General features: G+C 27.7%; 69 protein-coding genes and 4 pseudogenes (1 of these 73 cut by a window edge). 38 read left to right on the top strand and 35 right to left on the bottom strand.

What is annotated here, in order from left to right; all coding sequences use genetic code 11:
• The first annotated feature begins 7 nt into the window (after positions 1-7).
• Positions 8-343 (top strand): hypothetical protein, encoded by a 336-nt coding sequence (locus K4897_RS00575; RefSeq protein WP_004033873.1) that lies wholly within the window; start codon positions 8-10, stop codon positions 341-343.
• Here K4897_RS00575 and K4897_RS00570 read toward each other — a convergent pair.
• Positions 340-1290, bottom strand: coding sequence for a ketopantoate reductase family protein (locus K4897_RS00570; RefSeq protein WP_019267145.1), 951 nt, complete (start codon positions 1288-1290; stop codon positions 340-342). The genes K4897_RS00575 and K4897_RS00570 overlap by 4 nt on opposite strands.
• Positions 1291-1682: 392 nt before the next feature.
• Here K4897_RS00570 and K4897_RS00565 point away from each other — a divergent pair, with 392 nt between their 5' ends.
• The 3 genes from K4897_RS00565 to K4897_RS00555 all read left to right on the top strand — a co-directional run bounded on the left by K4897_RS00565 (position 1683) and on the right by K4897_RS00555 (position 4216).
• Entirely contained in the window at positions 1683-2747 is a 1065-nt protein-coding gene (locus K4897_RS00565; RefSeq protein WP_019265626.1) for an Ig-like domain-containing protein, read from the top strand.
• 102 nt (positions 2748-2849) lie between these two features.
• Positions 2850-3404, top strand: a complete 555-nt coding sequence (locus K4897_RS00560; RefSeq protein WP_019263963.1) for a manganese efflux pump MntP family protein — start codon at positions 2850-2852, stop codon at positions 3402-3404.
• A 152-nt stretch (positions 3405-3556) separates the two neighbouring features.
• Positions 3557-4216, top strand: a complete 660-nt coding sequence (locus tag K4897_RS00555) for an EF-hand domain-containing protein (protein WP_019267144.1) — start codon at positions 3557-3559, stop codon at positions 4214-4216.
• Positions 4217-4520: 304 nt separating this feature from the next.
• Here K4897_RS00555 and K4897_RS00550 read toward each other — a convergent pair whose 3' ends face one another.
• Positions 4521-5123, bottom strand: coding sequence for a class I SAM-dependent methyltransferase (locus K4897_RS00550; protein WP_019263961.1), 603 nt, complete (start codon positions 5121-5123; stop codon positions 4521-4523).
• 133 nt (positions 5124-5256) lie between these two features.
• Between K4897_RS00550 and K4897_RS00545 the strand changes: the two genes are divergently transcribed.
• Positions 5257-6894, top strand: a complete 1638-nt coding sequence (locus K4897_RS00545; protein WP_019267143.1) for a glutamate synthase-related protein — start codon at positions 5257-5259, stop codon at positions 6892-6894.
• A 94-nt stretch (positions 6895-6988) separates the two neighbouring features.
• Here K4897_RS00545 and K4897_RS00540 read toward each other — a convergent pair whose 3' ends face one another.
• A complete protein-coding gene (locus tag K4897_RS00540) occupies positions 6989-7453 on the bottom strand; it encodes a hypothetical protein (RefSeq protein WP_019263959.1) in 465 nt (154 codons plus the stop codon).
• A 138-nt stretch (positions 7454-7591) separates the two neighbouring features.
• On the opposite strand from K4897_RS00540, the gene K4897_RS00535 reads away from it, so the two are divergent.
• From K4897_RS00535 to cas1, 5 genes are all read left to right on the top strand, one after another.
• The gene (locus tag K4897_RS00535) at positions 7592-8173 is read left to right on the top strand and encodes a helix-turn-helix domain-containing protein (protein WP_019263958.1); all 582 of its coding nucleotides are present in this window, start codon (positions 7592-7594) and stop codon (positions 8171-8173) included.
• Positions 8174-8196: 23 nt separating this feature from the next.
• Positions 8197-9843: an AMP-binding protein gene (locus K4897_RS00530; RefSeq protein ID WP_019267142.1), complete on the top strand. Its 1647-nt coding sequence runs from the start codon at positions 8197-8199 to the stop codon at positions 9841-9843.
• Positions 9844-9918: 75 nt separating this feature from the next.
• The gene (locus K4897_RS00525) at positions 9919-10170 is read left to right on the top strand and encodes a hypothetical protein (RefSeq protein WP_019267141.1); all 252 of its coding nucleotides are present in this window, start codon (positions 9919-9921) and stop codon (positions 10168-10170) included.
• 167 nt (positions 10171-10337) lie between these two features.
• Positions 10338-10622: a CRISPR-associated endonuclease Cas2 gene (cas2, locus tag K4897_RS00520; protein WP_029143305.1), complete on the top strand. Its 285-nt coding sequence runs from the start codon at positions 10338-10340 to the stop codon at positions 10620-10622.
• Positions 10619-11623: a CRISPR-associated endonuclease Cas1 gene (gene cas1, locus K4897_RS00515; RefSeq protein ID WP_019267139.1), complete on the top strand. Its 1005-nt coding sequence runs from the start codon at positions 10619-10621 to the stop codon at positions 11621-11623. The genes cas2 and cas1 overlap by 4 nt, the downstream gene beginning before the upstream one ends.
• Before the next feature lie 152 nt (positions 11624-11775).
• Here the strand turns inward: cas1 and K4897_RS00510 are convergent.
• Positions 11776-12282 (bottom strand): annotated as a pseudogene (locus K4897_RS00510) (dihydropteroate synthase-like protein); the annotation flags it as partial.
• A gap of 27 nt (positions 12283-12309) precedes the next feature.
• Here K4897_RS00510 and K4897_RS00505 point away from each other — a divergent pair.
• The 8 genes and pseudogenes from K4897_RS00505 to K4897_RS00470 all read left to right on the top strand — a co-directional run bounded on the left by K4897_RS00505 (position 12310) and on the right by K4897_RS00470 (position 16444).
• Entirely contained in the window at positions 12310-12708 is a 399-nt protein-coding gene (locus tag K4897_RS00505) for a phage portal protein (RefSeq protein WP_250416209.1), read from the top strand.
• Positions 12701-14335, top strand: coding sequence for a phage minor head protein (locus K4897_RS00500; RefSeq protein ID WP_250416208.1), 1635 nt, complete (start codon positions 12701-12703; stop codon positions 14333-14335). Before K4897_RS00505 ends, K4897_RS00500 begins: the two co-directional genes overlap by 8 nt.
• 126 nt (positions 14336-14461) lie before the next feature.
• Positions 14462-14614, top strand: a complete 153-nt coding sequence (locus tag K4897_RS00495) for a hypothetical protein (RefSeq protein ID WP_250416206.1) — start codon at positions 14462-14464, stop codon at positions 14612-14614.
• Positions 14615-14711: 97 nt separating this feature from the next.
• Positions 14712-14897, top strand: a complete 186-nt coding sequence (locus K4897_RS00490) for a hypothetical protein (RefSeq protein ID WP_250416204.1) — start codon at positions 14712-14714, stop codon at positions 14895-14897.
• Positions 14898-14955: 58 nt separating this feature from the next.
• Positions 14956-15375, top strand: a pseudogene (locus tag K4897_RS00485) (isopeptide-forming domain-containing fimbrial protein); the annotation flags it as partial.
• A gap of 25 nt (positions 15376-15400) precedes the next feature.
• Positions 15401-15979: a hypothetical protein gene (locus K4897_RS00480; RefSeq protein ID WP_250416201.1), complete on the top strand. Its 579-nt coding sequence runs from the start codon at positions 15401-15403 to the stop codon at positions 15977-15979.
• 19 nt (positions 15980-15998) lie between these two features.
• A complete protein-coding gene (locus K4897_RS00475; protein ID WP_250416199.1) occupies positions 15999-16229 on the top strand; it encodes a hypothetical protein in 231 nt (76 codons plus the stop codon).
• Between the two features lie 17 nt (positions 16230-16246).
• Positions 16247-16444 (top strand): hypothetical protein, encoded by a 198-nt coding sequence (locus tag K4897_RS00470; RefSeq protein WP_250416198.1) that lies wholly within the window; start codon positions 16247-16249, stop codon positions 16442-16444.
• Here the strand turns inward: K4897_RS00470 and K4897_RS00465 are convergent.
• The gene (locus tag K4897_RS00465) at positions 16434-16610 is read right to left on the bottom strand and encodes a hypothetical protein (RefSeq protein WP_019264056.1); all 177 of its coding nucleotides are present in this window, start codon (positions 16608-16610) and stop codon (positions 16434-16436) included. The two genes, K4897_RS00470 and K4897_RS00465, sit on opposite strands and share 11 nt — an antisense overlap.
• A gap of 592 nt (positions 16611-17202) precedes the next feature.
• A pseudogene (locus tag K4897_RS00460) lies at positions 17203-17503 on the bottom strand (acyltransferase family protein); the annotation flags it as partial.
• 162 nt (positions 17504-17665) lie between these two features.
• Here K4897_RS00460 and K4897_RS09135 point away from each other — a divergent pair.
• Together K4897_RS09135 and K4897_RS00450 are read left to right on the top strand one after the other, a co-directional pair.
• Positions 17666-17743, top strand: a pseudogene (locus K4897_RS09135) (DNA mismatch repair protein MutT); the annotation flags it as partial.
• 61 nt (positions 17744-17804) lie between these two features.
• Positions 17805-18305 (top strand): hypothetical protein, encoded by a 501-nt coding sequence (locus K4897_RS00450; protein ID WP_250416194.1) that lies wholly within the window; start codon positions 17805-17807, stop codon positions 18303-18305.
• Positions 18306-18713: 408 nt separating this feature from the next.
• Here K4897_RS00450 and K4897_RS00445 read toward each other — a convergent pair whose 3' ends face one another.
• The 4 genes from K4897_RS00445 to K4897_RS00430 form a co-directional block, all read right to left on the bottom strand.
• The gene (locus tag K4897_RS00445; protein ID WP_004033822.1) at positions 18714-19022 is read right to left on the bottom strand and encodes a hypothetical protein; all 309 of its coding nucleotides are present in this window, start codon (positions 19020-19022) and stop codon (positions 18714-18716) included.
• 6 nt (positions 19023-19028) lie between these two features.
• Positions 19029-19247 carry a hypothetical protein gene (locus tag K4897_RS00440; protein ID WP_019267317.1) on the bottom strand — a complete coding sequence of 73 codons (219 nt, stop codon included), beginning with the start codon at positions 19245-19247 and terminating at the stop codon, positions 19029-19031.
• Between the two features lie 95 nt (positions 19248-19342).
• A complete protein-coding gene (locus K4897_RS00435; protein ID WP_019267136.1) occupies positions 19343-19741 on the bottom strand; it encodes a hypothetical protein in 399 nt (132 codons plus the stop codon).
• Positions 19742-19918 (bottom strand): hypothetical protein, encoded by a 177-nt coding sequence (locus K4897_RS00430; RefSeq protein WP_019267135.1) that lies wholly within the window; start codon positions 19916-19918, stop codon positions 19742-19744.
• Between the two features lie 186 nt (positions 19919-20104).
• Between K4897_RS00430 and K4897_RS00425 the strand changes: the two genes are divergently transcribed.
• The gene (locus tag K4897_RS00425) at positions 20105-20839 is read left to right on the top strand and encodes an ion channel (protein WP_019267134.1); all 735 of its coding nucleotides are present in this window, start codon (positions 20105-20107) and stop codon (positions 20837-20839) included.
• 2 nt (positions 20840-20841) lie between these two features.
• Here K4897_RS00425 and K4897_RS00420 read toward each other — a convergent pair whose 3' ends face one another.
• A complete protein-coding gene (locus K4897_RS00420) occupies positions 20842-20967 on the bottom strand; it encodes an SHOCT domain-containing protein (protein ID WP_019267133.1) in 126 nt (41 codons plus the stop codon).
• Between the two features lie 193 nt (positions 20968-21160).
• Between K4897_RS00420 and K4897_RS00415 the strand changes: the two genes are divergently transcribed.
• Both K4897_RS00415 and K4897_RS00410 read left to right on the top strand, forming a co-directional pair.
• A complete protein-coding gene (locus tag K4897_RS00415; RefSeq protein WP_029143304.1) occupies positions 21161-21430 on the top strand; it encodes a hypothetical protein in 270 nt (89 codons plus the stop codon).
• 405 nt (positions 21431-21835) lie between these two features.
• Positions 21836-23272, top strand: a complete 1437-nt coding sequence (locus K4897_RS00410; protein ID WP_019267131.1) for a radical SAM/SPASM domain-containing protein — start codon at positions 21836-21838, stop codon at positions 23270-23272.
• A 23-nt stretch (positions 23273-23295) separates the two neighbouring features.
• Here K4897_RS00410 and K4897_RS00405 read toward each other — a convergent pair whose 3' ends face one another.
• Positions 23296-23739: a MarR family winged helix-turn-helix transcriptional regulator gene (locus tag K4897_RS00405; protein WP_019267316.1), complete on the bottom strand. Its 444-nt coding sequence runs from the start codon at positions 23737-23739 to the stop codon at positions 23296-23298.
• 143 nt (positions 23740-23882) lie between these two features.
• On the opposite strand from K4897_RS00405, the gene K4897_RS00400 reads away from it, so the two are divergent.
• Positions 23883-24131 (top strand): hypothetical protein, encoded by a 249-nt coding sequence (locus tag K4897_RS00400; protein ID WP_019267128.1) that lies wholly within the window; start codon positions 23883-23885, stop codon positions 24129-24131.
• Here the strand turns inward: K4897_RS00400 and K4897_RS00395 are convergent.
• Complete coding sequence (locus K4897_RS00395; RefSeq protein ID WP_019267411.1) at positions 24128-24700, bottom strand: GNAT family N-acetyltransferase; 573 nt, start codon at positions 24698-24700, stop codon at positions 24128-24130. The two genes, K4897_RS00400 and K4897_RS00395, sit on opposite strands and share 4 nt — an antisense overlap.
• Positions 24701-24908: 208 nt before the next feature.
• Between K4897_RS00395 and K4897_RS00390 the strand changes: the two genes are divergently transcribed.
• The 4 genes from K4897_RS00390 (at position 24909) to K4897_RS00375 (ending at position 27388) form a co-directional block, all read left to right on the top strand.
• On the top strand, positions 24909-25727 hold the full coding sequence (locus K4897_RS00390) for a nicotianamine synthase family protein (RefSeq protein ID WP_019267127.1): 819 nt from the start codon (positions 24909-24911) through the stop codon (positions 25725-25727).
• Between the two features lie 194 nt (positions 25728-25921).
• Positions 25922-26287, top strand: coding sequence for a zinc ribbon domain-containing protein (locus K4897_RS00385; protein ID WP_019267126.1), 366 nt, complete (start codon positions 25922-25924; stop codon positions 26285-26287).
• 39 nt (positions 26288-26326) lie between these two features.
• A complete protein-coding gene (locus K4897_RS00380; RefSeq protein WP_019267125.1) occupies positions 26327-26869 on the top strand; it encodes a TIGR00730 family Rossman fold protein in 543 nt (180 codons plus the stop codon).
• 87 nt (positions 26870-26956) lie between these two features.
• Positions 26957-27388 carry a hypothetical protein gene (locus K4897_RS00375; protein ID WP_019267124.1) on the top strand — a complete coding sequence of 144 codons (432 nt, stop codon included), beginning with the start codon at positions 26957-26959 and terminating at the stop codon, positions 27386-27388.
• A 733-nt stretch (positions 27389-28121) separates the two neighbouring features.
• Here the strand turns inward: K4897_RS00375 and K4897_RS00370 are convergent.
• Positions 28122-29201 carry a tyrosine-type recombinase/integrase gene (locus K4897_RS00370; protein ID WP_019267123.1) on the bottom strand — a complete coding sequence of 360 codons (1080 nt, stop codon included), beginning with the start codon at positions 29199-29201 and terminating at the stop codon, positions 28122-28124.
• A 376-nt stretch (positions 29202-29577) separates the two neighbouring features.
• On the opposite strand from K4897_RS00370, the gene xseA reads away from it, so the two are divergent.
• The 4 genes from xseA to K4897_RS00350 all read left to right on the top strand — a co-directional run bounded on the left by xseA (position 29578) and on the right by K4897_RS00350 (position 33344).
• On the top strand, positions 29578-31161 hold the full coding sequence (gene xseA / locus K4897_RS00365; RefSeq protein ID WP_250416191.1) for an exodeoxyribonuclease VII large subunit: 1584 nt from the start codon (positions 29578-29580) through the stop codon (positions 31159-31161).
• A 17-nt stretch (positions 31162-31178) separates the two neighbouring features.
• Entirely contained in the window at positions 31179-31379 is a 201-nt protein-coding gene (gene xseB, locus K4897_RS00360) for an exodeoxyribonuclease VII small subunit (RefSeq protein ID WP_250416189.1), read from the top strand.
• A gap of 301 nt (positions 31380-31680) precedes the next feature.
• Entirely contained in the window at positions 31681-32901 is a 1221-nt protein-coding gene (locus tag K4897_RS00355) for an ATP-binding protein (protein ID WP_250416187.1), read from the top strand.
• A 302-nt stretch (positions 32902-33203) separates the two neighbouring features.
• A complete protein-coding gene (locus K4897_RS00350) occupies positions 33204-33344 on the top strand; it encodes a hypothetical protein (RefSeq protein WP_250416185.1) in 141 nt (46 codons plus the stop codon).
• A gap of 55 nt (positions 33345-33399) precedes the next feature.
• On the opposite strand, the gene K4897_RS00345 is transcribed toward K4897_RS00350, so the two are convergent.
• The 5 genes from K4897_RS00345 to K4897_RS00325 form a co-directional block, all read right to left on the bottom strand.
• The gene (locus K4897_RS00345; protein ID WP_250416184.1) at positions 33400-33573 is read right to left on the bottom strand and encodes a TFIIB-type zinc ribbon-containing protein; all 174 of its coding nucleotides are present in this window, start codon (positions 33571-33573) and stop codon (positions 33400-33402) included.
• Between the two features lie 20 nt (positions 33574-33593).
• Positions 33594-34517 (bottom strand): ARPP-1 family domain-containing protein, encoded by a 924-nt coding sequence (locus K4897_RS00340; protein WP_250416182.1) that lies wholly within the window; start codon positions 34515-34517, stop codon positions 33594-33596.
• Positions 34518-34527: 10 nt separating this feature from the next.
• The gene (locus tag K4897_RS00335) at positions 34528-34878 is read right to left on the bottom strand and encodes an HIRAN domain-containing protein (RefSeq protein ID WP_250416180.1); all 351 of its coding nucleotides are present in this window, start codon (positions 34876-34878) and stop codon (positions 34528-34530) included.
• A 1-nt stretch (position 34879) separates the two neighbouring features.
• On the bottom strand, positions 34880-36292 hold the full coding sequence (locus tag K4897_RS00330; protein WP_250416179.1) for a nicotinate phosphoribosyltransferase: 1413 nt from the start codon (positions 36290-36292) through the stop codon (positions 34880-34882).
• Positions 36293-36510: 218 nt separating this feature from the next.
• Positions 36511-37395 (bottom strand): ARPP-1 family domain-containing protein, encoded by an 885-nt coding sequence (locus K4897_RS00325; RefSeq protein WP_019265795.1) that lies wholly within the window; start codon positions 37393-37395, stop codon positions 36511-36513.
• Positions 37396-37641: 246 nt separating this feature from the next.
• On the opposite strand from K4897_RS00325, the gene K4897_RS00320 reads away from it, so the two are divergent.
• Positions 37642-39075, top strand: coding sequence for an ATP-binding protein (locus K4897_RS00320; RefSeq protein WP_019267115.1), 1434 nt, complete (start codon positions 37642-37644; stop codon positions 39073-39075).
• Positions 39076-39207: 132 nt separating this feature from the next.
• Here the strand turns inward: K4897_RS00320 and K4897_RS00315 are convergent, their stop codons facing one another.
• The 6 genes from K4897_RS00315 to K4897_RS00290 all read right to left on the bottom strand — a co-directional run bounded on the left by K4897_RS00315 (position 39208) and on the right by K4897_RS00290 (position 43101).
• The gene (locus tag K4897_RS00315) at positions 39208-39576 is read right to left on the bottom strand and encodes a DUF4143 domain-containing protein (protein WP_250416177.1); all 369 of its coding nucleotides are present in this window, start codon (positions 39574-39576) and stop codon (positions 39208-39210) included.
• A gap of 5 nt (positions 39577-39581) precedes the next feature.
• The gene (locus K4897_RS00310) at positions 39582-39896 is read right to left on the bottom strand and encodes a hypothetical protein (RefSeq protein ID WP_250416175.1); all 315 of its coding nucleotides are present in this window, start codon (positions 39894-39896) and stop codon (positions 39582-39584) included.
• 78 nt (positions 39897-39974) lie between these two features.
• The gene (locus tag K4897_RS00305; protein ID WP_250416173.1) at positions 39975-40496 is read right to left on the bottom strand and encodes an AAA family ATPase; all 522 of its coding nucleotides are present in this window, start codon (positions 40494-40496) and stop codon (positions 39975-39977) included.
• Positions 40497-40600: 104 nt separating this feature from the next.
• Positions 40601-41254 carry a tetratricopeptide repeat protein gene (locus K4897_RS00300; protein ID WP_019268305.1) on the bottom strand — a complete coding sequence of 218 codons (654 nt, stop codon included), beginning with the start codon at positions 41252-41254 and terminating at the stop codon, positions 40601-40603.
• A 70-nt stretch (positions 41255-41324) separates the two neighbouring features.
• Positions 41325-42569, bottom strand: a complete 1245-nt coding sequence (locus K4897_RS00295) for a peptide transporter (protein ID WP_094516490.1) — start codon at positions 42567-42569, stop codon at positions 41325-41327.
• A gap of 10 nt (positions 42570-42579) precedes the next feature.
• A complete protein-coding gene (locus tag K4897_RS00290; protein ID WP_019265585.1) occupies positions 42580-43101 on the bottom strand; it encodes a tetratricopeptide repeat protein in 522 nt (173 codons plus the stop codon).
• 248 nt (positions 43102-43349) lie between these two features.
• Here K4897_RS00290 and K4897_RS00285 point away from each other — a divergent pair, with 248 nt between their 5' ends.
• Positions 43350-44267 (top strand): hypothetical protein, encoded by a 918-nt coding sequence (locus K4897_RS00285; RefSeq protein WP_250416171.1) that lies wholly within the window; start codon positions 43350-43352, stop codon positions 44265-44267.
• A gap of 22 nt (positions 44268-44289) precedes the next feature.
• Positions 44290-45228 carry a zinc ribbon domain-containing protein gene (locus K4897_RS00280; RefSeq protein WP_250416169.1) on the top strand — a complete coding sequence of 313 codons (939 nt, stop codon included), beginning with the start codon at positions 44290-44292 and terminating at the stop codon, positions 45226-45228.
• Here the strand turns inward: K4897_RS00280 and K4897_RS00275 are convergent.
• The 10 genes from K4897_RS00275 to K4897_RS00230 all read right to left on the bottom strand — a co-directional run bounded on the left by K4897_RS00275 (position 45222) and on the right by K4897_RS00230 (position 52326).
• Entirely contained in the window at positions 45222-46529 is a 1308-nt protein-coding gene (locus tag K4897_RS00275; protein WP_250416167.1) for an SAP domain-containing protein, read from the bottom strand. The genes K4897_RS00280 and K4897_RS00275 overlap by 7 nt on opposite strands.
• 25 nt (positions 46530-46554) lie before the next feature.
• The gene (locus tag K4897_RS00270; RefSeq protein WP_019265580.1) at positions 46555-46713 is read right to left on the bottom strand and encodes a hypothetical protein; all 159 of its coding nucleotides are present in this window, start codon (positions 46711-46713) and stop codon (positions 46555-46557) included.
• Positions 46714-46760: 47 nt separating this feature from the next.
• Positions 46761-47237: a zinc ribbon domain-containing protein gene (locus K4897_RS00265; RefSeq protein WP_004033774.1), complete on the bottom strand. Its 477-nt coding sequence runs from the start codon at positions 47235-47237 to the stop codon at positions 46761-46763.
• A gap of 29 nt (positions 47238-47266) precedes the next feature.
• Positions 47267-47806 carry a zinc ribbon domain-containing protein gene (locus tag K4897_RS00260; RefSeq protein ID WP_250416165.1) on the bottom strand — a complete coding sequence of 180 codons (540 nt, stop codon included), beginning with the start codon at positions 47804-47806 and terminating at the stop codon, positions 47267-47269.
• Positions 47807-47935: 129 nt separating this feature from the next.
• Entirely contained in the window at positions 47936-48559 is a 624-nt protein-coding gene (locus tag K4897_RS00255; protein WP_250416164.1) for a hypothetical protein, read from the bottom strand.
• A gap of 116 nt (positions 48560-48675) precedes the next feature.
• The gene (locus K4897_RS00250; RefSeq protein ID WP_019265575.1) at positions 48676-49437 is read right to left on the bottom strand and encodes a zinc ribbon domain-containing protein; all 762 of its coding nucleotides are present in this window, start codon (positions 49435-49437) and stop codon (positions 48676-48678) included.
• Between the two features lie 20 nt (positions 49438-49457).
• Entirely contained in the window at positions 49458-49991 is a 534-nt protein-coding gene (locus K4897_RS00245; protein WP_019265574.1) for a hypothetical protein, read from the bottom strand.
• Between the two features lie 10 nt (positions 49992-50001).
• Positions 50002-50790 carry an ABC transporter substrate-binding protein gene (locus K4897_RS00240; RefSeq protein WP_250416162.1) on the bottom strand — a complete coding sequence of 263 codons (789 nt, stop codon included), beginning with the start codon at positions 50788-50790 and terminating at the stop codon, positions 50002-50004.
• A 329-nt stretch (positions 50791-51119) separates the two neighbouring features.
• Positions 51120-52109: a hypothetical protein gene (locus K4897_RS00235; protein WP_250416161.1), complete on the bottom strand. Its 990-nt coding sequence runs from the start codon at positions 52107-52109 to the stop codon at positions 51120-51122.
• Positions 52099-52326 (bottom strand): hypothetical protein, encoded by a 228-nt coding sequence (locus K4897_RS00230; RefSeq protein WP_250416159.1) that lies wholly within the window; start codon positions 52324-52326, stop codon positions 52099-52101. The genes K4897_RS00235 and K4897_RS00230 overlap by 11 nt, the downstream gene beginning before the upstream one ends.
• An 872-nt stretch (positions 52327-53198) precedes the next feature.
• Between K4897_RS00230 and K4897_RS00225 the strand changes: the two genes are divergently transcribed.
• The 3 genes from K4897_RS00225 to K4897_RS00215 form a co-directional block, all read left to right on the top strand.
• Positions 53199-54338: an IS4 family transposase gene (locus K4897_RS00225; protein ID WP_250416158.1), complete on the top strand. Its 1140-nt coding sequence runs from the start codon at positions 53199-53201 to the stop codon at positions 54336-54338.
• A 395-nt stretch (positions 54339-54733) separates the two neighbouring features.
• Positions 54734-55348, top strand: a complete 615-nt coding sequence (locus K4897_RS00220) for a hypothetical protein (RefSeq protein ID WP_250416156.1) — start codon at positions 54734-54736, stop codon at positions 55346-55348.
• Positions 55349-55864: 516 nt separating this feature from the next.
• On the top strand, positions 55865-57024 hold the 5' portion of the coding sequence (locus tag K4897_RS00215) for an NCS2 family permease (protein ID WP_250416154.1). 241 nt of this gene lie beyond the right edge of the window; only the first 1160 of its 1401 coding nucleotides appear in the window; it begins with the start codon at positions 55865-55867; its stop codon lies beyond the right edge, outside the window.

Below are 57024 nucleotides of genomic sequence, written 5' to 3'. Positions count from 1 at the left end.
TGATTAAATGAAAGAATGTCCAAGATGTGGCAGTAAATACGAAGATAATAACAGCAATTATTGTATTGATTGTGGATCAAGACTTATTAATCTGAATTCTTTAAACAAACCTGCATCAAATATAACTAAACATAAAAAAAGAGGATACTATAAAACTGGAGATTATGCAAGGGATTTAAGAGTAGCTGAAGAATTATATAAACTATATGATAGAAACTGTGTTGCAAGATTGGATAATGTTAACGGACATTTACTTGCATCACAAGCAAGAAAAATGGATATTCTTATTGAACAGAATAATAAGATTATTAGTTTATTGGAAAAAATAACTAATAAACCTTAAAATTCTGATTCTATTGATTTGATTAAGTTATAAATAATTTTATTTGTGCTTACATCAACATCATATTTTTCACCTAACCGAATAACGCTTCCATTTAATGTATCGATTTCGGTTTTTATTTTCTTTTGAATATCCTGATATGTTGATGAATAATGGTTATATGTATCTGGAACTAGTTTTGAGTAGAATAATTTTTTATATTCATCCGGTGAATCCCATAATGTGGAGTATTCACTTTTTTTGATAACTGCAAATATTTCATCTATAATACTGTTCATAATATTTTTAGAGTATTCATTTTCAGTTAATTTACCATATGTGCAGTTAAGAATTACTCCTAATGGATTTAGAGCACAGTTATAAAGCATTTTAGCCCATAAATATTTATCAATTTCTGTTGTTGTTTCACATTTAATTCCTGATGCTGTAATCATTTGAGCTATTTTTTCTAAACAGTCAGGATCTGCATTTTGAAGTGATCCTAAAAGTATAGGTTCTGTGTATACAGTTATTTCACTGATATGTCTTTGAGGTCGTGAAAAACCTGTAATTACTCTTGCACAGTATACTTCATCTTTGGAAAAATATCTTAAAAAAGGTTCATCATTAGCAAATCCATTCTGGAATATGATTATTTTACAGTTATCTTTCAAGATTTCTTTATTTTTAGCTAATTTTTTACTTATATCCTCATTAGCTACTGTTTTACTGCATATAAAAACATAATCAAAAGTTTTTTCAGGAATGTCTTTATAATCATCATATACTTGATATTCATCAGGTGTAAAAGAGTAATGGTGGAATAATCCTGTTCTTTCAAGTCCGTTTTCTTTAATTGCAGTAGCTGTTTTTCCTGTTGCATAAAAGGATACATTTGCTTTTTGTGAAAGCATAGATGCACCTAATCCTAATCCTACTGCACCTGCTCCGTCAATTAAAATATTCATTTTATTAATTCCTTTTGTCGTTACTGGTATTTTGTTTTTGATTTTATAAAATAATTTCCTATACAATAGATTTTTTACACTTGAAATATATGTCTACAATAGATTTTTTTCAACTGTAATTTTTCTGAATAATTTGATGTAGGCAATTAAAAATTATAATAATTTAGCTGAAATTATCTGTAAACAGGTTTTTACTATGGGGAATGGATGATATGGAGCAGATATAATTAATTTAAAAAGCAGTTATTCTATTGTTATGACTTTAAACATAATGATTTCATTAAGAAAATGCGAATAATTTTTTTCATTGTTTTCCTGTTTTTTAAGTAAATTTTTAATATTATAATAAACATAGTATCCTTTAATCACTATTTATTAGTGGAGGTTAAAAAATGAACAAAATAAAATATATTATTTTACTATTCATTTTGCTCTTATTGATTATTCCAACAATAGTTGCTGTAGATGATAGTATGAAAGCCGATTCTACAATTATTGTTAATGCAAGTAATATTACTGTAGGAGATATTGAAAAGATAACTGTACATGTTAATGAAGATGCAACTGGAGTTATTAACATATCTGTTGATGGCAAAAATTATTCCGCCCCTATTGACAAGGGAATAGCTACTTTTAAGATAGATAATTTGGCTAGTGGTTCTTATGATGTTTTAGCCAGTTATGACGGAGATGAAAACTATCTTCCAGGTACAAACACTTCAAGTTTTAATGTAGAAAAACCTGGTGCTTCTGCATCTGTCCCTGTTAAAGCTAATGAAAAAACCAAGGCAAACTCTACAATTATTGTTAATACAAACAATATTGCTATGGGAGACAGCGAAAAGATAACTGTACGGGTTAATGAAGATGCAACTGGAAGTATAACTATAACTGTTGACGGCAAAACATATTCAGCTCCTATTGATAAAGGATTAACTACTTTTAAGATAGATAATTTGGCTAGTGGTTCTTATGATGTTTTAGCCAGTTATGACGGAGATGAAAACTATCTGCCAAGTACAAACACTTCAAGTTTTAGTGTAGGAAAACATAATGCACCAATTTCCGTTTCTGCTAAGGATGTAAAAGAAGGTGAAAATGCAGTTGTTCATGTTAGTTTGCCTGCTGGTGCTACCGGTTCTGTAAAGGTTACTGTTTATGATAAAAGTTATACTAATCAGTTGATTGACGGAAAAACTACTGTCACTGTTCCTGATTTAGCAAAAGGATCATATATTGTTAATGTTAATTACAGCGGTGATGACAATTATTTGGCTAATTCAACACAGGTGCCTTTAAGTGTAGGTAAAAAAGCAGTAGAACCGCCAGCTATTGAAAACAGTACTGATGAAAACTTAAACGACATTGGGATTGATGCCTCTACAGGCCTTCCAATAGCTATATTGGCAATAGCATTGATTATAATTGCTGCTGTTGTTATTGTAAAAAGAAAATAAGTATTTACTTATTTTTTTCTTATTTTTTTTAAATTAATAATCTATATTATCTATCAGAAATAAAACTGTATATTGAAGAGAATATTTTAATCGGAGAATAATATGGATACAGCTTTAATTTCAATCATTATAATAGCTATTGCTCTGGCAATGGATGCATTTAGTGTTTCCCTGACAAAGGGATTTACACAAAAAAACCTGACAAAATCACAGATTTTATATTATGGACTATTTTTTGGTTTTTTCCAGTTTATGATGCCTGTAATCGGATACATTTGCGGTACAACAATCAGTTCATTTGTATCAACTGTAGCTCCATGGATTGCATTTTTCCTGCTTTTGGCTATCGGATTAAACATGATTCGTGAAAGCTTAGGTAGTGATGATGAAGATATTATGGATACTTTTAGCTTTAAGGAATTGACTTTGCTGGCTGTTGCAACAAGTATTGATGCATTTGCTGTTGGAATTACATTTGCATTACTGAATATGTCCCTGTTGCTTCCATGTACAATAATAGGAATTGTGGCATTTATATTCAGTATTGCAGGTATTTTCATTGGAAAAAAACTTGGAAATTATTTCGGAGACAAATTTGAAATTCTTGGTGGTGTGGTCCTGATTTTAATAGGCATTAAAATTTTACTCGGATATTAATATATCTTAAATTAATTTTTTCTTTTATATTTTCAATACTTGTTTTTCAATTCAATTAAATAATGCATCACATAATTAAACAAATCAGTTTAGTTAAAAAATACTAATTTTTATTTACTTTAATGTGATATAATCAATAAATGTGGGATATTATGAAAAAAACATATGCGATTCTGGTTGCAGTTATATTTTTAATTTCAGTTTCAGCTGTTTTTGCAGCTGATTCATCTAAAGAAATCTTTTTAGGTGGAGTTAAATTTAGTGTTCCGTCAAATGGGGAGTTTACTCCAGATAATACAGGTTACCATACAGACAAATTTGGCATTGATTTGATTCAGGATAACTCATTGCCTGATGAGCAAAATACAATTAAAAATTCAAGCCTCACTAAAATGACTCTGTACCACCGTGATGTTTTAGTTATCTATTCAAAATCTTCGGATGATTTTAATGTTTTTTATTTCTCTGCAGGTGATAAACTTTTTAAAGCAAGCTGTAAAGAAGACAGTGATATTAAGAAACTTCAAGATATAGTTAAAAATTTACCAAATTCAACACTTACCACTGAGGAATTCTATGCCAGATTAGGTACAAATCCTTATTCTGACACTTTTAATGAACTGGATACGAATCATGACGGAAAACTTAGTATTGATGAATTTGAAGAATTAACTGAATATATAATGGAGGATTCATTTTGGGACGGTTATTCTCCTGAAGAAGTAATCATTTCTGAATTTGAAAGTCTTGACTCAAACCGTGACGGATTTTTATCTTACTATGAATTTTCAGATAGATTTGGATTCATTTAGTTTTAATGAATTGGTTCTGTCTGATATGCAACAATTATTAATGCATTTGCATTATTGAATGCATCCCTGTTGTTTTATGTTCAATAATAGGGATTGCAGCATTTATATTCTCTATTGTACATATACCAAAAACTTGGAAATTATTTCGAAGACAAATTTTAATTTCATACACTTATTATTTTTTTTAAATTTTTAAGAAAGCTTTAATTATTTTAATAAAAAGTCTATTGTATACAATTAAATCAATCGTTATTTTGATTAAAATAAAATTACATAATTTTAAAAAAGTCTATTGTAGAAAAAATTATTTGGAATTTTTGATAATGGCTACACATAAGGGCTGGCCTGCATTAAACACATCATAATCAAGAATTTCAAGATTATGATTTTTTAAAAAACACAAATATTCATTTTTGGACCATTCATTACTTTCAAAAACAAATAATTTCAATGTTTTAAGCATCAGACGCTGAAAAGTATTTCCTTTTACATAAGTAGGAAGTATTAAAATTCCGTTATCCTTAACAACACGTGTAAGTTCACTGATAGCTGTTTCAGGTTTATCCAATAAGTGCAACACATTGGCAGCCAGAGCCACATCAAAATAATTGTCTTCATAATTTATATTATTTAAATCTCCAACAGAAACTTCAACATTGTTTAAGTTTTTAGTTTTGTTTTTAGCTTTTTTAACCATTTCTTCAGAATAGTCAAATGCAATTATTTCTCCTAAATTTGGTGATAATAAACAGGTAAAAGCACCAGTTCCACAGGCTGCCTCTATTAATCTGTCGTCTTTGCCTGTGTATTTTAAAATAAAATTAAACAGCTCTTTATTGTTTATTTTATTGCCTATAATTTTATCATAAACTGATGCATATCTGTTCCAGAAAGATTTATTGTTCATAGTATATTTTATTTATTCAATTAAACAGTTATAAACTTTTACTTTTTTTAACATTGAATTAATTATATTATACAAAAATATTTATATTATTGTTAAAGTTATATAATATATTAATTATGGTGGAGTTGGTAAAATGAAATACCAGTGTCAGATATGTGGTTATATTCATGATGAAGAAAAAGAAGGCAAATCCTTTAAAGAACTTGAAAAATGTCCTGATTGCGGATCAGATGTTTCTAATTTTGAAGTAATGGAAGAAGATACAGTCTATAAGACATATGAATGTGAAGTCTGCCATTATGTTTATGATGAAGAAAAAGAGGGTTCGGTACTTATTAAACTTGGAAAATGCCCAGTATGCGGATCGCCGCTATCAAAATTCAAAGCAATCCAAAAAGTAAAATATGGGACATATCAGTGTAAGGTTTGTAATTATATTCATGATGAAAAAAGTGAAAAAATACCATTAAAAGACCTTAAGGAGTGTCCTGATTGCAAATCAGATATATCTAACTTTGAACCAATTGAAACAAATGAAAATAACTGGCTAATTTCATTTCCGGAACAGTACATCAGAAATGATGAATCAGTAAGGCATATGGACACTATTTATAAGTTATGTGATTCCGGAAAACCCATTACAGCACCAATGGCTACAGCATTGCCAATGCCAAATTGGGATGATATTCTTATTTTAGGAAACCAGTTAAATCCAATGCCTTTAGAAGAAGATGCTGAAGTATCAACTACAACTATAATAGGTAAAAATGCTAAAAAGCCACTGGTTATTGAAAGTCCAATATATGTATCCCATATGTCTTATGGAGCTTTGTCTAAGGAAAGTAAAGTTGCTTTAGCTAAAGGAAGTTTCAATGCTAAAACTGCAATGTGTAGCGGAGAAGGGGGAATACTGCCGGAAGTTAAAAATACAGCATATAAATACATTTTTGAATATGTTCCCAACCAGTATTCAGTAACTGATGAAAACTTAAAAACTTCAGATGCAATTGAAATTAAAATAGGTCAGGCAACAAAACCAGGAATGGGAGGATTATTGCCTGGAGATAAAGTAACGCCTGAAATAGCTAAAGTAAGAGGTAAAAAAGCAGGTGAAGACATAATATCTCCATCAAGATTCCCGAATATTAATTCTAAGAAAGATTTAAAAAATCTGGTAGATGAATTAAGATCAAAATCTGAAGGCTGTCCGATAGGTATTAAAATAGCTGCAGGATACATTGAAAATGATTTGGAATTTATTAGTTATGTCAAACCTGATTTTATTACAATTGACGGAAGAGGAGGTGCTACTGGAGCCAGTCCCTTATTAGTTAGAGATGCAACAAGCGTTCCAACAATATTTGCATTGTATAGGGCCAGAAAATATCTTGATGAACATGATTTGGATATTGATCTGGTAATTACTGGGGGTTTAAGAGTTTCCAGTGACTTTGCAAAAGCCTTAGCTATGGGGGCAGATGCAATAGCTATAGCTTCGGCCAGTTTAATTGCAGTGGCATGTCAGCAATATAAATTATGTGATAAAGGACAATGTCCTGTGGGAGTTGCAACACAGGATAAAGAACTGCGTTCCAGATTAAAAATAGATATTGGAGCAAAAAGATTAACTAATTATCTTAATGCAAGTCTTGAAGAAATTAAAACTTTTGCAAGAATAACAGGACACAATGATATTCATGATTTGAATGTTTCAAATTTAGCTACATTCAATAGTGAAATATCTGATTATACAAATATCAAACATGTTTAGAGGTTATTAGTTTGAAAAACCCATTCTGTTTATTAAAAAGCGCTTTGGTGATAATTGTAATACTGATTGTATTGCTTAAATTAGTGCAGGTTATTTAATAGTATAGTTTCCCTTTACAGTGTGGACAGATTTTTCTTTTTCCGATAAATGTTTGTCCGCAGCATCTGCATTTATACATATTTCTGTCACAGTTAAGCTGAATTCCACATTCTTCACAGTAAGGTTTAGGACCTACAAATGCATGATTGCAGTTTGTACAGTAATATCTTGTTCTATTGCTTTGTTTATTTTGCAGTGATCTTTTAATTCCATAATAATAAACAAACACAACAGCCAGAACAAACAGGGAAAGTATCAGACTGCCTATCCCTGCAAATAATGTCATGATAAAACTTAAAATTACTATAACTACAATCCATTTTCCAGCTTTATAGGAGTAGTTTTCAATTGTTGCTTTATATACAAGATTTTCATCAGGTTTTGGAGTATTTGATAAGTTTCTATTTGCATCTCTTTTACCTAAATAAGTTAATAAAATATCTTCTTTTGAAGGCGGCATAACAATCACTTATATGAATTATATATTATTTTTTAATAATTTTCACTATATAATTTTATTTTTAAGTGTCTAAAAAATACTTTTATTAATTATAAACAACATATTATTTTTATATTAAAGAGTTAATGGTGGAAAAAGATGCCTAATAAAAATAAAATTGGAGAAAAAATTAAAACTTTAATGGAAGTTAGAAATGTATCACTTGAAGAATTAGCTAATGACAGTGATGTTAACATAGAATTGGTTGAGAAAATATTAAACGGGGAAATTATACCATCTCTTACTCCTTTAACCAAAATAGCTAGAGTACTTGGTGTTAGAATAGGTACTTTTATTGATGATGATGAACAAACAGGACCTTTAGTCGTTAGAAAAGGAAAAAGCGATAAAGTTGTATACTTTTCAGGTGATGAAAACAAGACAGATGACAGTAATCTGGAATTCTACTCATTGGCTGCCGGAAAAAGTGACAGAAATATGGAACCTTTTATCATTGACTTTAAAGTGGATGCTGAAGAAAGCCATGAACTCAGCTCTCACGAAGGTGAAGAATTCCTCTATGTTCTTGAAGGAACAATTGAAGTTATTTATGGTCAGAATAACTATGTTTTAGAAACTGGTGACAGTATTTACTATGATTCAATTGTATCTCACCATGTACACAGTTCCAATGATGAAACAGCAAAAATCTTAGCTGTAATATACACACCGGTAGATTAAATTTAATTTCAGGAGTTAAAAAAATGTTATTCAGTGAAGACACGCTAGCAGATTTTTTTGAAAAACAAGTAGAAAGACTTCCGGACCATGAATTTTTAATTTATCCTGATAGAAACTTGAGATTCACATATTCTGAATTTAATGAAAGGGCTAACAATTTAGCTAAAGGATTATTATCTATTGGTGTTGGAAAAGGGGACCATGTAGGAATATGGGCTAAAAATGTTCCCGAATGGTTGACTTTCATGTTTGCAACAGCTAAAATAGGAGCTGTTTTAGTAACTGTAAATACTGCTTATAAAAGTCATGAACTGGAATATATTCTTAAACAGTCAGATATGAAAGCTTTAGCTCTAACTGACAGATTCAGAGACAATAATTATATTGATATAATCTATGAGTTAGTGCCTGAACTTAAAACCTGTCAGAGAGGAAAATTAAATTCTGAAAAATTCCCATTTTTAAAACATGTTATTCATGTAGGTCAGGATAAACACAGAGGAATGTATAACACTAATGAATTATTATTGTTAGGTCAAAATCAGGATGATGTAATCCTAAAAGAAATCAAAAAAGAATTTGACAATAATGATGTAGTAAATATGCAGTATACCAGCGGTACAGAAGGTTTCCCAAAAGGAGTAATGCTTACCAGCAGAAACATCTTAAATGACGGATATTACATCGGGGAAAACATGAACTTCTCTGAAGAAGACAGATTATGTATTCAGGTACCTTTATTCCATTGTTTCGGTTCAGTTTTAGGAGTCATGGCAGTAATCACACATGGTTCAACTATTGTAATGCTGGAGGAATTTGATCCGCTTTTAGCTCTTTCAGCTATTCAAAAGGAAAAATGTACTGCAATTCACGGTGTTCCAACAATGTTTATTGCAAAATTGACACATCCTATGTTTGATATGTTTGACATGTCATCACTTAGAACAGGAATCATGGCGGGATCAACATGTCCTGTTGAAACCATGAAAGAAGTAATAGACAAAATGAACATGACTGAAATCACCAGTGTATACGGTCTAACAGAAGCATCTCCGGGAATGACACAAACAAATGCTTCAGATACATTTGAGAAAAAGGTAAACACTGTAGGAACTCCGTTTCCGAATGTTGAAGTTAAGCTTATAGATCCTGATACTGGTGAAGACATAACTGAAGTAGGTAAAAAAGGAGAAATAGTCTGCAGAGGATTTAATGTAATGAAAGGATATTATAAAAATCCTGAAAAAACAAAAGAAGTCATAGAAGATGACGGATTTTTACACTCCGGAGACTTGGCTACCATTGATGAAGACGGATACTATTCTATTGTCGGAAGAATTAAAGACATGATTATCCGTGGAGGAGAAAACATCTACCCACGTGAAATCGAAGAGTTCATATATACAATAGATGGAGTTCAGGACGTTCAGGTAGCAGGAATACCTGATGAAAAATACGGTGAAATCGTAGGAGCATTCATAATCAAAGAAGAAGGCTCAGATTTAACTGAAGAAGATGTAAGGGACTATGCAATAAGTAAAATAGCCAGATATAAAGTTCCAAAACATGTATTCTTTGTTGATGAATTCCCATTGACAACAAGCGGAAAAATCCAAAAATACAAACTGGGAGACATAGGTTTGGAATTACTTAAAAAACGTGAAAATTAAAAATATAAAAATTAGAAAAAAACTGCTTAAGTTTCGATGAATGAATTGATTTTCTAAATACATAATAGTGATTATATGATTTCAAAAAAACTTTTAATATCTTTACTTTTTATTAGTTTAATAGTTTCAATTAATTGTGTAAATGCAGTAGATAGTTCTGATTGGAAAACAGTAAAAATAAATAATGTTGATTTTAAATTACCTCCTAAATATCAGGAGGGTAAACTTAATAAAGGTACTTATATGATTAATAATATTTTTACATTTGGTATTAGATGTGTTGATAGTGATATTTCATATGGAGATATGATAATTAGAGGGGAATAAGTTTTATAATCATTTTTATTATTATTATTCTTGGATACTTTAAGTATTTTTGAATAAAATAACTGAATAGTAATTTTATTAGAAAAAATAATTAATAAACTTTAAAATTCTGATTTGAGTCATAAATTTGGAATTACTTAAAAAAATATGGATATTAATTAAAAAATGTGATAAAATTGAAAATTCTAGTTTTATTTAATTTAAAATTCAAAAAAGATATTTTAAAACTTAAAAGAATCTTAAACTACAATGCATTTAAACAAATAAGTGAAAAAACATATATTGGAAATTTGGATAATAATGAAATACTTATTTTAAAAGAAAAAATATCAAAAATACCTGATGAAAACGGGTTTATAATTATAATTCCAATATGTGGGACATGTTATAATAAAATCACATATTTTGGAAAAGAAATAAATCTAGAAGAAGAAAAATATAAGATATTATGAAATTGATAATTGATGGCTACAATAAAACACTAAGAAAAAAAGACAATCAAATAGTAGTCATGGAAAAAGACAATGAGATATATAGAATTTCTGCAAACAAAGTATCAGATATAACTATAATGGCTAAAGGCCATATAACATTCGATGCATTAAATCTTATGGCAAAAAACAATATTAAATTAATTAGTATCAACTACTTTGGTCAAATCAACTATATTTTAGAGTCTCCAAATCAGAACAATATTGTTTTAAAAAAATTACAATATCAAGCTAGTGAAAATCATAAAGGGCTTTTAATTTCAAAAGAATTTATAACATCTAAAATGAAAAACCAAAAATCAACAATTAAAACATTAAATAAAAATAAAAAAATCAAAGAAGTTAAAATAATTGAAAATAAAATTAAACAAAACATAAAAGATTTCAAAAACTTTAAAATAAGTCTAAATGATAATATATTCACATCTAAAAATAAAATAATGGGATTTGAAGGAATAGCTTCTGTTAATTACTGGGAAGCAGTAAGTTTGCTGCTGCCTGATGAAATCAATTTCAAAAACAGAAATCAAAAACCAGAAAATGATGTTGTAAATTCTATGCTAAATTATGGATATGCAATACTTGCTTCAGAAATTGCAAAAAATATTGTAACATTAGGGCTTGATCCATACTGCGGATTATTGCATGCAGATTTAAAAAGAAGACAAAGCTTAATTTTTGATTTAATAGAAGAATTTAGACAACAAATCGTTGATAAAACAGTGTTCAAATTAATAAACACCAACCAAATCAACGAAACAAACATTGATAAAAGAAACAATTCATTAAAATTAGAATCAAGAAACTTATTAGCCGGCGAAATAATGGCCAAAATTCATAGTGATTTAACTTTTGAAAATGAAAAAGTAACTTATGCTAAAATCATTGAAAATCAAACAAAAAAATTAGTAAATTCATTACTTAATAATACAGAATATAGTGGGTTTTATTTAAACTGGTAAATAATTTTAGGAAAGCCCCCTTATTTTTGTAATACTTTTATACTTTCCTAATAATACTTTTCAAAAAAGAATTAACATGTGTTTAAATAGTATAAAAAAGAAAATAAAAATAAAGTATGTTTGCTTCAAAAAGATGCAATTAAAATTTGACTATGAATTAAAGCTTCTTTTGATAAAAATGGGGCGTTAGCTATTTCAGACAATACTCTCATTGGAAAATCTTCACCTACCGGGAGATTTCCAACCAGAATATTATTAGGTTTTTCCAATAATTTTTCAATGGTTTTTTCATCATTTTCAAAATCATCAATGAATTTTAAAGCTTCTTTTCTTTTTTCCTCTTCAATTAGTTTATCTGCAGGTTTATCTTCAGACAATTCAATTTGATCAATTAAATTTAAAACCATAGCCAAATCAGCTCCGTCAGTTGAACCTTTAAAAGTAGGAATTCCCAATTCTTTTGTTATTTCCCTGGTTCCTTTCTTTATTAAACCTGGAACTAAAATCATATCAATTTCATCTAACTGATTAGCAAAATGAGTTTTTATTTCATTAATAATAATTCTAGGAGTTAAAAATGCAGCTACCTGTGTATTATCAGCTATATGAATTATAACCTCAACATTAGCATTAGGTATGTTTGCTTCAAAAAGATGCAATTAAAATTTGACTTAATTGGTTTTCAAGTGCCTCCTGCTGTGATAGGTATTGTTGAAACAGCACACTTAGGTAGTGGTACAGGGGATAGTCAAGAAAAATCTTTTAATAATACTTTGTCCGGGGATTGTAAGATTATTGAAAATGCTTTTAATAAAGTATTAGGCAGGTCTGGGTTTAAAGAGGTTTTTGAGTATAACCATATGGATTTGGAGAATAAGTTGACTCGTGCTCAGATAGAGGATATTCAGTTGAAGAACGGTGTTAAATCTATTAACGAGGTTCGTTTGGATTATGGTTTGAATCCTGTGGATTGGGGTGAGTTACCTTTAAACCAAAACCTAAACATGAGTCCTAATGTGGATTTACAAGTTAAAAGTCTGCAAAAAGCTTTGACTATGGAAAGGTTAAGGCGAGAATATGATTAAAACAAGTGAACAGATAGAAACAGATAAATTATTATTATCATGTACTGGTTTATGGGAAGAATTCCGTATAAACAAAACTAAAGACCCCATAAGTGTACAAGAATATTATAATTTGATAAGTAACTTACTTGACAAGCAATTAAACCATAGTAGAATGTGGTTATCATCACCACGGGCTAAAGAGTATTATTATGCGGAAATGCAAAGACAAAAAGAAATACTCCAAAGTTTGGATATGGAATGGGATGATTTATTAGAGCAGAGCTATGAAAGTGTTGATGATTTAATCGAACGAGTATATGAATTAGGTAAACAGAAAGGATACAATGACATTAAACAGAAACTCGTATTCACTGATACTGACAAGGAAGCATTAGACTTTGTAAGACAATACAATTTTCATTTAATAAAGAAATTAAGTGATGATTTACGAGGCAGTGTTAAAAAAACAATTACTCAAGCTGTAGCTACTGGTGAAAACCCATATAGTTTAGCTAACAAAATAATTGAATTAGGAGTAAAACCTTTAGAAGGTAGTACTTTAAGTGCTAAACAAAGAGCAGTAATGATTGCTAAAACAGAAGTTAGCAGAGCACAAAACACAGGTATTTTACAATCCTATGTTAATGAAGGCTATACTGAAGTTACTATTCTAACTGCTGAAGATAGTAATGTTTGTAGTTTATGTTTGGATAATGCTTACTTATTTAATAAAAGTGAAGATAAGGTTTATCATCCTGGTTTAAAAGATAATGTGCATCGTATAAGTGATTTGGATGAGGATAGTATGTTGCCTTTGCACCCTAATTGCCGTTGTACTTATTTGAGTGTGTGGGATAGTAGAGATAGTGATGTTGAACCATACACAGTTAACTTAACACCATTATCAAATGATGAACTTAATATTTTAAGAAATCTTTTCTCAAATGGGAAATTAAACAATGAAAAAGATTTATGGGAATATGATTACAAAGGAATTAGAAATTCTTTATCTAAAGAAGAATTTGAAAAAAGACTTTCAGGATTTATGGATTCAAAGACTATAAGCATTTTAACTGAGGATTTATTTAATTTTCAAAAGAATGTTCATTTTATTAATATTGAGCATGGTTGGGCAATAACAAATAAAGGAACTGTATCAGGGATTTTTTCAAATGGGGCGAATAAAGAAGTAGCTTTATCTACTACTTTTTTAGAAATTGCAAAGGAAGATAAAGGTATTTTATATTTAATTCATAATCATCCAAAATCAAACCCCCCATTACCTTCTTCTGATGATTTAGCTTATTTTACTTCATTAGAAATAAAATATGGTTTAGTAACAAATGAAGAAGGTACTTTTATTCTTAAAAACAATAAATCTTCACAAAATAAAGACAAATATAAAGAAATCTATGAACTTGGTGTAAAGATTGAAGATAAAATGAAAGAGCATTTTTCTACTGATACAGGTATGGTTCCTCCGCCTACTTTGTATGAGGGTAAACCTGTTAAGGAATATACTTCTGAAGAGTTAAAATATTTTAAAGAAAGAGATAAATATGTTAATGAACATAAAAATAAATATAAAAAATTATATGAAGATGAATTATCAGATTATGGTTTTGAAATTGAATTTTTATATTAGAAGGAGTGTTGTTTCATGAGATACTTTGAAGTTAATGGTCTTGATGCGGGTCGTCGTGTTGGTTACGGGACATTTAACACTGATCATAGTGCTTACATAAGAATCCTTGAAACTGAGGAGGAAAAGATGGAGCATATGAGAGGGATGTATAAGACTAATCCTAAAGCTTTTGCTGAATGGAAAGAATGGTGTATGTATGTACATCTTTTGACTGATATTTTTGGTACTCTTGAAGATCCTAAAGAATTTGATGAAGAAAAACTATTTGCTGAAGACTAAAACCTACTTTTTTTATATTATTTATACTTTTATATTAATCCTAAATAGACATCATTATTATTTAATTATTATTGATACACATAGAAATGTTTGTTCTTTGGAAATTTCTTCTGAAGATGGGAATGAATTGAAGAATATTAAGTTTAGTTTTGATAAAAAATTTAAAGAAAATCTTAAAAACAATATTGAAGAGACAATTCATGTTATATTAAATAGGATTATTGAGTATAATCCTATTGAAGATAATGAAAAAGTTACATATAAATTGAAACAAATTCTTTAATTTTTTTCTTTTTTTTTGAGGTATGTTTGCTTCAAAAAGATGCAATTAAAATTTGACTTCAAATTTCCCATTTGAGTATTATGTAAATATTAACATAGCTAATGGTGCAAAAATTGAAAATATCACTATTGCAGATGTACTTCCATCTAATATAATGTATTTGGGCAGTCTGGTTTTATATGACTCCAAAGGAAGAATCATAGATTCCAGTTTATATACTGTTGAAAAACCTGACGGTAATAAAACTGGCGGAAAAATAATTTTAAAATTAAAAGAAGCTACTGGAGATTTAAGTGGTACAAGTCTTAGTTTAAGGTATAAAGCATATGCTCCGGAATTTGATAATAGTACAGATGATAATATAACCATTATTGATTCTGAAACTGGTGTAAGTACTGTTGCTAAAAATACTGTAAATATGGATTATACTTATGCTAATAATACTTATGATGTATCTGATAGTTATAATGTGTATGTTTGCTTCAAAAAGATGCAATTAAAATTTGACTCAAGGAAAACTAAGTGATGAAGAAATCACCAATCTATTTAACCATTTATCTAACTTTAAAAAAGATATTCATTATGAAAATACTGAATATGCTTCAGTAAAATTAAATGATGAAATAATAGATACATTCACTAATGGTAATGCCGTGAAAGTAGCATTTCCAGAATGGCTACAAAAAGAAGGATTAAAAAATGGTATTCATACTGTAATACATAATCATCCAGGTAACACCTCACCATTACCATCTCCAAAAGATTTAATTGCATATACTAAGTGTGGGGTGTCAAATGGAGTATCAACTAATAAATCAGGCACATTAATCATAAAAAACAATAATGTAACTAAAAACAAAGAAAGATATAATGAAATTAAAAAAGTAACAAAGGGTATTGTTGATAAGATGGTTGATGATTTTAGAAGAGACACTCCTAACTGGAGGGAGTTTTATGCTACTAAAAAAAGTCTTTATGATAGGAAGTTAGAAAATTATGTGATGAAACATAATGATAGGTATGTAAAGATGTATCAAGAGAAGTTAGTTGATTTTGACATGGAAGTAATATTTATTAAATAAGAAAAGGAGATATATTAATATGTATGATGGAATGTTAGATGGGGGTTATGGCATGCTTGGAAATGCTAGTGAAGTTGCATATATGAAAACATTAACTGATGAAGAGCAAAAAGCTCGCATTAAAAAGTTATGGTTGGAAGATCCCGAAGCATATTATGAATGGAAAGAAGATTGTATAGAATCTGGTGATTTACCTGATTTGTTTGGTACATCTGATAATCCTATTACTATAGATGAATCTAAACTTTAAATATTTGAGGTTATATTATGGTATCTGAAGAAGAAAAGTATCCAGCAATAGTACTTAGAACCAATGGGACCTACAAAATATATCTTGAAAAAGGAGTAGAACTCAAATTTGATTCTAAACAAGCTATTAATGAATACACAAAAAATAAAATATTTCAAATCACTGGAGAAAATTACTCCCCAATTAAAGAATTAGCTGAAGGACTTAATAAGTAGATTTAAGTTCTATTAATCTTATTAAATTTTTCATTGCTTCTTCTGTTTCCATAGAAATTTCATCTTTAGCAGTTACTTTTTTTAATTGAAATTTGAGTAATATATCTATTATTTCAGATACGTTATCTTTGGAAATGCTTTCAGTATAATCAATAATTGTGTTCACCTCCTTTTAGTTTATATTTATAAGGTAGTATGTTTGCTTCAAAAAGATGCAATTAAAATTTGACTACCATCAACAATAGCTACATCATAAGATTCATCATTAACAGTAACATTAACTACACCAGAAACAATACCTGGAACAGACACACCAATAACAGCATCCTCACCAACAACAATATCTTTAACATCAACTGCAACAGAAGAAGCTAATTTGGATACTGTGAAACGAACTGTAGTTTGTGCTCTATTATTTTTAGTGTCTTCCGGTGCAATAAATTGAACCAAATAACTTCCTGCAGGCAAATCAGATATTTTTCTTGATTCTTGACCATATATATAGAAAGAATCATATCTATAATAATTTGAATTGTCTAAACGAATAACTAATTCAACTTCTATAGAAGATACAGATGAAGACACATTAATAATAACATCTTCGCCACAGTTAATAGAACTAGCATTAATACTAAGGACTGGGTTTAATTTATTCACACTAAATGATGCTGAAGCAAATGAGTCTTTATAATAATTTTGACCTGTGAAGTAAGCAGACACATCATATTTGTATGTTTGCTTCAAAAAGATGCAATTAAAATTTGACGCCGTCATAAGTAAAGCCAGTAATGTATTCCAGATTAAAAAAGGAATGAAAATCCTTAGAAAATCCGTTTTAATAAATGTTTCAATATCTGAGTAATCCCTGTCAATCATTAACAAACCTAAAAGCATGAGAAATATTGGAACACCGAATCCGAAAGTCGTAAAAACAACATATTCCTGTAAATTTCCTACACTTTTATACTTAAAAACCATAGCTACGTTTATTGCAATTAAGAAAAGTATACTGACTGCCCTTAATTGATCAACATATCTTATCCTTTCACCAATTTCCATTGAACTTTACCCTCTTTAAAGTTGAACTATTAACTAATAATTAGTTATAAAATTTAATATATTATAAACATTACTCTTGAAATGATACTAAAAATGAACATAACAGATAAATCAAAATAATTAAATATCACCGTGGCAAACAGTAAAGCAGGTGGATTTAAAATGGACAAACCATATGGACTTACAATGAGAGGAATCGTTAAAAACAAAGACAATGAAATATTAATACTTAGAAGGTATGTTTGCTTCAAAAAGATGCAATTAAAATTTGACACTAAAAAAATCCTGGAGGATTTAAATTATGCATGTATATACTGAGGGTTTGGATAAAAGTAAGACTATTGATTTTGATAATGGTATGAAATTAATTGTAAATTATGGTACTCGAAACGATGATGGAGTCTGTGACTGGAATCAACAAAGAATAGAAGGAGACTTCAGAAAATCCATATTATATGATAAAAATGGTGAAGTTATTGAAAAATTAATAGAACCCAACCCATTTGTAGATAGAAGTTATGAAAATAACAGATATCAAAACCAGGGCAATAACTGGAAAAATGAAAAAATTTATTTCAATAATGGAATGAGAATAACATTCGATTTTGGATCCAAACTAAGAGATGGCACATATGATGGATGGGGTATGGACAATAACCATGGAAGCGGCATGCGAGTTATTATTTATGATGAACATATAAACACCATCACAGAAAAACACATGGAAAACAATGTCAGTAAAAGCATACCTGATGATTATGATGAAGGCGAAGATTTTTCATACCTAAGAAGAATTTTTTAAATGAAAAAAAACATTAATTAACCTAGGTAAATTACCAATTTACCCCACTTTTTACCATTTATCTAACCCTCACCCCACCTTTCAAAGAAGTTTCTAATTGCTCACGGTATAGTATGAAGAAGACCCTCAAAAAAAAATGTTTTTTTTTATTTATTCTATATGGATGAAATAATAAAATATTAAGAAGATTTAACGTCTACAAACTTTTAAAACATTTTATATGAGTTCTCGCATAGCTTACTATTTATTACAAGTATTTATTACATCGGTACATTAAAACATTAAAAATCAGTTTTTTTTATTGTTGATGCATTTTTTTATTACCTCCGATTTTTTTAGTTTAGTATGTTTGCTTCAAAAAGATGCAATTAAAATTTGACATCAGTCATTTAGTGAACCTCACATCATTTATGATTTCCATTCCACATTAAGATATTCTTTAGCAAGATCTTTTTTCTTCTGTAAGTATTCTTCCGCAATTTTAGCTCGCTCCCAAATATTTTTGGCAGATCTATTTTTAATAAGAATATCTTCTTTTAACTCATAAAATAATTTTTCATAAGTTTCAACATCGTACCCTTGACTTAGAAGAGTAAATCTTTTATTATTATCAAAATTTTTAGCTTCTTCCATGGAAAATTTATCTGTATAATATTTTTCACCATCATAAATTGAAATAAATAACAATTCTTTCATACCAAAAAATACTGAAGTCATATTTGCTCATCCTCTTTTTTTATCATGAACATATAATTTTAGACCATTTTCATCATTGAAAAAATTTAAAATACCTTCTTCATATTCTCTGAAATTTTCTTCAGTAACTTGAGCAGTTAATTTTTCTCTCAAACGTTCTTGTTGCCAATAATCTAATTGATTAACATCATATTCATAGCTCATTCTTTTTTCAACAATATGTATGTTTGCTTCAAAAAGATGCAATTAAAATTTGACCAAACAAAGCTTCCATCAGGCAATACATATTCTTCAATAGGTTTTTTTGCCATAAAGTAATTAATGACATTTCAACTCACCTCTTATTTATTATATATTTTATCTTCAAAGTATTTACCTTCTTTGTTGAAAATCTCCAATAAACTCAGACCAGTTATTGATTCATAGTTTATGATATCCTTATTTAGTAATTCTTCTTTGAGAACTCCTTTAAATTGAGGATACTTTTCAACAAACCTCACTAATTCTTCAGCATGAAAGAAAAAATCAGTTTTATGCATTTTAACATACTCATTACGTTTCACATGTTTTAATACATATACCCTTTTTAAATTATTTTCTTCAATAATTTTTAATCTAGTAGGATTATCTTTAAATTGTAAAGAAATCCCCCATGGTAAAAAATCAGGTATATTAATTAATTCTTCTTTTTTTTGATTCACAAATGACAAAACAATATATTTTGACTTCAAATTTTCCATTTAATTCACCAACAAGATATCAATTATTCTTAAATTTTCATCTACATTTAATGTAATATATTCTTGATTTTTATTTAATAAATATTCATATTCAGTTCCAGCATTACCTATTATCTCACCATCAATAGCCGCCCCTTTTGTTCCTTTTGGAGGTATGTTTGCTTCAAAAAGATGCAATTAAAATTTGACTAATACTCAAATTAACTTTTTTTTACTAATAATATAATCTTTAAAATTATATTCTATAAAAAATATAACATAGAATTAATGATAAAAAGAATTAGAAATAATCTTAATTTGGATTTTGTTATTAATAATTCGGGAATTAAAAGTAAATATTTTAACTAAAAAAGATAGATTTTCATGAAATATACAGAAAAAATAATTGAATCATCAGTATTGTTGTTAGTAATAATTGATATGATATTATTATTAATATTGACTTTTTCCAATGTTTCTCAACATGTAGAGCAGAAAATTATTTACTTTGATTTATTTGTTTGTTTCATTTTATGGATTGATTTTATATATAACTTATATAAATCAAATGATAAAAAACAATTTTTAAAAGAAAACTGGTTGACTGTTATCGCAATAATACCTTTAGACTATTTTTTCTTAAGATGGTTCAGATTCATAAGAATAATACGTTTAATAAGATTCAGCAGAGTATTACTCTTTTTAAAAGGATGGGGACATTCATTTGTTTATTTTATCAAATCAACAAACTTGGATAAATTGATATATGTTGTGATAATATTTGTTGTAATTTCATCTATTGCTATATTATTTATTGAAGATTCAGTTACAAATTTAATTGATGCATTTTGGTATATTATTGTAACATTAACAAGTGTTGGTTATGGAGATATAACTCCACATTCAATAATAGGAAAAGTAATTTCATATTTTGTCATATTATTAGGAATTATTTTTTTCAGCACATTAACTGCAGCTATATCATCCATATATGTGAGTAAAATAACTGATGATTCTGAAAAAGATTTGAATAGTAAAATTGATGAACTTAAAGAAGAAAATAAAAAATTAGAAAATAAAATTGATGAATTAAAAGAGATTATAATGAAAAATAATTAAATTCATATTAATTCTCTTTTCTTTTTTTCAAATTCTTCAGGAGTTATAATTCCTTTTTCTAATAAATCATACCATTTTAATAATTCTTCAGCAGCACTAATATGTATGTTTGCTTCAAAAAGATGCAATTAAAATTTGACTAAAAGAAAGAGATAAAGCAGAGCATGTAATATTCTTTAAATATACAGGTAAACAAAGTAGATATGAGAAATCTGAACAGTTTTATGAAGCAATTTCTCCAGTAACTGGTGATGATGCTTATGTTAAAGCTTACACAATCAGAGATGAAAACCAAACACGGTAAAGTAAGGAATGATAATAATGAAATCTGAAACTATTGATGAATCCAAATACCCTATGACTTATGAAGAATTTGAGAAAAGAGTTAGTGAATTATTTTTAGGAGAAGCTGATTCTCCCAAGGATTTGGAATTTAGAAGATATCTTCTAAAAGAAGAAAAGGAAAATGGTATGATAAGAAGAGAATATGAAAGTGCATGTTATTATTATGATGATCCTAAAAGTCCAGATAATGAATTCACTGATGAAGGTTTGCTTATGCAACCAGTTCGTATACTTGAAATGATTTAAAGTAGAAGTAATGATATTATTTTTCAATGTTTATGTATCCTTTCTCAATCATATAATCTGAGTTATCATTGGGGTATGTTTCTTAATGAAAGATACAATTAAAATTTAACTTATCGATATTAAGACCCTTTTTTAATAAACTAAAAATTATACAGATGTATTTTTACAAAACACCAAAAAATTACCATTACAAATAATAAAAACAAAACAAATTAACTATATTTATCACTAAAAAAAATTTAGATTCTCTAAAAATTATTTAATAATATTCAGTTTTAAAATCTAATTTTTGATAAGATTTAAATATAATGAACCTAAATAATTATTTGTTTTTACTTAACTTAATTAAGCATTTACATAATTAAGTTTTAAATTGAAATAAATAATTAAAATGAGGATATGAAAATGGAATCTGAAAATGAGATGGATATGGAAAAATTAGTAAAAACATTTCAACATATTGTCAATAATAAATTATCTAAAAAATTATTAAACAAATCCTTAAAGTACTGTGATAAATGCGGTAAAAGCAGATTGCAATCTTCATTAGACTATTATTTAGGTAAACAAGATGATATATGTTTTAAATGTAAAGCAAGTTATGAAGTAATTTCTAAAATTATTCACAGTGCATTAAAAAGTTTTGAAACTTCTGAAGAAAGTTTTATAAGAGCTATGCAGGATGATTATTGGGAACTTGGTTTAATCAGTACATTTAAAGGATTAGCTAAATTTGGAGCTGTAAAACCATTTACTCCAGGAGCTCCTTACCAAATTGTTTGGAACATAACAAAAGCATGTAATTTCAGATGTATTCATTGTTATGAAAATGCTGGTAAAAAAGATGAAAATGAATTATCTTCTGAAGAAATTCTAGATGGAATTGATAGACTAGCTGATTTAGGAGTAGCTTCAATTGCTTTTAGTGGTGGAGAACCGTCAATACATCCAGATATTAAGAAATTCATTAAACATGCAACAGATAGAGGTATGTATGTTAGTATGGCAACTAATGGATATATCTTTAATAATTATGAAACAGCAAAAGAATTTTCAGATTTAGGTTTGAAATTTGTACAAATAAGTTTAGATGGATTAAATCCTAAAACACATGATGAATTCCGTCAAGTTAAAGGATCATGGGAACATGCCGTAAATGCTATTAAAAACTTTAACAAAACAGATACTTTTGTAGAAGTATCTACAACTGTAACTAAAAAGAATAAAGATGAAATTCCTGAAATGATTGACTTTTTAGCTGATTTAAAAGTTGGATGGTTTATGTTATATAATTTTATACCAACAGGAAAAGGTGCAGATATTAAAGAAGTAGATTTAAGTCCAGATGAAAGACTTGAAATACTTGAATTAATTTATGAGAAAAATGGTATAGAAGATATGCAAATACTATCTACAGCTCCACAATTTGCGGATGTTGTAACTCATACTTATGATAATAAAGAAATGATTCCAACACATTTCTATAATGTAGAATATCAAAATCCAGCAATGATGCAACTTGCAGAGTTTGTAGGCGGATGTGGTGCTGGAAGATTTTATATGAGTGTAGAACCTGATGGAAAAATATATCCTTGTGTTTTCTTCCCACATGATAAAGAAGTTTGTTTAGGAAATATAAATGATGATTTAAATGATTTATGGCTTAATAATGAACTTTTAAAAGTATTCAGAGATAAAGATATACTTGAAGGACATTGTGGAGAATGTGAATCTCGTTATATTTGTGGAGGATGTAGAGCAAGAGCTTACAATTATTTCCATGACATTAAATATGGGGATCCGGGTTGTGTTAAAAACATGAAAGAATGGGAAGAAATATAATAAATAATTTTTCTTATTTTTTATTATTGAAATTTCAAAGAATCAGTTCCTATAGTTGCCATAATATGTGCTACATATTTTATTTGGTCTTTGCCATATTTTTGAAATAGTAATTCTTCAAATTCATTAAAAATTTCAATCATTTCTTCAAAAACTTTTTTTCCTTTTTCTGTTAAAAATAATTGTCTACGAGTATTATTCTTTGGATCAATTGATTTTTTAACTAAATTTTTATTATTTAAACTTTTAAACATTTTTGTAACATATGCTTCAGAAACAAGCATTTGATTTGCAATTGCTTTTTGGCTAATACCTTTATTATAATAAATTTTTGATAAAAACATTACCTCATTAGGACTTATATTTAAGTTTCCTATTCTATTGGCAAAAAATTTATCAAAGTATTTGGTTATATTATACCAAGAATTGAAATAACTTGATTCATCATTAAAAACAGAGTCTTTCATAATATCTCCATCAGTGTTTATATTATATATAAAATTAATAGGATTTATATTTTCTTTATAAAAGTAGATTGAGTTATAATTTCTTAAAACTATTTTTTTTAATATGTCTAAACTTTTTATTAAATCATATGTAACTATAATATATGAAAGTAGATTTTAGTCTGGCTATACTGTTCGGTTCGGATTTTTCCAAAGCTTACTGGATTGTTGAAGATGACGGAAGAAAATATACCATAAGCGAAGGAATGCATAATAAATTAAATGCAGAATATAATAATTCAGTTGCAGGCCATAAACTAAACATATTTTTCAATGTTAAAAAAACAGCCAGAAGAGGTCATATCAATTATATGGCAGATAACATAACAACTGATAGGGAAATAATAATCTAAAGAGTTAAAGATTCAATAGCTAAGTTATGGCTGGATTGAACATTATTGAGTTTGAACTTAGGTAATTTTTTAATCATATGGACTGTCTGAAGGTCATTGTTTGTATCTACAGTTGTTTCAAATCCCATTTTTTTCCAAAAGTTTAATCCCCCATTTAAATTTTTATGGGTGTGGAGATAAATTTCTTTATAGCTGTTTAAATAGCTAAATGACTCTACTACTTTGAACAGTTTTGTTGCAAGACCCAGTCTTCTGTATTTTTCATCAACATATAATCTCCAGATGCTTGCAGTATCTTCTTTATTATATAATCCTTCAAATTCTCTGAATTTTTTGTCATAGCCTCTTACAGCTATTGTAGCTATTATTTCATCATTTTCAGAATTTTTTGCCAAGAACAAATTATTTTTTCTCGGATTTATGTAATATTCATTTAGTTTCATTATGTCTTTATGATATTCCGGCACATATCCGTATCCGTATTCTTTTTTGATCTGCTTAAATAAAAACTCCTGAGTCCTGGTTTTTTCACAAATATTGTCAGACAGTTGAATAATTTTAAAGTTCACTTTTTGCTCCTCCATTAAATGTATTACTTTTTTGAAAATTTTAATCTATTTTTAATACTTTATTTTTTGAAAAAATGAAAGTATTACTTTATTTCTTAAATTGAAGCTTTAGTAATACTTTATTATCATATACTAAACTTTAATATATAATAAACTAGAAAATACTATATATAATTTGTTATTTAATTTGAAAAAATATCGTGATATTATGAGTTGTTATAAATATTGGGGTAAAATTGAAGAAATAGCTGATAAACTTTCCAATTTCGGTAATCTTGATGATGATATGGACGCTTTGGATGATGTTGCTATTGATGAGGTTATTGAGATTTTAGATGAAGTTGAAGTTATTGCACATGATAAAACAATCGATTTTGACTCTGCTAAACATATTCTTGATGATGAAAAGATGAACCGTGCATTAAAATTAATCCGTAAGTTTTATGTTTATGTCGGTGCCAGACTGGAAATGGAAAATGCATTAAAAATACTTAACTCAGATAATCCAAGAGAAGTACTTGACTCTTTTCACTTTTATGAGCGTTATATAGGATTAATTAATAATGAAAGTAAATTAGCTAAATTCAATGATGAAAAAACCTTTTTATTCCTGGGAAGCGGACCGCTGCCTTTAACTTTAATCATGTTCAATGAAGTATTCGGATGTAAATGTATTGGAATTGAACAGCAGGAAGATGTAGCCCAGTTATCCAGAAAAGTTTTGAAAAAATTAAACCTTGATGACGATATTAAAATTGTTATAGGTAATGAAAATACAATAGCTGATTTGGATTATGATATTTTGATGGTAGCTGCTTTTGCAGAACCTAAAGAAAGAGTATTTTCCAATATTTGGGATGTGGTAAGTGAAAAAACACCTGTTCTTTATAGAACTTATACAGGTATGAGAGCTATTTTATACTCTCCTGTTACTGAAAAAGACACCAGAGGATTCCATAAGGAAGTAATGCTCCTGCCTACAGGCAATACAAACAATACTTCAGTATTAATCAGAAAAATTACCTAAGATATTTTTTCTACCTTTTTTATATTTTTAATTTTTGTTAAATCAGACAAAATGCTGTTTTGACAGTTTCTGTTTTTTAAAAAAGCCCTGCTCTGCAATATCATTAAATGAAAATCATGTTTTTTCCTGTTTTCAAAACATAATTATTATATATTGTTAACAAGATAAATAAAAACAATTGGGGGGATGTTTTTATGGTTAATTGTCCTAATTGCGGTGTATTAGTTGAAAAAGATTCTAAATTCTGCCAGGAATGTGGAACAAAAATAGATAATTCTGATTCAAATACTCAAACTGATGCAGGCAGTGATTATGAAAAAAATAAAAGATACGCATTAATAGGAATAGGTTATTTGACAGTTTTAATTCTTTTAATTTCTGTACTTTCCGCGTGGTATAATGTTAAAGTAATAAATGCCGACAGGCTATTGCTATATCCGTTATTGTCAATTATGCTGTCAGTTTATGTGTCACTAAAATTAATCAGTGATGAAAAAACTTTTAAACATGGAATAATTATACCAATCGTTTCATTTATAATATTTATTTTTGGAATTTAAGAGAATTTGGAGCATATATAACATAATAGGTGTAACTTAATGAAAATTACTGTATATCTTGGATCACATGAAGGTAGTGACCCCTTTCTGAAAGAAGCTGTAAGGGAACTTGGAGTGTGGATTGCTGAAAATAATCATATACTTGTTTATGGCGGTTCAAAAATAGGATTGATGGGGGAACTTGCAGACAGTGTTCTGAATGCTGAAGGTATGGCAATTGGTGTTGAACCTGAGTTTTTTATAGACGATAACCTGCAGCATGAAAATTTAAGCGAACTTATAATAACCAGTGATCTGCAGGATAGAAAGAGAAAAATGATTGAACTTGGAGATGCTTTCATTGCTTTTCCGGGAGGTACCGGTACTTTAGATGAAATAACTGAAATAATGACTAAAGTTGCCCTAAAACAGATAAATGCTCCATGTATTATATATAATCTTAATGGATATTATGATAACCTGAAAGTTCTTTTGGATCATATGATTGAAATGGGTTTATCTACATCAGATAAGCAGAAAAAAATCTATTTTCCCAATAATCTTTTGGAAATAGAAGAGATTTTAACTGATACTAATGAGTAATATGTGTTTAAATAGTATAAACAATATAATAATATTTTAAGTATGATATTTTTTATCATATTTTAAATATGTAATTTTGGTGAAGAGATGGACAATGAAAGAACTATTATAGCCATACTTATACTGATTGTGTGCTGCCTTATCGGTGGATTGATTTATACTGTTTCACTAAGCAGCGAACCGGTAAATAATACAACATTAAATAATACTGCAAATATTACTAATAACACTACTAATAATACTGCTGATGTTCGCTCAATATCTGATGAACATAAATCATATTCTTCTGCATCTTCACAATCTGAGGATCCTCATTCTGATTGGGTTTGTGAAGGTGATACATGGTACAGTAAACAGGATAGTGATGGGGAAGGTTATGTTTTATATGATAAAGCTTCTGGAAGACCTATAGGTAGTGGAGACATGCCTGACAGACATGGATACCATAGCCAGGATTATATTAATACTTATGGTTCAACAGTAAAATACAGAAGTAATGGAGAATATTATGATGATTAAGGGATTTCATAATTCCTTTTTTTCTTTTTTTGTGGGAAATTATTTTATAGTGCAATTTATAAAATAAAAATTAATAAATTTAATAAAAAGTACTCAAATTATTGGTTGAAAGTATTGGTTTAATGAAAGTATTGATTAAAATAGTATTTTTGTATTAGTTACATATATATGGAGCTGATAATTTAGACCAATTTTTACTTAAAATTTCAGTTAAAAATTAATAAAATATGATTTGAGTATTAGGGGTATAATATATTATTTATATATTTTACAGATAGTAGTTATTTAATATGAATAGCTATAACATATATTAATAGTAGTATTAGTGTTTTACTTATTATAGTAATTATACTTATAATAGCTATTTAACTAATTTATCTTATTTATATTTTGTCTGTAAATACAGAAATATTCGGCATACTAATGCCGACTCATATAATATTTAAGATTTAATAAATCTTATAAAAAAAGACCTTAAATAAACTTATTTTATATTTAAATATTTAATTAATGATATTTAAATAGAATAAATATTATTATACTAATTTTAAAGATAAAAACAAATATTATATTGTTATTTAGCTTAAATCAGAATATGAACAGATATTCAACCAAAAATTTATAATTTTCATGAAATTTATAAAAGAAAAACTTGCTAAATGGGTTAACATGATATAGGTCAGGCTGTTAATATATGGCAGTTTCATAAAAAAAGATTTAAAAGAAAGCTAAATTACATAGCTTTCATATTATTAAGTTTTAATTTTTGTTTAATATGCTCACGATCAATGTGAATATATTTGTCAGTTGTTTGGCTGTTACTATGTCCTGCTATACTTTGAACCTCAGCTACTGTAAGGATTTCAGCATAATGACTTAGTGCAGTGTGTCTGAGAATATGAACACTAACATTTTTCCCGTAATTTACCGGACAATCTATATTTTCATTAGCTATTCTCTCATCACTTAACTTAGCATACTTTTTTATCACATCTTGAACTGCACGTTTTCCTATACGTTTTCCCTTTTGATTTAAAAAAAGTTCTTCACGGGTTTTCTCAGCTTCAGCTTTTTTTCGCTGAATAACAGGTCTGTAGACATCATAAGTATTTTTTCTAAGTTTTGTTATACGGTCATAAATCATATCATTAATACTGGCTAATGTATCATAGGTTATAAATGTAGTGCGGTCCTTAGACTGTCCTTTTGTTGTTTCTGCACGTAGATGTAGTTCTATATAGCTATTTACGTCATCAGGCAATATATAAAAACCATTTTCATCTAATGGAACTTGAATGTCACTTTTATTAAGCCCAACCAACTCTTTTAACCTAATTCCAGAGTCAAGAAATGTAGAACAGATTGCATAATCCCTTGCATTTCCGCTTAATTTTATTGTTTCAAGTAGGAAATCACTTTGCTGGCTATTTAAGCTTATTTTTTCAATTCTTTTTTTAGCAGTTTCAGGATCTTCGACTTTAACTTCAATAATATCCTTCATTTTAATGGGATCATGCTGTATTTCTTCTTGAACTTCCTCAGAGTTGATGAATTCTAAAATATTCATCATGTATGTTTTTACTGTTGTCCTTTTATTGCCTCTACCTTTAAGACAGTATCTACGGTAGTGTCTTAGTTGTTTTTTAACATTTGTGCTGTCCAGTTCTTCAATTCCTTCATTTTCAAGGTAATTGATAAACTGATTAATATTAAATGTTTGTTTTTTAATTGTTTCTGAGGTTAGGTTCTTTATCTCTTGTTTTTCTTCAAGATATTCATCTAAATATCCTGAAAGTTCTTTTGTAGCAATCATAATCTTTTTTCACCTAGTTCATGATTTTTTAATCCCAATTTTTGCTACATTTTATTCTTTGTTTTTTTAGTATATAAAATATTCGTATCTTTCTTTTACTTACGTATATTATTACATAAAATATACGTTCTCTTTATATATAAAATTAGGCTGAAAATCTCTTTTCTGAGAAGGTGTCAAAAAACTATCAGGACATATAGGTTAGCTGCTGCAAAAAGACCATTTTCTTCAATTTTTGAATTTATAATAAAAAATTTTTTTAAAGTAATACTTTTTTTTAGTTGACACAATTAAATAACAATGATTAAATCAGATTAATGATAAAACATTATTACAAGTTAAATTCAATATTAAATTTAACCTGCATGGTGTTTTGATGGAAGAAAATGATATTTACTCAATCAGTGCAATCAATAATTTGATTGATAAAAAAATTAGCTACTGTGATGATTTTAAAAAGATCAAAATCAGAGGTGAAATAACTAATTTTAACGGATCATATAATTCAGGACACTACTATTTCTCCCTAAAAGACAAAAACTCTTCAATTTCCTGTGTAATGTTTAAATTATCTACAAAATCTTTGGATTTCGAACCTAAAAATGGTGTGGATGTTGTAGCCAGTGGTGAAGTTTCATTTTATAAAGTACGTGGAAACCTGCAATTCCGAGTAAGAAAAATGCAGGAAGCAGGATTGGGAGATTTATACATTGCTTTTGAAAAGCTTAAAAAGAAATTAGATAAAGAAGGATTATTTAAAGACAAAAAAGCAATTCCACAATATCCTAAAAAAATAGGAGTAATAACCTCTGCAAGCGGAAAAGCCGTTAAAGACATTGTAAACAACATTGAAAAAAGATGGCCTGCAGAAATAATTGTCTGGAACACTACAGTACAGGGAGCCAACTCTACCCGAAGCATAACTAAAAATATTGCATTGGCAAACAAAACAGATGTTGATGTGATAATTGTAGGTCGTGGAGGAGGAAGTACTCAGGATTTATGGGATTTTAACAAAGAGGAAGTTGTACGTTCAATAGCTAATTCTAAAAAACCGGTTATAACAGCTATTGGTCACTCAACAGACAAAACGCTTTCAGATTTGGCATCCGATAAAGTTGCAGCAACACCTACAAAAGCAGCTGAGCTGGTTGTTCCAAATAAAGTTGAACTTAATGAAAAGCTAAAAAATATTGAAACAAGATTAAATGATTTAATAAATTCCAAATTAGATAATTTAACACATAAACTCAATATTTCCAAAAACAATAAAACCTTAAAAGATCCTTTATCAAAGTATAAGAATCATCACACAAATTTGGTTTTATTAAAAACAACTGCTGAGAAATCATTAAATCAGCTGATTCAGTCAAATGAACTGCAGCTTGATAACTTTAATAATTCATATATTCTGAATAATCCTGATTATATCTTAAATAAAAAAGTCGGTAAAATTACTTTATTTAAAAATGAATTGGATAACAACATATCTAACTGTCTGTTAGAATATGAAAATAAACTTAACCTACATTTTAAAAATTTAAAATCCCTGAATTTCCTTGAATCTTTTGAATTAAAAAGAAATTCTTTAAATTTAATTGAGAATAATTTAAATAATTCAATTAATGTCACATTGAATTCACATATTCATGATTTGGAAATAATTAAAAATAATCATGTTTTCAGCAATCCGTGTCATGTATTGGACGATAAATTTGTTAAAATGGCTCAAATACATAAAAGTTTAGATGCAGAAATTACTAAGACATTAGACAGCAATGAAAATAAATTAAAGATTCTTGAAGAAAAATTAAAGATTTTAAATCCTGATGAATTGCTGGAAAAAGGATATGTTGTAAAAGATCCTGATGAAATAAGAAAATCCAAAGCTAAAAATGTAATTATAATACTGTTTTTAGCTATTGTTATAGTACTGTTAATATTACTTAGTTTAAAATAAAATAAAAAGGTGATAATATGACTAAAAGTTTTGAAGAAAAGTTAGAAGAATTGGAAAAATTAGTTAAACAATTAGAATCAGACAATGTTCCGTTAAAAGAAGCTGTTGAGTTGTATACTCAGGCAAATATATTACTTAAAGAGTGTAATACTGAATTAAGTGATACAAAAGCAACAATTCAAAAAATAAGTGAAGATGGAGCCTTGGAAGAGTTTTAATTATTTCTATTTATTTTTAGTTTATATTTTATTATTGCAAAAGTGTAACTGGAGTATTATAGTAAAAAAATCAGATGTCATGAAAAAGGTTTGTTTACATTGAAAAAGACGAAATTAAATTACCGCCTCTTTGATACTTAAGATAATTTCATTTTTAAATTATATATTGATGATTTTTTTAATTATTTGTATTTTTAAATAATATAATGAATAAAAATTATGATTTTATTAATTTTGTTCATTATACAATTTAAAATTAGAAAAATTTATTATTAATTAAAAATATAAATAATATCACGAGATGATTTTTATGATAAAAAGAGAATTATATTTATCAAAAATACGTAAATTCATTGATAAAGAAGAAATTAAAGCTATAACTGGAGTTAGAAGATGTGGTAAAACTTGTTTACTTAAACAAATTATTGATGAACTTGAAAAACGTGGGGTAAATAATGAAAACATTCTATATGTATCATTAGAATCATCTAAATACGACAACATTAAAGATTATGTGGATCTAAATGAATATATATTTAAACAAACTGAAAATCTCAAAGGAAAAATATATTTACTTTTTGATGAAATCCAATTAGTTTCCAATTGGGAAAAAAGTATTAATGCATATAGAATTGATTTAAATTGTGATATTTACATTACAGGTTCAAATTCCAAATTATTATCTGGAGAATTAGCTACTTTAATTTCTGGCAGATATATCAAAATAGACCTATATCCATTTTCATTTAATGAAATATTAGAATATTACAAAGTAACTAATGGAAATTTAACAAAAGATAATGAAAAATCAATATTTAATAAATATCTTAAATATGGAGGCCTTCCAAGAGTTCTTGATTTTGATGATGATGAAAAAATAGATTATTTAACAGATATCTATAGTACTATTGTTCTTAAAGATATAATTTATAGAAATAATATGCGAAATATTGGTTTTTTAGAAAGGCTAATAAAATTTTTAATAACAAACACAGGCCAGATATTTTCTGTTAACTCTATTAAAAAGTATTTGAAACATGAAAATATAAATGTCTCAACAAATACCATCAGTACATACTTAAAACATATTACTGAAGCTTATATTTTATTAAAAGCACAAAGAGAAGAAATAAAAACAAAAAAACTTCTTAGTGTTAATGAAAAATATTATTGTATTGATCCGGGATTTTATCAATTACAGGCTGGAGTTAATAAGTCAAGAGGGCAAATATTGGAAAATGTAGTATTTTTAGAGTTAATCAGAAGAAAATATCGGGTTACTGTTGGAAATATTGGAAAACAAGAAATTGATTTTATATGTAGAAAACATGATAAAACTATTTATATTCAAGTATCAGAGTCAATTTTAGATGAAAATACACGTGAAAGAGAATTTAATCCTTTAGAGAAAATATCTGACAATTATCCTAAATATGTATTAACATTAGATGACTGGGACTACTCTAAAAATGGAATAACTCATTTAAATGTAATTGATTTTTTAAAAAATGAAAATATATGAAAATTGAATCTTTTGTATTTTACGTGATAGTCAACAGTTAAATAGTCATGTGCTTGTTGAAAATGGAACGAGTGTTTATTATAATCAAAATACCGGAACCTATACAATATTTATAGGTAATGATGAAACTCATGATAATATTTTAATTACAACACATGATTACTAACTATTGTAAATAGTGTTATCTATTCTAATGCTGATAAAACTAATAATACTTCCAATAGTGATTTAAGCACCCCCACATACTGTTAATATAAAAAAAGACACTTCTTCAAATGATACATCCATTGATGATGATTTTGATGATGATTACTATGAAGATTACAGTTCAGGAAGTTTTAGTTCTTCTGGATCTGATTCAGGTTCTTTTGATTATGGTTCATCATATGAAAGCTCTTCAGAACATGCAAAAGTTATTAATATCGATTAGCAACAATTTATAAATAAGTTTTTAAGGTAATGGAATTTATCGCTCAGCTTTTTCCAATTACCTTTTTTTTAAGGTCCATATTGTATGAATTCATCATCTATAACCATTCCGCATTTTCTGCATATTAATTCACACCTGCAATCGTCCATTACAAAATCTGTTGATCCGCAACCTGGACAGTGTTTTACACTTTTAGTACTGTTTGTTTTATATTTTAATCCATTACATTCATAATTAGTCATTTTTATTCCTCTCAATTAAATTAACATATTGCCTGTTTATTATTTTGAATGTTTTTTACAAATCCATTATTCACTGCTGGTTCTTCAATTTTTTTAAAGAAGCTGGCATGTACCATATTATTTTCATAGATTAATATATGCCCGTTACCGTAGCTGTTGGAAATTTTATAATATTTTCCTAAACCTACTGCCTCTTTTTTAATAAATGAATCATCATTTATACTATCCAGTATATTTTCAAGCTCTTTGTTGGAGATATTTATTTTTTCTTTGTTGGAACTGTCAATAATGTAACTTCTAAGTAGCATTTCATTATACTTTTCATATAATGAATGATTATTAAATATTTCAAGGCTTACTTTGTTTTCTACAATGCATATTACTCCAATCTGATTATTTTCCATTTTGAAGTGTTTTAAATAGCTGTCAATATCGTATTTATTTTTTTCATAGCTGTCTCTAAGTGCATTTGTTTTGGAGCAGGTGTTTTTATCCTTTTCCAAATCATCAATAGAACTCCATACAACATTCTGACGAAGTTTGTTTTTATTGTATACTTTTTTTCTTCGGGTATTTGAGTTAGCCATGTAATTTGAATAATGAAACTCTGATTTATAGGTGTTTCTTCCTTTTTCAGAACAGTTTACAGGTATTTTTATTTCACTTTTAGGAGCTATTATCATTGTTTGTGAGATAATTCTGTTCTGGAGAGATCCTGCAATTTCTTCACCATCAAGTAAAATTAATGGAGATATGGAGTTATTTTTTAATTTTACTTGTTCTATATTTGAGTTATCACATTCTTCAATCTTTACAAGTCCCATTTTCAGCCCTTCTTTTAAATCTAAAACATCAAATGGAGTATTGGTATCACTTAAAATAGGAACTATTGTCATGTTTTCATAATTCTGCCTTTCAGCTAAACTCAAATGCTTTAAATTCATTTTTAATCACCTATATAACGTTCAAATCATTTTCAGGGTCTTTTTTTAATTCATCTATTTCATCAGGGGTTAATATTTTAGCTATTCCCATTTCTCTGTTGTAGAATTTGATTTGTGCATAATCTTCATCTAAAATTTTATCATAAATTCTACCTGCACTCATTGTTCCTCTAATTACTGTATTTGTACTGTTTGATACATATGCAACTTGTCCTGCGTGTCTCATTTCAACTTTTATAGCTTCATCATCATAGTTATTGTCTTTTTCCTTTATTAATTTAAGAATTCCGTCTTTTTTAAAAGGTTTTACTCCAAAAAAGTGATTCATACTTACTAAAGTAATATACATATCTTCTTTCATTTTATCTATTCCTTATGTAGGTTAGTGCTCTGTTTTTAATATCACTGAATTTTTCTTCTCTGATTAATTCACCATTTTTAAAGACAGTCTGCAGATAGTCTTTGTTTTCATCAGATATTGGAACAGTTTTAAAGTGATCCTTTTCTTTTACTAATTTCAATCTTCCTGTTTTTGATTTTTTGCTGCTGTCTAACGGGTTTTTAAAGATATCATGCCATGTTCCGTCTCTTAGCTGTGCTGAACATTTAAATGCAGTTCTTTGAGTGTCTCTGTTTACTGAAGAATGGAGGCCACTTCCCATTCCAAATATGATGTTTTGTGCTGCCCAGCCATTTGATTTCATTCCAAATAGAATATCCCTTATTTTATGATAGTTTAAACCGTCTCCCCACAGCAGTCCGATGTTTTTTGCAAAGATTTTATATCCTTTTTCGGTTTTTACAGTTCCAAAACCTTCTTCAAGAATATTTAAACAGTCCAGCGTTGTTGAAACTGGTTCTCCACTGTCGGGTCTAAATACTACTTTATTTCCATCAGTTTTTTCTAAAAATTCATCAATTTTATCATTTAATTTATTGCCTTTTGTACTGGCTTGTTTTAAGAATTCTCTGTAGTTATAACTGTCAATTACCATAGATAATATTCCGTCTTTTGCATTATCAATTACATTAACTGTCTGTTTTATTTCACCTTCTTCTCCCAATGAAGTCATTACACTGTGTTCAGTTGCCTGTACTGACAGGCCGTATATATTATTGTCATTATAGTAGTTTTCAGGTATTGTTAATGCCGGAATTGTATCAGTTCCTTTAAAGCTTAGGAGATGTGCACTTCCACAAAGTTCTGCAGATTCTGTTGAGGTAGCTCCCCTATATCCAAAATCATGTAACATAAATTCCAGGTTTTCTTTGCCTGATCCTGTTACATCTAAATAAAAGTTACAGAGTTTTCTTACCTCTGCTGACAATGTAGCTACTGTTGACGGATACCATACATGCAATAATAATGATTCCAGGTAATTCGGTAACCAGTAGCACTGTTTATCTGTGTTTTCAACAGTCATTAAAACATTTCCCACTTCTACAGGTGTTCCCTCTTCTACGGCTTTTATTTCTATCGGCAATTTTCCATCAAGTTCATCAGCTATATACATCCATCCGTCATAGTTGAATATATCTTCACCAATGTGTGTGTTAATCAGACTGTTTGCCTGGTTTACTTTTTCTGGAGTTATAACTTGTCCTTCCAAATACTTTTTTATTATGTATTGGAGACCATAAAAGATTGTTTTGTTAAACTCTGATCCTACCCTGCTTTCCAAATATGAATATAATTTTTCAGTATTTTTTGGGTAAAATGCATGATGGGTAACTTTGTAACTGTCTGTCAGTAAACAGATATTGTTTTCAATCATTTTTAGTACCTCTTTTATAATATAATGTGTATATATTGTGAGTTTATACTATATAAATGTGTTTAATTAGTATTTAAAAAAAGTAAAAATGATGGTTTTTTTGATACGTGTTTGTCCCTTTTTAAGTAGGAGATATTATGCGGGGTGTGATGTTTAATTTCCAGTGTTTTTATCGTGTAAAAGGTGATATTTTTAATTTAAGAGCCAATACAATATATTTACAGTTTTAGGTTTCTTAATCTGTTATTATAAAAGAAATTAGCATGTATCAACTCATTTTCATAGATTAATGAGGTTCCTGATCCGTTATTTGTTTTGATGAAATAAGACTGACCTAAACCAACAGTATTTCTTTTATTAAAATATTTTTCATTTATATTGTCTAAAACAGCCTCAAAGTCAAAGTCATCTTTTATAAGTGAATTATTTCCAACATCATCAATAATATAACTTTTAAGAATCATATCACTGTACTGTTCATATAAACTATGATTAGCAAATACATCCAAACCTACTTTATTTTCTAACCTGGCTATTACACCAACCTGATTATCATAAATCCCGAAGTGTTTCAAATAATCATCATTTGTTTTTTCTATTTTTTCATAATTATCCCTTAAAGCAGAGGTTTTGGAAAAACTGTTTCTTTTTACTTGAAGGTCTTCAATAGAATCCCATACTGCACCTTGTGAAGCTCTTATTGAATTGTCCATATTATATTCTGCTTTTCTGCATCGAGTTTCTGAATTTGCCATATAATTTGAATGTTTAAATTCAGATTTGTAATTCCACCTTCCCTGTTCAGAGCAATTAACTGGAATTGGTATGCTGGTATTCGGAGGAATTAACATACTTTGTCCAATAATTCTGTTCTGTTTTGCTCCAGCTACTTCTTCCCCATCTACTAAAAGTAATGGAGAGGTAGCATTATTTTTAACCATAATTGTTCCAACTGTACTTTGTTCACACTCAGATACTTCAACAAGACCCATTTTAAATCCTGTTGTTAAATCTAAAATATCTAATTTCAAAGGTGAATCATTTAAAATAGGAACTATAGTTATATTTCCACATTCTTGTTTTTTACCTAATAGCAATGTCATTTAAATCAATTTTTTAATATTTTTATAACAACTTATGTTATTACATAGTTATATTGTATTATTCTAGTATATAAATGTATCTAAAAAGTAACTAATTAGTTATAAATATGTATATTAATTTGGTTCTTTTATATAGCTGGTAAAAAATTTAACCAACAGTATATAAAAGGTCGGTCAAAAAAATAACCAACTATATATAAAAGGTCGGTCAAAAAAATAACCAACTACTTGAAAAAGCTGATAAAAATGGAAATTGAAACACAATCATATATTACAAATTTACTTAAGACAAACCCTAAAATAGTTGAAAATAATTTAAACTATAATGATAAAAAATTTAACAAAAAAAAAGAATATTACCAACTTAAAGAACATATTGACACATTTTTAGAAAAAGAAAGTGATGACCGATTTTTTATAATGCCCGGATTAAGAGGTGTTGGGAAAACAACAATCATATACCAATTATTCAGTTATCTGCTTAATGAAAAACAAATTCCAAAAAACAGAATATTATATCTTAATTTAGAAAACCTAAAAGATGTTCCTAACTTTAATATTAAAGAATACATTGATGTTTTCCTAAAAGATGTAAATGAAGCATATCCAACGGTAAAAAATAAGGTATTCATATTTGTAGATGAATCACAATATTCAAAAAATTGGGCATCTTTAGGTAAAATAATATTTGATGAAGATAAAAATGTTTTCATGATTTTTACAGGATCAGATGCATTGAATTTAGAGTATAACAATGATTCAGCTAGAAGATCTCTTAAAAAAGAAATTTATCCATTAAATTTTGCAGAATATCTTTATTTAAAATATGATATTAATTATCCGGACATGTTAAGTGAAACTTTTAGAGACATGATTTTTACAGGAAAAGTCGAAAAATCTCAAAAAATCGAAAATATGATGTATAATCAAAATCTAATAAATTTAAACCAGAATTACTTAAAAGAATGGGAATATTATATTCAATATGGATGTTTTCCATTTACTTTAAATAGAACAGAAGAATCAATTGTGCAATTGACTTTGGATATGAAAGACAGAATAATTGAAAAAGACCTTGATATAATAACTTCTTTTACAACTCCAATACGTTTAGCTACATACAAATTAATAAATATTATAGCAATGTCAAAACCTTCAGAGTTATCATCCAATAAACTATCCAATATATTAAATATTTCAAAAACTTCCATACAATCAATATTTCAGGCATTGGAAAAAACACATTTATTATTTCATGTTGAACCTTATGGATCTTGTGTTAAAAGACAGCGAAAATCCTGGGAATATTACTTCTTAACTAGTCAAATAAAAGCAAGTATCTATATAAAAAATGGATTAGCTACACAAAATCCAAAAGAATACATTGCAAACCTTTCTGAAAATCTTGTTGCAGCTAGTTTATTTAAACTGCAGCAAAACAGAGATTTTGGAATATTTTATGACCCTGAAAAAGGTGGAGTAGACTTTCTGTTAAACACTATAATGGGAGATATAATTCCTATAGAAGTTGGAATTGGTGCTAAAAATACAAAACAGGTTAAAAAAGCTATTTCAAGATACAACTCTGATTATGGAATTATAGTTTCAAATAAAAGCAGCAGAATTCAAAAAGAAGATAATATAATAAGCATTCCCCTTTCTACATTTTCATTTATGTAGTTTCATATGTAAGAAAAGGTTCTTAATGGAATATAAATAATATTATTTTCCTTTTTTATGCTAAATGTTCTATTAGATATTAAAATACCATAATCAGAATTATAATTATTAATTGCTTTTGTTAATTGACTTTTAGTTTTTTTTACCTACACCCACTTCAATCGGAATTATTTTATCAATATTTCTTACTAAAAAATCAACACCTGACTTTTTAGGATCATAAAATAAACCTATAAAATTATGACATAACAATTTTAGTTTATATAATGATGATGCAACTAAAGTTTCAGCTAATGTGGATAAACATTTTTTACTATTTAAATTATATCTTCCAATTTCAAAATTAATTGATGCTTTAATGGATGGAGCTAAAAAGAAATACTTCCAGGGTTTTTTAATAATTTTACTTCCAGTACCATAAGCAGTTATGGGAAATAATAATTGTGTTTTTTCTAAAACATTTAAGATATTATTAATTGTATTTGGAGAAACACCTAACATTTGAGCTATTTAACATTTGAAGTTCCACCAGGTTTTTGCATAGCAATATATGTAACAATTCGTGATATAGTATCATTAGTAGAACTATTAAATGTTTTTAAAGAAGAAATATCTTTTTCAATTATTCTATTTATATTATTTATAGTTTTTTCATGAATTTGAAAATCTTGCATTTTTAAAGAAAATGGGAATGAATGTTGTGTTAAAAACTTTTTGAATTCAATATATGGATCATTATTTAAGTTAATCATACTTTCTTGGATTTTTCTTTCATTAGTTATAGTTAAATCAACATTTCCATTTAGTATTAAATCTTGCAATGCAAAAGACATCTCCTTTGGAAAATGTATGTTCTGTTTTAAAAAAAGATATTCTGGAAATGTACATGGAAATATTGGTTATTTTTCCATTCTTCTAATTGCATCAGCATGAATTTGTAATTCAATAGCAGATAAACCAGTAAAAATCATAAAAATATTATTGTTATTATCATATACTATTTTACCAGTTAATGCCCAATTTTTATCAAAATGAACTTCATCAATTAATAAGAATATTGGTTTATTTAATTCCACCATTGTTGTTTGATGTATGTTTTCAATAAAATTAGTTATTACATCCAATATATTAACATCATAAAAACTTTTCAACTCACTTACATCAAAATAAAGAATATCTGAATTAGGAACATCATTTTTAATTAAATATTCATACAATTGCAATAAAATTGTTGTTTTACCTACTCCTCTAAGACCAGGCATTACAATAAATCTATTTTGATTATTGCCATTTAAAAAGTTGTCAATGTATTCTTTTATTCTGAAATAATCAGTACGATGATTTAATTTTTTATTATTTGAGGATAATTTAGAAGATATAATTTTAGGCATTAATCTTTGTTTAGCTAAAATATATTGCATTAATTCTTCTTATAATTTCATAGTTTTACCTCCCAATTTTTATAGCCTATTATATTTTCATACTATTTTTCGTATAAGATACAATAATGAAAAAAATAAAATAGCTATTTTTGAGCTATTTTATATTTAATCAATTGTTTTAATCCATTTGCATCACAATTTTCAGGTTCTAATTCCAATGCATAATTACAATATTTTAAAGCTTCTTCATATTTATTTAATATTAACAATGATGCTGATTTAAAAAATAAAACATTAAAGTTATTAGTTACTTCCAGGATTTTATCATAGCACTCAATAGCTTCATTATAAATGTTTAGTTTATATAATGTGGTGGCTTTTGCATATATTATTACTAAATCATTTGGTTCTAATTCTAGGAGTTTATCACAGGTTTTCAATGCTTCTGTATACTTGGTGAGTTCAAATTGGGCTGAGAATTTAATAGCTAATGCGTTAAAATTGTTTTTGTCTTTTTTTAATATTTTATTGCATTCTTTTATCGTTTCATCGTATTTTCCGTGTTCATACAACTCTGCAAGTTTAAGATTAACATTTAATTTTTCTTCGTACTTGTTTATCAGATTACTGTCTTCAAATGAGTTTAAATAATGTATACAAATTATTTTTCCAATTGTAGCCAGATTGTTGGTAGGATTTATATTTAACACACATTCAAAACCGTCAAGCGCTTTATAATAATCCTTTTTGTTTAATAATTTATTTGCTTCAATCAATGCAGATATTATTACATCCATATGCATCACACCTATTTAATTATTAAATAAAGAAATATTAAACCTTATTGTTATATTTAAAGACAATTTTTCAGTTTCGAGTCAATATTTCACCCCCATTACAATTAAGTGCTCTATACAATGCTTTTGGAGCTTCATCAATATCACCTAATAAATAAACGGCATTCATCATTAAAGCTGCAGCTTCTTCATTATCCTTATCAACATCCAAAACATCATAACAAAGATTTAAACATTCTCTATATTCCATACAGTGAAATCTATTAATTGCTTTTTTAAGAGAACCGTCAACTTTATCGTTAGCTATTTCCAAATCAAAAATTAAATCCTGAACTTCCTTTGCTTCGATCAATCTGTCCAGTTCAAGTAAAGCACAGAATTTATTTTTCCATAAATGTGTATTTGTGTTATTAATCTTCAATCCTTCATCAACACATGCCAATGCCTCTTCATATTTTTCCATTTCCATTAAACATTCAGATTTTGATATTAAAGTTATAATATTTGATTTATCTTTTTTTAAAGATTTATTTAATATTTCAAGAGCTTTAGGGAATCTTTCAAGTTTCATAAACATACATGCTTTAGCATTTAGTGTAACACTATCTGCATCATCACTGATCTTATCCAAATATTCAACGGATTCATCAGTTCTGTCAAGATTATATAAGAATGTAGCTATTGAAATAAGAACTGCATCATCATCAGGATTATCTTTCAAATCATCAAAGCACAACCCCAATTCTTTTTCATAAATTTCTGCCGGAATAGTCTCATCAATCTGATCTTTTGGCAGATAGATTGCAAATTTATTAAATGTCTTTAAATTTGAAATTGTTTTTTCCACTTCATTTGCATCATTTTTGCGGTTTAATTCTTCTAAAGCCAATTTTTTATTAGTTAAAACATCAAGATTATCTCCAAAACTTTCCAAGTATTCATCAGCTGTTTTAATTACCTCTTCAAACTTTTCTAAAAGAAATAAACAGTCAACTTTTAAATCCAAAATGCTTTTGTTATAATCAGCATCTAAAATTTCATTAAACAGCTCTAAAGCTTCATTATAATAATCCAAATCCATATAAACAATTGCTTTTACTTCTTTTAATTCTATATTTTCACCATTTGGCGCATTTTTTAATAATTTAAGTGATTTTTGTTTTTCATCAATGAAATAAAACATTGATGCAACAATAATTCTTAGTCTCACATCATCAGGTGATTCTCTTAAAAGATTACACCATGCAGGTATTTGTTTTTTTAATTCTTCCTTGTCAATATCCTCTTTTCTGAATTCCTTTATTTGATGTTCCATATTATTAACCTCAGATATTGCAATTTAAACCTAATCTTAAAAGTTTTTCTTTAACTTTTAAAGCTTCTTTTGTGCTGTTAAGTTCAACTAAAGAACAGAACTTATTTATTAAGATAGATTGATGGTTTTTATCAATTTTCAAGGCTACATTGGCAGTATCTACAACTTCATTAAAACGTTTTAATTGAAAAAGGCATTCAGTTTTATAGTAAAGTGCACTGATATTGCCGTTATCCACTTTCAAAACTTCGTTTAACAATTCCAGTGCCTGTTTATAGTTTTCCAGTCCCATTAAAATAACAGCTTTTAACTCTATAATAGAAACATTTCTAATATTTTCAATCTGATTTAAACAATTAAGAGATTCATTTAATTTACCTAGTTTATATAATAAAACAGATTTCCCAACAATGGTAGCTTCATCATCAGGATTTTCTTTTAAATCTTCATCAAATTTCAAAATTGCATTTTCAATATCTGCTTTCTTTTCTAAATTTTTACCATTAATTCTAATATTCAAATAGGAGTTCATATCTAAAACACCTCTACTCTAATCTTGGTAATAAGAAATATAAAAGCTTATTGTTAAATTTAAAGACAATTTAACCAGTAAAAAACAATTTAACAAAGTATAAACAATATTTATTTTAAATTAAAAATAATATTTATTTAACTTTAAAATATTGATTTCAGCCTTAAAAATTGTTCTTTTTTACAACAAAGCATTTAAATACTTGATATATCATAATAATTGCTATAAAAATTGATTAGCGTGATAACATGTCGAATCAGGCAGAAGACAAACTGTTTAAATATGCTGCAAAAGAAGACGGATTTAGTTTTATAAATTTAATTGAAGAATTAAATTCAGACATGAAAAAATATGACTTTGAATCTGAAAATTTAATATTCAACCCAACAGAATTAATAGAACTTGATCCTACCGTCTATAAATCAGATATGATAATGGAATTGGATAATATAATAGTAATAACTGAATTTCAATCAACAGTAGTAAAAAAATTCGATGAAAAAAGATATCGTTTATATACAGCAATTGTTGATTATGCAAAGCAAAACAACAAACCAATACTTTTAATAGTATTTAGTACAGCTGAAAAAACAAAAATTAAACAATATAAATTAAATAAGGACTGTGTATTTACAATTCCAATAATATCTCTAAAAGATTTTGACGGTGATGAAATTATAAATAATATTGAAAATAAAATAAAAAACAATACAAAAATAACCAGACGGGAATTAATATATCTATCACTAGCTCCATTTATGAGTTCAAGAAATCCTCTTGATGAGCAAATAGAAAAAACTGTGCAAACACTAAATAAAGTACGAAATTCCATAGGAAGTACTAAGAATTTTGCTTTTGGAATTGAATTTCTAATTGTAGATAAATTTATAAACGAAACATCAAGAAGAAAAAGATTAAGAAACATATTGAGGGATAATATGAGATTAATGGAAGAATATGGGCAAGAAAGATACGATGAAGGATATGAAAAAGGAATTGAAAAAGGAATTAAAAAAGGAATTGAAAAAGGGCATGCTGAGGGAGCTAATAATGAAAAATGGAAAATAGCAAAATCATTATTAACTAGAAACATATCTCCTGAAGACATAGCTATTTCAACAAAATTAAGCATAGAAGAAATAAAACAGCTAAATTTAAAAAATTAAATGGATTAAATAGTGATTAAAAATGACCGAAATATATTGCTCAAAATGTGGAGAAAAAAACTCACCGACAAAAGATTATTGTATCAACTGTGGAAGCGTACTTAGAAAACTTGATAACTTTAAAGTAGGTGATAAAATAACCTCATTTGAAGACATGTTTACACAAAAACACAAAGAGCAATTAAATGAAATACCATTAACCAATGAGATTTATGAACTTATATTGAATAATATATATGAAACAGGTAAAAAATCTCTTAAAAACAAAGGGTCCACAGCTTTAGAAAAAGTAGCTGATGTTGTTGAAGCATATGCCAAATGGTCATATAAATCCAAAGGAGGAGAACTTGGATTTTATAGTGCAAACAATATAAAACTAGATGACCGGCTAAATGATTCAGTACAAATAGCTACACTAATTCATGAGTTATCACACCATCTGCTTGCTGAAATTCATGAACAAATTCTAATGTATTTCTGGGAAGTTGAAAAAACCTATGAAATTGAAGTATTTGTCCAATACATCCTTGCATCTGGAACAGTACATTTAATGAATGAATACTGTGCCCATACTGTTGAAGGAAGATTCATTCCACATGGTTATCAAAATTACGGGTCATTTAATTCAATACTTGAAGAACAGAAAGATGAACTTGATCATGACACAGTTGTTATTTCACTTGTTTTAGGAAATACAATAGCTGAAGACATAATCCATTTACTTGAGCATTTTATTGATGAAGATTTGAGACACGAAATAAAACAGCAATACAATAAAGACCAGTTACCTCCCAGCTATTCTCAGATAGGTATGGAAACTACAGATATGATGGATGGAAACAGCAGAAACGAACTGATTATGGGACCTCTTGCAGGTTCATTTGATGCAGCTATGAAAAATCCGGATTTTAAAAATGTGCTGAATGAATTTTTAGACACTTTTAAATCATTTAATCAGTGAATTTCATTTAAATCTTCACCATTAAATGCTAAAATTAATTTTTTAAAAGTATCTGCTTTTGTGACTGTATAGGAAGGTATTTTAACTTCACTCCATGCTTCATCAAATATTTCCTGAAGTTCATTTAATTCTAATTTTAAACTAGCTATTAAATCATTTCTGGATTTATTAAATTCCAAATTAAAAGAAGGATTATAATAATCACTGTAATCATCACAAATCCAATTATTAGCTTCTAAAATAAAATACTTAATGTGTAATTTAAGTAATTTTAAATCACTGATATTGTCAACTGATATGTTAATGATATGGCCTATAGATGTTTTGTAGTGATCCCATTGTTTATTATTTACAGATTCATTAGCTAAATTAGTATAATACCTATATAAAACATCATAAATAGAATCAGTTACTTTAGATTTCTTAAATAATGACTCGTATTTTTCTAGAGAAATAAATTCATCTAAACTGTTATCATAATAATAGACAATGTATTTATTTTCTTTTAAAAATTTTTCAGCTTCAGATGTTAAAACAAAAGTGCTGTTTTCAAATTCATTATTAATCTCATCATCTGATAAATTTTTACTTATTCTTTCAATCAGTTCATCTTTTTTACCTGAAACTTTCAAATCATACTTTTTTAAAACCTTTTTAATATCTGAAATAGTATAATTAGAAATACTGTAAACAGGATCACCTAATGTGAAATAATTATCTTTAACAGCCTGTTTTTTTAATTTAAACCCGTCAATATTATTAAATACTGGAAACTCAACTTTCCCAGGATTTTCATTGACATATCTTAAAAAACAAACATAAGCATATTTAAAATTAAGGGGATATTTCTCATATAATTTGGCACAATATATCTCATTTAAGTTCAAATCATCATCTTTCGGTGCTTTAATAGCTATTGATTGCATATTTTTAGCACCACATTTATAGCAAAATTTATCTGTTAAAAAAAGGCTGCTTTGACAATTCGGACAAAAAGTTATATTGTCTTTCAGATTTAAAAGGAAAATAAGTTCTTTTTTAGCTATTAATTCTTTAGAGGGTACAACATATTTTGTAATTTCTGGAGCTAACTGTTTTAAAAGATAATTTAATCTAATTGGAATAGCTTCCAAACAACATTCACCAGTAGTTATTTCATGTTTAATCTGATTAATAACAATATTAGCTTCTTTAACTGTTAAATTTAAGGAATTTAAATTATCCATAAATTCCTGGGAAAAATAATCTCCGCCAGTAAGCTCTCTTAATTTATTTTCTTCAGGTGTGTACTCAGAAGTCATTAAAATCAATTAGGTTATTAAATATTTAGAAAAGATATCCTTTGTATACAAGAAATATGAAAACAGCTATTAATATTCCAAGGTTTATATAAGTACTTGTGTCTTTAATCTTCTTTTTTACTAAAATAGCACAATATAAGATAATAGTTATAATATAAATTATTCCAATAATTAACTTAAACATATTTTCTCCTTAAAATGATTTTAGTATTTGAAAATATTTAAGTGTATTTACCTTCTTCTATATGTGGCAGCTATAAAACAGCCAGCTATCGGAGGTATAAAACACATCAATAAATAATATATATTTTGCATTGTGATAATAAATAAAATACCTGGAATTACAGCAACTAAAATACTATTAAGAAATGCATTGTCTGATTTAAATTCAAAAAGAAACCCCGCTGCAAATAAACAAAGAACTAATACAAGCCTACTTGCGAAAAGTATTGCAATTAAAAGGAAGATAAATCCTAAAATAATGGGATAAAGATTAGTTTTATTAAAACTTAACAAATCATCATTATCAGATTTACCATTTATTTTTGCACCGCATTTTTGGCAAAATTTATCTTTTATACTAGTTTCAAAACCGCACTCTGGACAGTAATGTTTATTTTCTTTTGAAGTATGATTAAGTTTAAGTCCGCATTCAGAACAAAAATCATCTCCACTAACTTCATTTCCACACTTTGGACATCTTATCATATTTTGCCTCATGGGTTTAAGCTAAAAATTCACATGAACTTATTGAAAAACATTATATCTTCAACACTTTCACCATTTGTTATTTTTTTAATTGATTTATATGAATCATAAATTGAATATATATGCAAAGTTAAACATGCTAAAATACCTAATAACAATACAATCACAGCTAACATATACCATAGATATCCCAATAGTAGTGTAAATATAGCTACTAATACTACAAGAACTATTTGAGATATTAAAAAGGATATGCCTCTTTTAAATAATCCTAAATAAATATGTCCCGCACCGGTAGTGTATATAGATATTAAAAATGCAGTTCCAGGATTAAAAGTAGCAACAAGATTATTGCCTACCTGATTATTTGCCTTTAATTCATGAGTTCCGCAATTAGAACAAAATGTAGCATTAACATTCATTTCACTTCCACAGTTAGCACAGAATTTTTTTTCTTGAAAATCATTGCTTTTTATTTTTTCATTTTTTTGAGAATGAAGTTTGGATCCGCAATTATTACAAAAAGCAGCATCCCCAACTTCTTTCCCACAAGAAGGACATTTAACCATTTATTCACCATTAACCATTTTTTATTAAAATTTTAGTACAACAATATTTGATTTATTTAATGTTTCATCATTAGTTAAAATATACATGAATTTCTATAATTGATAGAAATCCATAATTCAGTATTTTAATTAAAATATATCATCATCGTAGTCATCGTCTATATCATCATAGTCGTCATCATAATCTGATTCATATTCGTCAAATTCTCCATCACCATCAGTATCATAAGCATAGCTATCTAGTTCACCATCTCCATCTGTATCTACACCAACAGCATCTACGTACCCGTCTCCATCTGTATCTACACCAACGGCATCTGCATAGCCATCCCCGTCAGTATCCATGTAAACGGTGTCAAATTCACCATCTCCATCAGTATCCTCAACAACAGTATCCACATACCCGTCACCATCAGTATCCATGCCAACGGTATCTACGTACCCGTCTCCATCTGTATCTACACCAACAGTATCTGCATAGCCATCCCCGTCAGTATCCATGTAAACGGTGTCAAATTCACCATCTCCATCAGTATCCTCAACAACAGTATCCACATACCCGTCACCATCAGTATCCATGCCAACGGTATCTACGTACCCGTTTCCATCTGTATCTACACCAACAGTATCTGCATACCCGTCCCCGTCAGTATCCATGTAAACGGTGTCATATTGTCCATCACCATCACTATCTTCAACATAACTTTCTTTGTATCCGTCACCATCACTATCTACATATTCTCCATCTGCCATAATATCACTTATCCTGTTTTTAAACTTTTATCATATTTTTTAATAAAAGAAAAATGATTTAATTTTGTTAAATTTTAAATTTGTATTTTGTTGATCATTACACTTTTTACAAATATTCATTCACGATTTTTTTTAAAGGCCTTCACTGATTTGGAAATTCCTAAAACAGAAATATTATCCAATGTAGCTTGCTTAGTTTTGTTTTTATAGAATGTTTCTTCATCAAAAGTACCATTTTGTTTTTCCTGATTAATTTCACTAACAATTCTATTAACCATATTTTGGTAAAACATTACTGCTTTATCATGTGGCATGTCTTTTGTTGGAGTGTAAATTTGAGATGCAACCATACCAACTGCACTACTAGTAGTAGCCATTGCAATTCTTTCTAACATTAGAATATCTTTAATAAATGGATCATCAATAGAATCATATACTTCAATAAATACAGGTTCTATATTTTCAAGATATTCTCTATTTTGATAAAGTTTATATTTAAAAGACTGAAAGGAAACCGTTTTATCTAAAATTTTATTTGCAGTTTTACTTTTTGCAAATAAACCATTCATTTTACCTGAAATTTTATCATCAATGTCAATTATCTTATCAAATGTATCTTTTTCATCAGCATCAGATGTGTACTGATTGTTTGTATTAACATCAATTTCAGAAGTAGGTATTTCAGCTTCATGTTTAAGTATTTTTAAACCGCAATTGGGGCAAAATTTACTCCCACCAACTTCATTTCCACAATTAGGGCAAAAATTCATAGTATTATTTTCTTGAGGATCTATTTCTGGCTTAAGTATTTTTGAACCGCAATTGGGGCAAAATTTACTCTCACCAACTTCATTTTTACAATTAGGGCAAAAAACCATATTAATACACCATATAGCAATTATTCTCTTATAAGTTCAGCATATCTGAAGTTTATATTGTACCAATCTTTATCTATAAAAGTTTGAACCTTCGGTTGGCCTTTTTTATCATATTTTATTGATATAAGAGGTACTTTTTTTGTTTTAGCTTTGTTAGGTTTAGCTTGAGGCCTTTTCTTTTGTCCAGACATTTTTTTCATTTTTGCATCATGTTGATCTTTGTTAAATGTCATATTATCATCAGAAATCATTGATCCTACATTAGCAGCCATCATAACAGGAACACCAACACCAGTAGCCATGCTTGCGGCAGTTAAACCATACATTCCAAGTTTTTTAAGGTTTTTATTTCTTTTTTTAATACGTTTATACTCTACTTTTTGTTCAGGAGTTAAACTTTCAAAATATTCTCTTTCCTTTTTATCTTTTTCTTTTTCTTTTTCAGCCTGATTATCAATTGCATCAAATAAACCTTGAAGTTGTTCATAATTTTGGATTTTTTCATTTTCCAAAGCCTGGTCTTTTAAATTTTTCATATTGTTAAAAAAACCCATTTAAACACCTTTATTTTAGTTTATAACCACATTTATCACAAAATATAAAACTGTTATCTACTACTGAACCACATTTAGGACATTTATTCTCATTTGTTTTTGGAACATTATTATTAATTGCAGAAGTAGCAGTATTTTTTTTATGGTTTTCTGAAATTTCATCAATAGCTTCTTTTGATTTTTCTTTAACATTATTGAATAAATCTTTTGCATCAGCAACATGATCGTTGTCATGTTCTCTTGGAGGTAATTCTACCCTATTGGATTTTAGTTTAGAATTGTTATTTATTGGTTGATTATTTCCAATTTGTTTAGTTTTATTTTGAATTTCTTCTTTTTGTTTTTCTTGAAGTTCTAATTCATCAGTTAATTCTTTAATAACTTCACCATAATCTTTATGTAAATTTTGTTGTATTTTAAGTTGTTCTTCAAGCTCTTTTTTTAATTTATTAACAACATTTTTATGTTGGTCAATATTTTTTTTCATATCTTTTAAAAGATTTTTATGCTTTTGCAAATCCTCTTTTAAAATTTTATTTTGTCTAGATAATGCATCATTTAATGAATTTTGCTGATTAAATTTTGCATCATAATGATTTAATAATCCATCTTGTTTATCAATGATTTTTTCCAATCTTAAACAATATTCTTCATCATCAGCCATAATAAACACTTGCCTATTTAAAACTTCCTGTTTAAGACTATTGAATTCTACTTCAACAATTGTACTTTCATCATATAATTGCTGATACTGTCTTAAAAGTTCTGCTTTACTTGGTTTCAGTATTTTGATTTTCAACAACAGTTTGCACTTTTCCTCTTAACATCTCAAATAATTTAACCTAATTCAAAACTAGGAAGCCTAATTTTTTATTAAAATAGATATATTATATTTTAATTTTGTAAGATATCATATATTAATATTGTTATTAAAAATGGGGATTAATTAATATTTTATAAACAAAAAAGAAATTTATTCAGTCATGGATTTAAAATATCCTGAAAATAATTATATGCTGCATTTCTGAAATTGCACTAAAAACCTAACTTAGTGTATTAGAAGACAAAAAAGGAAGAATATATGAAATAACTAAATTTGGATTGGAAGTTTTAAACCAAATAAAAAAATTATAATCTATGTTTTAAATCATTAATTTTAGTTAAAACTTCTTCATCATGAGTTAAGTTATATAAAACACCATAAAAATACAAGGACTGATTTAAAAGATTTTTCTTTTCAAAATCCAAAGCTAAAAACATTGATATTTCCAAAATATCATCATTAATATTTGCCGGAATATTTTCATCATTTAAAACTTTTTTAATGTCTGTTTCATCAATATGCAGATAGCTGTTTATTAATTGCAGCTCTATTTGTGCCCTCGGATGATTTTCATAGTTTAAACTTTGTTCATATAATGCCTTTGATATGTTACACTTCTTATTTTCATAGTAGCAGTATCCCAAATCCCTATACGCTTTAGCTATTTCTCTTGGATCATAGCTAAACTTTAAAATTTCAACTGCTGTTTTCTTCAAATTATTCAAATCATAATTTCCATCATATAATGCAGATAATGTAGATAAAATCTCACCAGAAACAGGATTATAGGATAGAGCTTTTTTAAGTGCACTTTCAGCCCTGTCAAATTCAGATAAATTCATAAGTACAACACCATACAAGTAAAACACTCTTGGATATTCATCACCAAATGGAATTACTTTCATTTCTTTTGGTGTTTTAAAATATTTCCGGAATAACTCCTCTTCCAAAGGATTATTAAAGTAAAAATAATCAAATTGAGGATCTTCCCTAAATTTAAATGGTAAAATTTCCATAAAGTCTTCAAGCTCTTTTAGGGCTGTTTCAAAATCCCCATAATTCAGATAACTGTAAACTGATTTTATGAATTCATCAACTGGTATATCCTGAATAACAGCTTTTTTATACGCATTTTGTTCTTCATCACTCATCAAATCCCAAAGCAATCTGCCAAGTTCCAAATGGATTTCCTTTGAGTTATGAATCTTAAATTGCTTAATCAGATAAGCTTTATCTTTATCTGTATTTCCAGTTAAATCAGATTTAATTTTAGCTATTATATCATCATAAGACATGTTTTATCATTTTTTTAATTGGATTTTTTGCATTATATTCAGCTATTTGCTTCTCAAATTCTCTTTCCTGAGCTCGTTCTATTGCATCCATTTCAGCTATTTTCTTCTGATAATATTCTTCTTCCCCATAATCATCCATTTCTGATTTAAAATCTGATCCATAAATTTCTGATTCCATTTCAAAAGTTAAATTATCTTCAAAGTCATATTCTTCCATAAATGAACGTTCATCATAATCAGAATTACTGGATTCATCATTATTATCACTAAAATATCAGTTACTTTTATGATTTCACTTACCTTTTTTACAATAATCTTTTTGATTGGGATGCTTAATTAAATTTGCGGATGAAGTCCCAATTACTAGTTGGTTATAACATTTAAATAAACAGTTGTTTAGGTGTATATCGGATGATGATTTCCATAAAATGCAAAATAATATTGCGAAATAAAATATGACATTGTTAATTGTGATGTAAATGTTAATGTTCATGACTTGAGATTGTTCTCCACATTAATTATAAATTTATAAACTAACATAACTTATTAATAACATAACATTGTAGAAAATGTCTCATACTTTTCTCTCTAAACCATACTTTTGTGGCTTTTAGTATTATAATTTATTTCCAAAGTATCAGTACTATCAAGTTAAGTGTTTTTTCTGATTTTTAATTTTAATTTTTTCCATTTTTTTATTTTTTTGTTTATTTTGCTTGTATCGGTGTGTTATTATTTTAATTTTATTTTATTGGGTGTAAGTTTATTTATATTTATTTTTAAGTATTTTATATAGTTAATATTATATATTATTAATTATAAAGTATTATTATCTAATAATATTAGTTTTTATTTGAGGATTGTTGTTTTTAGGGTGGTTTTTGATGGTTTTTGAATATGTGTTTTCAAATTTTTTTAGCAAGTTTTAATAATTTTGTTGATGAAAAATATATATTAAGTGATAATGCTTTTGTTCGTAGTGGTAAATGGAGTTTGGAAACTGCAATTAAATTTCCTTTATTTAATCGTAAGAAAACAAAATTTAATGAAGTTAATAGGTATTTAAGGAGTCAAACAGGTGATTATTCTATGAAAATAACTGGTTCTAGTGTTTGCGATAGAATGCAATATATTAATCCCAAAGTTTATATAGGCATGAATGATGGAGTTATAATGGAAATATACAACAATGTGGAAGAAATGGAAACTTTTAAAGGCTTTCACGTTTTTGCAACTGATGGATCTTATGTTGAAATTCCAAATCATCCACAGGCACGTGAAGAAATGGGAGTTCCATCAAATAATGAAGTTGAAACATTTGCTGCAAATGCAAGGATTTCATGCACAGTAGATACAAAAATGGACTTTGTAATATCATCAATAATTGAAAATCAAACCGTAGATGAAATAACACTAGCATTAAGACACTTAGACGATGTAAAAAACAAAATAAATATGAATAATGTAATTACCTGTTATGATAGATACTATAATTCCACAGAAATCATGTTAAAAACAGAAACATTGAATTCATACTATCTAATCCGAGGAAAAACAAATACATTCAAAAAACAACAACAAAAAATGGATAATGATAAAAAAACCGACGAAACATTCGATATCAGCTTAAATAACGCAAAAATAAAAAAATTTCACTACGAAGAACTGAAAAAAATCGCAAGAAAACAAAAAAGCATCCAAGTCAGAATAGTTAAAGTAAAATTAAAAACTGGACAAACAGAAATACTATTTACCAATTTACCAAAAGAAATAGCAACACCAGAAGAATTAAAGCAATTATACGGCGAAAGATGGAAAATAGAAACCGATTACGACAGACTAAAAAACAAACAATTCATCGAAAAATTCAGCGGAAGAAGACGAACCATAATCGAACAAGACTTCTACAGCCACATATTCCTACTAAACCTACTAATAGGAATAAAACACGATGCAGAACTAAAAATAACACGAAAACCAAAAGAAACAGCAAAATACACCTACAAATACCACTCCAACATCAACACACTCATCGGAGAAATCAAAGACCAACTACCAAGACTCCTAACAGACAACCAAGACGAAATACAAAAAGTAATAAAAGAAATAATGGAAATAGGTTCTAAAGAACTCGTAGCAACAAAAATACCTCCACAAACACACACAGAAAGAGATAAAAAAAGAAATTGGAATAAAAATTGCAAAACAAGCAAAAGCCAAGGATTCTAAAAAGAGTGTTGGCAGAAATTATTAGCATTTGATTAATGTTTAATTTAATACTAATTTTTACCTTATTTTTTTAAAAATGTTCAATTAATATATTGAACTAATTTTTTGATAGAATATACCTTATTTTTTACATTTGACTATGAAATTTTTATTGATTTTTGCTAAATCTAATGTATTTTTAGTAATAATTAATAATTAGATTATATGTAATGTTATTCTTAATAAAAGTAATTAAAATCTATTTATATTAGAAAATATAAATATATAATTAATTATAATTAATTTTATAATTATTTAATGGAGTATTTGGAGTTTTGATATATATGATTTTGAATAGATATATTTTGAATGATTTTAGTGGAGAAATTGAAAAAATGGAGGAAGAATTTCAACTCATGTATCTTGCTTCAGAAATCATTGATGGTACTTTTAATTTCTTTAAAATTGAACGTGACACATCAGGTCCCGGAAAACCACCTTTTAATCTGAAGGATATAATTAAACTTATTTTTTATGGGTATATTAATAAAATAACAAGTTCTATAGTGTTGGCTTATAATGCTAAGCATAATTATTTGTATAATATTATTTCACATGGTATAGAACCGAGTGATAGGACAATAAGAGATTATTGTGTTTATTTTCAACCGATCTATCGATTGGTAATGAGTTTTATATTAATTGTGGCAAATAGGATGGTTTTTACTGATTTTGAACATGTTTCAATTGATGGTACTATTAAAGAAGCTTATAACTCTCCTTTCAATATAATCAAAGAAAAAGACATTAGTTTGTTAATAAGGCATTATGTGATTCAAGAATTAACAAAGGATGAGATTAAAAAGCTTAGAAGGACTGCAAGGAAATTTTTAAATGACAAATCAAAATCTGATGAAGAAAAAGTTGATATTCTTTTTTATTGGTGGTATTTGCTCGATTATTCAGGTCAGGTGTCGCTTGCTTTGAATGATTATGATGCTAGATTAATGAAAACTAAAAATAAGACCTAATTTTTAATAATCTGCACCTTGCTTTATATTTTATATTAGCATGTAATATATACTTTGTGGTAATATTGTCTTATAAGATATGATAAATTGTCCATGTTTTAGATATTATTTATATGAAAACAACTAAAAATTCATTTGAAAATTGCTGATATGACAAACAAAGTTAATCATTATCTAAAAAATGTAAAATTAAACAAAACAATACTATTTTTGCAGACAACTATATAATAATTAGAATATTACAAGAATATCGCTATATTAACACAATATATTCTATTAATTTTAACACAGTTGTACAATTCACGAAGCTGTTCAAAAAAAGCCAGTAATACTTTGACAAAACCCAAAGAATATTTTGAAGAAATTAGAAAATGAAACAAATTTTAAATAAGCAAATTAAAAATGAATATAAATGCTAAAAATAAATTACAATTTGAATATACAGCCTAAAAAAATCGAAAGAAACTGAACTTAAATATAAAAACTTATAAAGCATTATTTAAAAAAGATAATAATATGTCTAAGTTAGATGCTTTTTTTAAATTTAAAGAAAATAATACAGACGTGAAAACTGAAATCATTGCAGGTATTACCATTTTTTTAGCTATGGCTTACATATTAATTGTAAACCCTGCAATGTTAAGTGAAACTGGAATGGACATACAAGGAGTATTTATTGCAACTGCACTTTCAGCTGCAATAGCTACAATATTGATGGGATATATAGCAAACTACCCATATGCACTGGCTGCAGGAATGGGTCTTAACGCATTTTTCACATATACCGTAGTACTGACTATGGGATACAGCTGGGAATATGCGCTTTTAGCTATCTTTGTCTCAGGTATAATCTTTTTGGTTATCTCACTTACTTCCCTACGTGAAAAATTATTCTATTCAATTCCTGACTCTTTAAGATTCGGTATATCAATTGGTATTGGTTTATTTATCCTTGCATTAGGTTTAAGCAACCTCGGAATCCTGTCATACTCTTCACAGGTAATAAATATCGGAGATGCAAACTGGGCTACACAGCTAATAGGACTTGGAAGCGCTTCAACTATTTTTACTCTCGGAAACCTTTTGGCATTAATCTGTTTTGTCATCATAATGGTTTTAATGAAGAAAAATGTAAAAGGAAATATTCTAATCGGAATTATTGCAACATACATTATCGGAGTTGTTTTAGAACTGGCAGGATGTCCTGTTTTACCTGACCAGTCATTAATACCAACAGCTATAATCAACAGCAATCTGGGAGGATCACTGGGAAATGTTGCATTTAAATTCGGAGAAGCTACCGGAGTATTTACCGGAGCAAGGGCATTTATTGATTTTATAATCATTGCCGTAACATTTCTGGTAATCTCTCTATTTGATACAATGGGAACCTTAACTGCACTTACAACAAAAGTTGACGGATATGATGAAAACGGCAAACTGCCAAGACTTAAAAAGGTTTTAAGTGTAGATGCACTCGGACCTATGATCGGATCCCTTTTAGGTACCTCCCCTGTAGTTACATACATTGAAAGTTCTACAGGTATTATGGAAGGAGGAAGAACCGGTCTTACAGCTATTGTAGTCGGTATTTTATTCCTGCTTGCAATTCCGTTTGCACCTATATTTACAATCATTCCAACCTTTGCAGTAGCTCCTGCACTTGTTGTTGTAGG

This window comes from Methanobrevibacter sp. TLL-48-HuF1, from assembly GCF_023617305.1.
Classification (GTDB): Archaea; Methanobacteriota; Methanobacteria; order Methanobacteriales; family Methanobacteriaceae; genus Methanocatella; species Methanocatella intestini.
Note: the sequence above shows the minus strand (reverse complement) of the source record. Positions and strands in the feature narration are given on the sequence as shown.

Bases quoted from the DNA above. Each gene is read 5' to 3' on its own strand.
- K4897_RS00245 (WP_019265574.1), bottom strand. From the start codon at position 49,991: ATGGGTTTTTTTAACAATATGAAAAATTTAAAAGACCAGGCTTTGGAA.
- K4897_RS00270 (WP_019265580.1), bottom strand. From the start codon at position 46,713: ATGTTTAAGTTAATTATTGGAATAATTTATATTATAACTATTATCTTA.
- K4897_RS00250 (WP_019265575.1), bottom strand. From the start codon at position 49,437: ATGGTTTTTTGCCCTAATTGTAAAAATGAAGTTGGTGAGAGTAAATTT.
- K4897_RS00230 (WP_250416159.1), bottom strand. From the start codon at position 52,326: ATGGAAGAATATGACTTTGAAGATAATTTAACTTTTGAAATGGAATCA.
- K4897_RS00385 (WP_019267126.1), top strand. From the start codon at position 25,922: ATGGTTAATTGTCCTAATTGCGGTGTATTAGTTGAAAAAGATTCTAAA.
- K4897_RS00495 (WP_250416206.1), top strand. From the start codon at position 14,462: ATGGAGCATATGAGAGGGATGTATAAGACTAATCCTAAAGCTTTTGCT.
- K4897_RS00280 (WP_250416169.1), top strand. From the start codon at position 44,290: ATGACCGAAATATATTGCTCAAAATGTGGAGAAAAAAACTCACCGACA.
- K4897_RS00555 (WP_019267144.1), top strand. From the start codon at position 3,557: ATGAAAAAAACATATGCGATTCTGGTTGCAGTTATATTTTTAATTTCA.
- K4897_RS00295 (WP_094516490.1), bottom strand. From the start codon at position 42,569: ATGGAACATCAAATAAAGGAATTCAGAAAAGAGGATATTGACAAGGAA.
- K4897_RS00350 (WP_250416185.1), top strand. From the start codon at position 33,204: ATGATGATTACTATGAAGATTACAGTTCAGGAAGTTTTAGTTCTTCTG.
- K4897_RS00265 (WP_004033774.1), bottom strand. From the start codon at position 47,237: ATGATAAGATGTCCAAAGTGTGGAAATGAAGTTAGTGGAGATGATTTT.
- K4897_RS00390 (WP_019267127.1), top strand. From the start codon at position 24,909: ATGAGTTGTTATAAATATTGGGGTAAAATTGAAGAAATAGCTGATAAA.
- K4897_RS00260 (WP_250416165.1), bottom strand. From the start codon at position 47,806: ATGGTTAAATGTCCTTCTTGTGGGAAAGAAGTTGGGGATGCTGCTTTT.
- K4897_RS00225 (WP_250416158.1), top strand. From the start codon at position 53,199: ATGAAAATAACTGGTTCTAGTGTTTGCGATAGAATGCAATATATTAAT.
- K4897_RS00335 (WP_250416180.1), bottom strand. From the start codon at position 34,878: ATGAAAGAAGATATGTATATTACTTTAGTAAGTATGAATCACTTTTTT.
- K4897_RS00540 (WP_019263959.1), bottom strand. From the start codon at position 7,453: ATGCCGCCTTCAAAAGAAGATATTTTATTAACTTATTTAGGTAAAAGA.
- K4897_RS00525 (WP_019267141.1), top strand. From the start codon at position 9,919: ATGATTTCAAAAAAACTTTTAATATCTTTACTTTTTATTAGTTTAATA.
- K4897_RS00305 (WP_250416173.1), bottom strand. From the start codon at position 40,496: ATGCAATATATTTTAGCTAAACAAAGATTAATGCCTAAAATTATATCT.
- K4897_RS00470 (WP_250416198.1), top strand. From the start codon at position 16,247: ATGGTATCTGAAGAAGAAAAGTATCCAGCAATAGTACTTAGAACCAAT.
- K4897_RS00300 (WP_019268305.1), bottom strand. From the start codon at position 41,254: ATGGATGTAATAATATCTGCATTGATTGAAGCAAATAAATTATTAAAC.
- K4897_RS00355 (WP_250416187.1), top strand. From the start codon at position 31,681: ATGATTTTTATGATAAAAAGAGAATTATATTTATCAAAAATACGTAAA.
- K4897_RS00340 (WP_250416182.1), bottom strand. From the start codon at position 34,517: ATGAATTTAAAGCATTTGAGTTTAGCTGAAAGGCAGAATTATGAAAAC.
- K4897_RS00405 (WP_019267316.1), bottom strand. From the start codon at position 23,739: ATGAAAGACTCTGTTTTTAATGATGAATCAAGTTATTTCAATTCTTGG.
- K4897_RS00345 (WP_250416184.1), bottom strand. From the start codon at position 33,573: ATGACTAATTATGAATGTAATGGATTAAAATATAAAACAAACAGTACT.
- K4897_RS00500 (WP_250416208.1), top strand. From the start codon at position 12,701: ATGATTAAAACAAGTGAACAGATAGAAACAGATAAATTATTATTATCA.
- K4897_RS00450 (WP_250416194.1), top strand. From the start codon at position 17,805: ATGCATGTATATACTGAGGGTTTGGATAAAAGTAAGACTATTGATTTT.
- K4897_RS00565 (WP_019265626.1), top strand. From the start codon at position 1,683: ATGAACAAAATAAAATATATTATTTTACTATTCATTTTGCTCTTATTG.
- K4897_RS00320 (WP_019267115.1), top strand. From the start codon at position 37,642: ATGGAAATTGAAACACAATCATATATTACAAATTTACTTAAGACAAAC.
- K4897_RS00570 (WP_019267145.1), bottom strand. From the start codon at position 1,290: ATGAATATTTTAATTGACGGAGCAGGTGCAGTAGGATTAGGATTAGGT.
- K4897_RS00380 (WP_019267125.1), top strand. From the start codon at position 26,327: ATGAAAATTACTGTATATCTTGGATCACATGAAGGTAGTGACCCCTTT.
- cas1 (WP_019267139.1), top strand. From the start codon at position 10,619: ATGAAATTGATAATTGATGGCTACAATAAAACACTAAGAAAAAAAGAC.
- K4897_RS00560 (WP_019263963.1), top strand. From the start codon at position 2,850: ATGGATACAGCTTTAATTTCAATCATTATAATAGCTATTGCTCTGGCA.
- K4897_RS00550 (WP_019263961.1), bottom strand. From the start codon at position 5,123: ATGAACAATAAATCTTTCTGGAACAGATATGCATCAGTTTATGATAAA.
- xseB (WP_250416189.1), top strand. From the start codon at position 31,179: ATGACTAAAAGTTTTGAAGAAAAGTTAGAAGAATTGGAAAAATTAGTT.
- K4897_RS00315 (WP_250416177.1), bottom strand. From the start codon at position 39,576: ATGTTAGGTGTTTCTCCAAATACAATTAATAATATCTTAAATGTTTTA.
- K4897_RS00535 (WP_019263958.1), top strand. From the start codon at position 7,592: ATGCCTAATAAAAATAAAATTGGAGAAAAAATTAAAACTTTAATGGAA.
- K4897_RS00410 (WP_019267131.1), top strand. From the start codon at position 21,836: ATGGAATCTGAAAATGAGATGGATATGGAAAAATTAGTAAAAACATTT.
- K4897_RS00575 (WP_004033873.1), top strand. From the start codon at position 8: ATGAAAGAATGTCCAAGATGTGGCAGTAAATACGAAGATAATAACAGC.
- K4897_RS00255 (WP_250416164.1), bottom strand. From the start codon at position 48,559: ATGGCAGATGGAGAATATGTAGATAGTGATGGTGACGGATACAAAGAA.
- K4897_RS00415 (WP_029143304.1), top strand. From the start codon at position 21,161: ATGAAATCTGAAACTATTGATGAATCCAAATACCCTATGACTTATGAA.
- K4897_RS00475 (WP_250416199.1), top strand. From the start codon at position 15,999: ATGTATGATGGAATGTTAGATGGGGGTTATGGCATGCTTGGAAATGCT.
- K4897_RS00220 (WP_250416156.1), top strand. From the start codon at position 54,734: ATGTATCTTGCTTCAGAAATCATTGATGGTACTTTTAATTTCTTTAAA.
- K4897_RS00375 (WP_019267124.1), top strand. From the start codon at position 26,957: ATGGACAATGAAAGAACTATTATAGCCATACTTATACTGATTGTGTGC.
- K4897_RS00330 (WP_250416179.1), bottom strand. From the start codon at position 36,292: ATGATTGAAAACAATATCTGTTTACTGACAGACAGTTACAAAGTTACC.
- xseA (WP_250416191.1), top strand. From the start codon at position 29,578: ATGGAAGAAAATGATATTTACTCAATCAGTGCAATCAATAATTTGATT.
- K4897_RS00285 (WP_250416171.1), top strand. From the start codon at position 43,350: ATGTCGAATCAGGCAGAAGACAAACTGTTTAAATATGCTGCAAAAGAA.
- K4897_RS00530 (WP_019267142.1), top strand. From the start codon at position 8,197: ATGTTATTCAGTGAAGACACGCTAGCAGATTTTTTTGAAAAACAAGTA.
- K4897_RS00435 (WP_019267136.1), bottom strand. From the start codon at position 19,741: ATGGAAAATTTGAAGTCAAAATATATTGTTTTGTCATTTGTGAATCAA.
- K4897_RS00400 (WP_019267128.1), top strand. From the start codon at position 23,883: ATGAAAGTAGATTTTAGTCTGGCTATACTGTTCGGTTCGGATTTTTCC.
- K4897_RS00275 (WP_250416167.1), bottom strand. From the start codon at position 46,529: ATGACTTCTGAGTACACACCTGAAGAAAATAAATTAAGAGAGCTTACT.
- K4897_RS00325 (WP_019265795.1), bottom strand. From the start codon at position 37,395: ATGACATTGCTATTAGGTAAAAAACAAGAATGTGGAAATATAACTATA.
- K4897_RS00425 (WP_019267134.1), top strand. From the start codon at position 20,105: ATGAAATATACAGAAAAAATAATTGAATCATCAGTATTGTTGTTAGTA.
- K4897_RS00235 (WP_250416161.1), bottom strand. From the start codon at position 52,109: ATGTCTTATGATGATATAATAGCTAAAATTAAATCTGATTTAACTGGA.
- K4897_RS00545 (WP_019267143.1), top strand. From the start codon at position 5,257: ATGAAATACCAGTGTCAGATATGTGGTTATATTCATGATGAAGAAAAA.
- K4897_RS00290 (WP_019265585.1), bottom strand. From the start codon at position 43,101: ATGAACTCCTATTTGAATATTAGAATTAATGGTAAAAATTTAGAAAAG.
- K4897_RS00370 (WP_019267123.1), bottom strand. From the start codon at position 29,201: ATGATTGCTACAAAAGAACTTTCAGGATATTTAGATGAATATCTTGAA.
- K4897_RS00445 (WP_004033822.1), bottom strand. From the start codon at position 19,022: ATGACTTCAGTATTTTTTGGTATGAAAGAATTGTTATTTATTTCAATT.